This window comes from Enterobacter cloacae complex sp. OE43NF, assembly GCF_023544405.1.
GTDB classification, from domain to species: Bacteria; Pseudomonadota; Gammaproteobacteria; order Enterobacterales; family Enterobacteriaceae; genus Enterobacter; species Enterobacter cloacae.
Window position 1 is genome coordinate 57,178 of the sequence record NZ_JAMJFW010000008.1, and the last position, 57,671, is coordinate 114,848.

Annotated in this window: 52 protein-coding genes (2 of these 52 only partly in view); 28 read left to right on the top strand and 24 right to left on the bottom strand. The window is 55.8% G+C overall.

Translation table 11 applies throughout. The features are described 5' to 3' along the window. Window positions 1-313: the final stretch of an HTH-type transcriptional activator RhaS gene (rhaS, locus tag M8370_RS05750; protein ID WP_013099335.1), read on the top strand. Its footprint begins 524 nt before the window's first position; only the last 313 of its 837 coding nucleotides appear in the window; the start codon falls outside the window, past its left edge; it ends in the stop codon at window positions 311-313. 73 nt (window positions 314-386) lie between these two features. Continuing rightward, window positions 387-1,235 (top strand): HTH-type transcriptional activator RhaR, encoded by an 849-nt coding sequence (gene rhaR / locus M8370_RS05755; protein WP_013099334.1) that lies wholly within the window; start codon window positions 387-389, stop codon window positions 1,233-1,235. On the opposite strand, the gene rhaT is transcribed toward rhaR, so the two are convergent. After that, the gene (rhaT, locus tag M8370_RS05760; protein ID WP_250020624.1) at window positions 1,236-2,270 is read right to left on the bottom strand and encodes an L-rhamnose/proton symporter RhaT; all 1,035 of its coding nucleotides are present in this window, start codon (window positions 2,268-2,270) and stop codon (window positions 1,236-1,238) included. A 289-nt stretch (window positions 2,271-2,559) separates the two neighbouring features. Between rhaT and sodA the strand changes: the two genes are divergently transcribed. Both sodA and yiiM read left to right on the top strand, forming a co-directional pair. After that, a complete protein-coding gene (sodA, locus tag M8370_RS05765; RefSeq protein ID WP_003861999.1) occupies window positions 2,560-3,180 on the top strand; it encodes a superoxide dismutase [Mn] in 621 nt (206 codons plus the stop codon). Between the two features lie 66 nt (window positions 3,181-3,246). Then, window positions 3,247-3,921, top strand: coding sequence for a 6-hydroxyaminopurine reductase (yiiM, locus tag M8370_RS05770; protein ID WP_013099332.1), 675 nt, complete (start codon window positions 3,247-3,249; stop codon window positions 3,919-3,921). A gap of 98 nt (window positions 3,922-4,019) precedes the next feature. Here yiiM and cpxA read toward each other — a convergent pair whose 3' ends face one another. Further along, window positions 4,020-5,393, bottom strand: a complete 1,374-nt coding sequence (gene cpxA, locus M8370_RS05775; protein WP_013099331.1) for an envelope stress sensor histidine kinase CpxA — start codon at window positions 5,391-5,393, stop codon at window positions 4,020-4,022. Beyond that, window positions 5,390-6,088, bottom strand: a complete 699-nt coding sequence (cpxR, locus tag M8370_RS05780; RefSeq protein WP_003862004.1) for an envelope stress response regulator transcription factor CpxR — start codon at window positions 6,086-6,088, stop codon at window positions 5,390-5,392. Before cpxR ends, cpxA begins: the two co-directional genes overlap by 4 nt. A 150-nt stretch (window positions 6,089-6,238) precedes the next feature. On the opposite strand from cpxR, the gene cpxP reads away from it, so the two are divergent. The 6 genes from cpxP (at window position 6,239) to M8370_RS05810 (ending at window position 12,386) form a co-directional block, all read left to right on the top strand. Continuing rightward, window positions 6,239-6,745, top strand: a complete 507-nt coding sequence (gene cpxP / locus M8370_RS05785; RefSeq protein WP_013099329.1) for a cell-envelope stress modulator CpxP — start codon at window positions 6,239-6,241, stop codon at window positions 6,743-6,745. A 153-nt stretch (window positions 6,746-6,898) separates the two neighbouring features. Further along, window positions 6,899-7,792 carry a CDF family cation-efflux transporter FieF gene (gene fieF, locus M8370_RS05790; RefSeq protein WP_013099328.1) on the top strand — a complete coding sequence of 298 codons (894 nt, stop codon included), beginning with the start codon at window positions 6,899-6,901 and terminating at the stop codon, window positions 7,790-7,792. Window positions 7,793-7,966: 174 nt separating this feature from the next. After that, a complete protein-coding gene (gene pfkA, locus M8370_RS05795; protein ID WP_013099327.1) occupies window positions 7,967-8,929 on the top strand; it encodes a 6-phosphofructokinase in 963 nt (320 codons plus the stop codon). A gap of 235 nt (window positions 8,930-9,164) precedes the next feature. Beyond that, entirely contained in the window at window positions 9,165-10,154 is a 990-nt protein-coding gene (locus M8370_RS05800; RefSeq protein ID WP_013099326.1) for a sulfate ABC transporter substrate-binding protein, read from the top strand. A 110-nt stretch (window positions 10,155-10,264) separates the two neighbouring features. After that, the gene (locus tag M8370_RS05805) at window positions 10,265-11,008 is read left to right on the top strand and encodes a CDP-diacylglycerol diphosphatase (protein ID WP_250020626.1); all 744 of its coding nucleotides are present in this window, start codon (window positions 10,265-10,267) and stop codon (window positions 11,006-11,008) included. A gap of 73 nt (window positions 11,009-11,081) precedes the next feature. Then, a complete protein-coding gene (locus tag M8370_RS05810; protein ID WP_250020627.1) occupies window positions 11,082-12,386 on the top strand; it encodes an SLC13 family permease in 1,305 nt (434 codons plus the stop codon). A gap of 47 nt (window positions 12,387-12,433) precedes the next feature. Here M8370_RS05810 and tpiA read toward each other — a convergent pair whose 3' ends face one another. Both tpiA and M8370_RS05820 read right to left on the bottom strand, forming a co-directional pair. Next, window positions 12,434-13,201, bottom strand: a complete 768-nt coding sequence (tpiA, locus tag M8370_RS05815) for a triose-phosphate isomerase (RefSeq protein WP_003862019.1) — start codon at window positions 13,199-13,201, stop codon at window positions 12,434-12,436. Window positions 13,202-13,312: 111 nt separating this feature from the next. Beyond that, a complete protein-coding gene (locus M8370_RS05820; protein ID WP_013099322.1) occupies window positions 13,313-13,909 on the bottom strand; it encodes a DUF1454 family protein in 597 nt (198 codons plus the stop codon). Between the two features lie 112 nt (window positions 13,910-14,021). On the opposite strand from M8370_RS05820, the gene M8370_RS05825 reads away from it, so the two are divergent. Beyond that, window positions 14,022-14,441 carry a DUF805 domain-containing protein gene (locus M8370_RS05825; protein ID WP_020686904.1) on the top strand — a complete coding sequence of 140 codons (420 nt, stop codon included), beginning with the start codon at window positions 14,022-14,024 and terminating at the stop codon, window positions 14,439-14,441. Here M8370_RS05825 and fpr read toward each other — a convergent pair whose 3' ends face one another. From fpr to M8370_RS05845, 4 genes are all read right to left on the bottom strand, one after another. After that, window positions 14,442-15,188: a ferredoxin--NADP(+) reductase gene (gene fpr / locus M8370_RS05830; protein WP_013099320.1), complete on the bottom strand. Its 747-nt coding sequence runs from the start codon at window positions 15,186-15,188 to the stop codon at window positions 14,442-14,444. A gap of 96 nt (window positions 15,189-15,284) precedes the next feature. Further along, on the bottom strand, window positions 15,285-16,295 hold the full coding sequence (glpX, locus tag M8370_RS05835; protein WP_013099319.1) for a class II fructose-bisphosphatase: 1,011 nt from the start codon (window positions 16,293-16,295) through the stop codon (window positions 15,285-15,287). A 131-nt stretch (window positions 16,296-16,426) separates the two neighbouring features. After that, a complete protein-coding gene (glpK, locus tag M8370_RS05840) occupies window positions 16,427-17,935 on the bottom strand; it encodes a glycerol kinase GlpK (RefSeq protein WP_020686906.1) in 1,509 nt (502 codons plus the stop codon). A 21-nt stretch (window positions 17,936-17,956) separates the two neighbouring features. After that, window positions 17,957-18,802, bottom strand: coding sequence for an MIP/aquaporin family protein (locus tag M8370_RS05845; protein ID WP_013099317.1), 846 nt, complete (start codon window positions 18,800-18,802; stop codon window positions 17,957-17,959). 398 nt (window positions 18,803-19,200) lie between these two features. Between M8370_RS05845 and zapB the strand changes: the two genes are divergently transcribed. Continuing rightward, window positions 19,201-19,440: a septal ring assembly protein ZapB gene (zapB, locus tag M8370_RS05850; RefSeq protein ID WP_013099316.1), complete on the top strand. Its 240-nt coding sequence runs from the start codon at window positions 19,201-19,203 to the stop codon at window positions 19,438-19,440. Between the two features lie 583 nt (window positions 19,441-20,023). Here the strand turns inward: zapB and rraA are convergent. From rraA to priA, 7 genes are all read right to left on the bottom strand, one after another. Beyond that, window positions 20,024-20,509 (bottom strand): ribonuclease E activity regulator RraA, encoded by a 486-nt coding sequence (gene rraA / locus M8370_RS05855; RefSeq protein WP_013099315.1) that lies wholly within the window; start codon window positions 20,507-20,509, stop codon window positions 20,024-20,026. Window positions 20,510-20,601: 92 nt separating this feature from the next. Beyond that, window positions 20,602-21,522 (bottom strand): 1,4-dihydroxy-2-naphthoate polyprenyltransferase, encoded by a 921-nt coding sequence (menA, locus tag M8370_RS05860; protein ID WP_250020629.1) that lies wholly within the window; start codon window positions 21,520-21,522, stop codon window positions 20,602-20,604. Between the two features lie 67 nt (window positions 21,523-21,589). Then, window positions 21,590-22,921 carry an ATP-dependent protease ATPase subunit HslU gene (gene hslU, locus M8370_RS05865; protein WP_013099313.1) on the bottom strand — a complete coding sequence of 444 codons (1,332 nt, stop codon included), beginning with the start codon at window positions 22,919-22,921 and terminating at the stop codon, window positions 21,590-21,592. A 9-nt stretch (window positions 22,922-22,930) separates the two neighbouring features. Beyond that, window positions 22,931-23,461: an ATP-dependent protease subunit HslV gene (gene hslV, locus M8370_RS05870; RefSeq protein ID WP_008501802.1), complete on the bottom strand. Its 531-nt coding sequence runs from the start codon at window positions 23,459-23,461 to the stop codon at window positions 22,931-22,933. Window positions 23,462-23,555: 94 nt separating this feature from the next. Then, window positions 23,556-24,554: a cell division protein FtsN gene (gene ftsN, locus M8370_RS05875; RefSeq protein WP_250020631.1), complete on the bottom strand. Its 999-nt coding sequence runs from the start codon at window positions 24,552-24,554 to the stop codon at window positions 23,556-23,558. Between the two features lie 93 nt (window positions 24,555-24,647). Further along, complete coding sequence (gene cytR, locus M8370_RS05880; RefSeq protein WP_013099311.1) at window positions 24,648-25,673, bottom strand: DNA-binding transcriptional regulator CytR; 1,026 nt, start codon at window positions 25,671-25,673, stop codon at window positions 24,648-24,650. 119 nt (window positions 25,674-25,792) lie between these two features. Continuing rightward, the gene (priA, locus tag M8370_RS05885; protein WP_250020639.1) at window positions 25,793-27,988 is read right to left on the bottom strand and encodes a primosomal protein N'; all 2,196 of its coding nucleotides are present in this window, start codon (window positions 27,986-27,988) and stop codon (window positions 25,793-25,795) included. A gap of 200 nt (window positions 27,989-28,188) precedes the next feature. Between priA and rpmE the strand changes: the two genes are divergently transcribed. Next, window positions 28,189-28,401, top strand: coding sequence for a 50S ribosomal protein L31 (gene rpmE / locus M8370_RS05890; protein ID WP_003862040.1), 213 nt, complete (start codon window positions 28,189-28,191; stop codon window positions 28,399-28,401). 48 nt (window positions 28,402-28,449) lie between these two features. Here the strand turns inward: rpmE and metJ are convergent, their stop codons facing one another. Continuing rightward, window positions 28,450-28,767, bottom strand: coding sequence for a met regulon transcriptional regulator MetJ (gene metJ / locus M8370_RS05895; RefSeq protein WP_003862042.1), 318 nt, complete (start codon window positions 28,765-28,767; stop codon window positions 28,450-28,452). 276 nt (window positions 28,768-29,043) lie between these two features. On the opposite strand from metJ, the gene metB reads away from it, so the two are divergent. From metB to katG, 4 genes are all read left to right on the top strand, one after another. Then, window positions 29,044-30,204: a cystathionine gamma-synthase gene (gene metB, locus M8370_RS05900; protein ID WP_013099309.1), complete on the top strand. Its 1,161-nt coding sequence runs from the start codon at window positions 29,044-29,046 to the stop codon at window positions 30,202-30,204. A 2-nt stretch (window positions 30,205-30,206) separates the two neighbouring features. Continuing rightward, window positions 30,207-32,639 carry a bifunctional aspartate kinase/homoserine dehydrogenase II gene (locus M8370_RS05905; RefSeq protein ID WP_038420815.1) on the top strand — a complete coding sequence of 811 codons (2,433 nt, stop codon included), beginning with the start codon at window positions 30,207-30,209 and terminating at the stop codon, window positions 32,637-32,639. A 225-nt stretch (window positions 32,640-32,864) separates the two neighbouring features. Further along, window positions 32,865-33,752 (top strand): methylenetetrahydrofolate reductase, encoded by an 888-nt coding sequence (metF, locus tag M8370_RS05910; protein ID WP_013099307.1) that lies wholly within the window; start codon window positions 32,865-32,867, stop codon window positions 33,750-33,752. A gap of 147 nt (window positions 33,753-33,899) precedes the next feature. After that, window positions 33,900-36,080: a catalase/peroxidase HPI gene (katG, locus tag M8370_RS05915; protein WP_161657047.1), complete on the top strand. Its 2,181-nt coding sequence runs from the start codon at window positions 33,900-33,902 to the stop codon at window positions 36,078-36,080. A 39-nt stretch (window positions 36,081-36,119) separates the two neighbouring features. Here katG and gldA read toward each other — a convergent pair whose 3' ends face one another. The 3 genes from gldA to ptsP are packed head-to-tail and all read right to left on the bottom strand — an operon-like array spanning window position 36,120 to window position 40,414. Next, entirely contained in the window at window positions 36,120-37,223 is a 1,104-nt protein-coding gene (gene gldA, locus M8370_RS05920) for a bifunctional L-1,2-propanediol dehydrogenase/glycerol dehydrogenase (protein WP_250020641.1), read from the bottom strand. 12 nt (window positions 37,224-37,235) lie between these two features. Continuing rightward, window positions 37,236-37,898: a fructose-6-phosphate aldolase gene (gene fsa / locus M8370_RS05925; RefSeq protein WP_020686913.1), complete on the bottom strand. Its 663-nt coding sequence runs from the start codon at window positions 37,896-37,898 to the stop codon at window positions 37,236-37,238. A 14-nt stretch (window positions 37,899-37,912) separates the two neighbouring features. Beyond that, complete coding sequence (ptsP, locus tag M8370_RS05930) at window positions 37,913-40,414, bottom strand: phosphoenolpyruvate--protein phosphotransferase (RefSeq protein WP_250020643.1); 2,502 nt, start codon at window positions 40,412-40,414, stop codon at window positions 37,913-37,915. 302 nt (window positions 40,415-40,716) lie between these two features. Between ptsP and M8370_RS05935 the strand changes: the two genes are divergently transcribed. From M8370_RS05935 to M8370_RS05955, 5 genes are read left to right on the top strand one after another with little or no spacing between them, the layout of a single operon-like run. Continuing rightward, window positions 40,717-41,796 carry a PTS fructose transporter subunit EIIC gene (locus M8370_RS05935; RefSeq protein ID WP_020686915.1) on the top strand — a complete coding sequence of 360 codons (1,080 nt, stop codon included), beginning with the start codon at window positions 40,717-40,719 and terminating at the stop codon, window positions 41,794-41,796. Between the two features lie 14 nt (window positions 41,797-41,810). After that, the gene (locus tag M8370_RS05940; RefSeq protein ID WP_029882888.1) at window positions 41,811-42,131 is read left to right on the top strand and encodes a PTS fructose-like transporter subunit IIB; all 321 of its coding nucleotides are present in this window, start codon (window positions 41,811-41,813) and stop codon (window positions 42,129-42,131) included. A gap of 53 nt (window positions 42,132-42,184) precedes the next feature. Further along, the gene (locus M8370_RS05945; RefSeq protein ID WP_250020645.1) at window positions 42,185-44,479 is read left to right on the top strand and encodes a formate C-acetyltransferase; all 2,295 of its coding nucleotides are present in this window, start codon (window positions 42,185-42,187) and stop codon (window positions 44,477-44,479) included. Beyond that, complete coding sequence (locus tag M8370_RS05950) at window positions 44,445-45,320, top strand: [formate-C-acetyltransferase]-activating enzyme (protein WP_161657043.1); 876 nt, start codon at window positions 44,445-44,447, stop codon at window positions 45,318-45,320. The genes M8370_RS05945 and M8370_RS05950 overlap by 35 nt, the downstream gene beginning before the upstream one ends. 2 nt (window positions 45,321-45,322) lie before the next feature. Beyond that, complete coding sequence (locus M8370_RS05955) at window positions 45,323-45,679, top strand: PTS fructose-like transporter subunit IIB (protein ID WP_029882885.1); 357 nt, start codon at window positions 45,323-45,325, stop codon at window positions 45,677-45,679. Here M8370_RS05955 and M8370_RS05960 read toward each other — a convergent pair. The 3 genes from M8370_RS05960 to argE all read right to left on the bottom strand — a co-directional run bounded on the left by M8370_RS05960 (window position 45,666) and on the right by argE (window position 50,683). After that, window positions 45,666-46,514 (bottom strand): AraC family transcriptional regulator, encoded by an 849-nt coding sequence (locus tag M8370_RS05960; RefSeq protein WP_029882884.1) that lies wholly within the window; start codon window positions 46,512-46,514, stop codon window positions 45,666-45,668. The genes M8370_RS05955 and M8370_RS05960 overlap by 14 nt on opposite strands. Window positions 46,515-46,608: 94 nt before the next feature. Then, a complete protein-coding gene (gene ppc / locus M8370_RS05965; RefSeq protein WP_013099302.1) occupies window positions 46,609-49,260 on the bottom strand; it encodes a phosphoenolpyruvate carboxylase in 2,652 nt (883 codons plus the stop codon). A gap of 271 nt (window positions 49,261-49,531) precedes the next feature. Then, the gene (gene argE / locus M8370_RS05970; RefSeq protein WP_013099301.1) at window positions 49,532-50,683 is read right to left on the bottom strand and encodes an acetylornithine deacetylase; all 1,152 of its coding nucleotides are present in this window, start codon (window positions 50,681-50,683) and stop codon (window positions 49,532-49,534) included. Between the two features lie 88 nt (window positions 50,684-50,771). Here argE and argC point away from each other — a divergent pair, with 88 nt between their 5' ends. From argC to oxyR, 4 genes are all read left to right on the top strand, one after another. Further along, the gene (gene argC / locus M8370_RS05975) at window positions 50,772-51,776 is read left to right on the top strand and encodes an N-acetyl-gamma-glutamyl-phosphate reductase (RefSeq protein ID WP_020686922.1); all 1,005 of its coding nucleotides are present in this window, start codon (window positions 50,772-50,774) and stop codon (window positions 51,774-51,776) included. Window positions 51,777-51,782: 6 nt separating this feature from the next. Continuing rightward, entirely contained in the window at window positions 51,783-52,559 is a 777-nt protein-coding gene (gene argB, locus M8370_RS05980) for an acetylglutamate kinase (RefSeq protein WP_020686923.1), read from the top strand. 74 nt (window positions 52,560-52,633) lie between these two features. Next, complete coding sequence (gene argH / locus M8370_RS05985; RefSeq protein WP_038420809.1) at window positions 52,634-54,007, top strand: argininosuccinate lyase; 1,374 nt, start codon at window positions 52,634-52,636, stop codon at window positions 54,005-54,007. A gap of 326 nt (window positions 54,008-54,333) precedes the next feature. Further along, on the top strand, window positions 54,334-55,251 hold the full coding sequence (gene oxyR / locus M8370_RS05990; RefSeq protein WP_014833742.1) for a DNA-binding transcriptional regulator OxyR: 918 nt from the start codon (window positions 54,334-54,336) through the stop codon (window positions 55,249-55,251). Here oxyR and sthA read toward each other — a convergent pair. Further along, window positions 55,234-56,634: a Si-specific NAD(P)(+) transhydrogenase gene (sthA, locus tag M8370_RS05995; RefSeq protein WP_014833741.1), complete on the bottom strand. Its 1,401-nt coding sequence runs from the start codon at window positions 56,632-56,634 to the stop codon at window positions 55,234-55,236. The genes oxyR and sthA overlap by 18 nt on opposite strands. 196 nt (window positions 56,635-56,830) lie before the next feature. Between sthA and fabR the strand changes: the two genes are divergently transcribed. Both fabR and M8370_RS06005 read left to right on the top strand, forming a co-directional pair. Beyond that, window positions 56,831-57,469: an HTH-type transcriptional repressor FabR gene (gene fabR, locus M8370_RS06000; protein WP_250020647.1), complete on the top strand. Its 639-nt coding sequence runs from the start codon at window positions 56,831-56,833 to the stop codon at window positions 57,467-57,469. A gap of 9 nt (window positions 57,470-57,478) precedes the next feature. Beyond that, window positions 57,479-57,671, top strand: the 5' portion of a protein-coding gene (locus tag M8370_RS06005; protein ID WP_058683767.1) for a YijD family membrane protein. 167 nt of this gene lie beyond the right edge of the window; the window shows 193 of its 360 coding nt (coding positions 1-193); it begins with the start codon at window positions 57,479-57,481; its stop codon lies off the right edge, out of view.

Here is a 57,671-nt window from a genome sequence, read left to right on the forward strand (position 1 = left end):
ACTGATGGCCTGGCTGGAGGACCATTTCGCCGAGGATGTGTGCTGGGAAACGCTGGCGGATGATTTTTCGCTGTCGTTACGCACGCTCCATCGTCAGCTCAAGCAGCACACCGGGCTAACGCCCCAGCGCTACCTCAATCGTCTGCGCCTGATTAAGGCGCGTCATCTTTTACGTCACACCGATGAAAGCGTCACGGATATCGCCTATCGCTGCGGTTTCGGCGACAGTAATCACTTTTCGACCCTTTTTCGCCGCGAGTTTAGCTGGTCGCCGCGCGATATCCGTCAGGGGAAGGATGCTTCACTCCAGTAACGCGAAGGCAATCACCGTTTTATTGCCGCAAAAAGGCTAATAATGTCCGGTTATTCACCGTAGAGGTTGTGGTGTGGCCGCTCAGTTAATTCTTCGCAAAGATGATTTTTTTGCCTCCGCGAGTCAGGCCGTCGCGGTGGCCGACCGCTACCCGCAAAATGTCTTTGCCGAGCATACCCACGAATTTTGTGAGCTGGTGCTAGTGTGGCGCGGCAACGGCTTACACATCCTCAATGACAGGCCCTACCGCATTACGCGTGGCGATCTGTTTTACATTCGCGCCGAAGACAAACACGCCTACGCCTCGGTTAACGATCTGGTGTTGCAGAACGTGATCTACTGCCCGGACAGGCTCAAACTGAACGTCGACTGGGCGGCCCATATCCCCGGTTTTCTCAATGCCAGAGGCGAACCCCACTGGCGCTTGAGCAGCAGCGGCATGGCACAGGTGCGCCAGACGATCTCCCAGCTGGAGCAGGAGAGCCAGAAGCACGATCCGGTGGCAAACCCGATGGCGGAACTGCTGTTCGCCCAGCTGGTCATGACCCTCAAACGCCATCGTTACGCTACCGATAACCCCTCCGCGACCGTTCAGGAAGCGCTGCTGGACAAGCTGATCGCCCGGCTTGCGGGCAGCCTGAACAAAAGTTTTGTGCTGGAAAAATTCTGCGAGCAGGAGCAGTGCAGCGAGCGCGCGCTGCGCCAGCAGTTCCGCACCCAGACGGGGATGACGGTGAATCACTACCTGCGCCAGCTGCGCATCTGCCACGCCCAGTATCTGTTGCAGCATACGGAGCTGATGGTCAGTGAGGTGGCGATGCGCTGCGGGTTTGAGGACAGTAATTACTTTTCGGTGGTGTTTAACCGCGAGGTGGGGATGACGCCGGTTCAGTGGCGTCATCGCAGTCGAAAGGCAGCGTAATCAGTTCGCCATGCCGAGGCCGACAATGTTAGCGGCAATGATGATCACCACGCAGCCCAGGCTCAGGACGCCCACCGGACGACGCCCGGCGTTATTCCACTCCTTCAGTACCAGCCCAACCAGTCCGCCGCACAGTACGTAGAAGCTCATGTGCAGCATCCAGCTTATGTAGTCGTACTGCGGTGGAATGCTGGCGTGACCCCAGGCGTAGAAAAAGAACTGCAGATACCACATGAGGCCGCCCAGCATCGACAGCAGTACATTGGTGAGGATTAAGGATTTTGCCAGTGAGAAATCGGCTTTTACCGACAGATCCTTCACTTTTGCCAGACGAATGAAGCAGAAGCCGAGGTTTACCAGCGCGCCGCCGCCCATGATCACCACGTAGCTTGGCAGCGCCACGTACAACGGGTCGACGCCCAGCGCGGCGGCCGCTTCGTGCATAGGTTTTGCGGCGTTCATGGCGAACGACATGCCCGCCGAGAAGATGCCGCACATCACTGCCAGCAGCAGCCCTTTCTTCAGGTTAAAGTCCTCGGCTTTGATGCCCATCTTGCGCTCTTTCAGCTGACCCGCACGGGTGACGATACCCACGCCGATCACCGCGACAAGCACGCCCATCAGCGTCATCTGCCCGCCTTTGGTGTTGAGCAACACATCGACATTGCCGTTAAGAATGGGCGTCATCAGCGTGCCGACGATCAGTGTAATGCCAATTGCGATGCCGATACCCATCGACATCCCGAGGTAGCGCATGGTCAGGCCATAGTTGATGTTGCCGATGCCCCACATCGCACCGAACAGAAACACCGGCAGCAGGGTGGAGGCACTGAAGGAGGTGAAGTAGCCCCAGAAATCCGGGAGCAGCATGGCGCTAATGGTCCACGGCAAAATCAGCCAGGAGACGGTACCGCCAACCGACCACATGGTTTCCCACGACCACCCTTTCACCTTTTTGAACGGGGCATAGAAACAGGCTGCACTGGCTGCGCCTATCAAATGCCAGAAGATACCCATCGTAATCGCATGATTCATTTTTTACGTCCTCATCGTTTTTATAGCCGGTGGCTTCCCCCCGACTTGATGAGTGTAAAAATTAGGCGGTTCAGGAACCTTCAGAAGGTTGCCGCAATTTGGTTCTGGATGGCAATCAGCACGTTAACCGGGTGAGCAGACTCACAATTTTGTCATTTGGCAAAACCCAAATAACCTTATAAAAACTACGGCATTGATAATCATTTTCAATATCATTTAATTAACTATAATGAACCAACTGCTTACGCGGCATTAACAGCTGTGCCGCCCGACACTAATGGAGAGGATTATGAGTTATACACTGCCATCCCTGCCGTATGCCTATGACGCACTGGAACCGCATTTCGACAAGCAGACGATGGAAATCCATCACACTAAACACCACCAGACCTATGTGAACAACGCGAATGCTGCGCTGGAAAGCCTGCCAGAGTTCGCTAACCTGCCTGTTGAAGAGCTGATCACTAAACTGGATCAGCTGCCAGCGGACAAGAAAACCGTACTGCGTAACAACGCGGGCGGCCACGCTAACCACAGCCTGTTCTGGAAAGGTCTCAAAACCGGAACCACCCTGCAGGGCGACCTGAAAGCGGCTATCGAGCGCGACTTCGGTTCTGTTGATAACTTCAAAGCGGAATTCGAAAAAGCGGCTGCAACCCGTTTCGGCTCCGGCTGGGCGTGGCTGGTTCTGAAAGGTGACAAACTGGCGGTCGTTTCTACCGCAAACCAGGACTCCCCGCTGATGGGTGAAGCGATCTCTGGCGCATCTGGTTTCCCAATTCTGGGTCTGGACGTGTGGGAACACGCTTACTACCTGAAGTTCCAGAACCGTCGCCCGGACTACATCAAAGCCTTCTGGGATGTGGTGAACTGGGACGAAGCTGCAGCGCGTTTCGCCGCGAAAAAATAAGGTTGCATTGACGCCTGTGAGAAGCGAGTCTGTTGACTCGCTTTTTTTGTATCTGAAGGAGTAGAGATGCATTACCCGGTGAATGTGTTTACAGGCAAGGTAAGGGAATACGACGGCAGCCGCCCGAGCGCCATCGCCAAAGTGCAGGTCGACGGAGAGCTGACGTTAACCGAACTCGGGCTTGCGGGCGACGAGCAGGCCGAGAAGAAAATCCACGGCGGGCCCGAACGCGCGCTGTGCCACTATCCGCGCGAGCATTATCAATACTGGATAACCGAATTCCCTGAACAGGCGGACCTGTTCGTCGCCCCCGCGTTCGGTGAGAATCTCTCCACCGAAGGGCTGACGGAGAAGAACGTCTTCATTGGTGATATTTTCCGCTGGGGTGATGCCCTGATTCAGGTAACGCAACCGCGCTCGCCATGCTTCAAGCTTAACTTCCATTTTGGCATTAACGACATGTCCGCACGGCTGCAGAGTGCGGGTAAAACCGGCTGGTTGTACCGGGTGGTGCTGGCGGGGCAGGTGTCTGCGGATGCGCCGCTGGAGCTGGTGTCGCGCCTGAGCGATGTGTCGGTGTATGACGCCTGTGCCATTGCCTGGCATATGCCGTTTGATGACGAGCAGTATCATCGCCTTCTGTCGGCGGCAGGGTTATCCACCAGCTGGACAAGAACGATGCAGAAACGCCGCACTAGTCGGCAGATTGAGGATAATTCGCGGAGATTGTGGGGGAAATAGTGCCCCTCACCCCGGCCCTCTCCCCAAAGGGGCGAGAGTGAAAAAACCGCACCGAGCAGTCCCCTCTCCCCTTTGGGGAGAGGGTTAGGGTGAGGGGATTACGCGCGCTTATACAACGGTAGCCACAGCGTTAACCGCAGCCCGCCCAACGGACTGTCGTCGGCTTTCACCCAGCCGCGATGCTGCTGCATAGCGGTTTCAACAATCGCCAGACCCAGCCCGGTACCGCCAGATTCACGGTCCCGCGCCTCGTCGGTGCGGTAGAACGGACGGAAAATCTGCTCGCGATCTTCCGGGCTTACGCCTGGACCATCGTCATCCACAATGATGGTGATACCGTCTTTATCCACCGAGAAGGCCACCTCAATCTTCGTATGCGAGTAGCGCAGGGCGTTACGCACGATATTCTCCAGCGCGCTCTCCAGCGTGTTGGGGTTACCGTACAGCGGCCATGGCCCCGGCGGGAAGTTGACGGTGAACGATTTACCCATCTGTTCCGCTTCGAACGCCGCGTTGTCTAACACTTCATGCCACAGCTGATTGGCTTTCACCGTTTCGCTCACCAGCGCGTTTTTCTGCTGATTGCGCGACATCACCAGCAGATCGTTGATCATGCTGTCCAGACGCTGGGCTTCGGTTTCGATACGTTCCAGCTCTTTGCTCTCACCGCTGCGGCGACGCAGCAGTGCGGTGCCCAGCTGGAGTCGCGTGAGCGGCGTACGCAGTTCGTGCGAGATATCCGACAGCAGCCGCTGCTGCGTGGTCATCATGCGCTCAAGAGCGGTGATCATCTGGTTAAAACTGGCCCCGGCGGCAAGAAACTCCTGCGGTCCGGCTTCCAGCTCAGGGTGCTGTCGCAGGTTACCCTGCGCCACTTCGTCGGCGGCGTTTTTCAGCTTACGCGCCGGTTTTGCCAGGCTCCACGCCAGCCATAACAGCAGTGGAGAACTGACCAGCATCGTCACAATCAGCAGCAGAAGCGGACGGTCAAACAGCAGGTTGATAAAATCGGACTGGGAATTGCTCGCCGGGCGAATCAAATAAAGCTGGTAGTTATCTTCCCCATCCCTGACTGAGAAAGGGCCCACCATCTCAACCCGACCATATTTTTTCTTCTGCGGATGATCGGCGTTATCCGCCTGGCCAATAAAGTTGCGGATGATCTGCATTTCATTGCGATCCGCGCCAATCACGCGGCCTTCGCTGGTCACCAGCAGCAGGCGTTGTCCGGGAGGTGCCCATTTGTCGATAGCGCGAAACAGCCTGCGCCACCACATCAAATCGTTTGGCGGATCGTTTGCCAGCTCGGCTTCTACGTGCTGCTCGATCATCACGCCCTGACGTTGCTCGCTGTCGAGAAGCTCCGTCATCTGGCGTGAGTCGAGTTTTGGCAACATCAAAACCAGCATTAAAACCAGTGCCAGCGTCAGCCAGAAGATGGCGAAGATGCGGGCGGTTAAGCTTCCTATCATGAAGCGGAAACCATCAGATAGCCGCGACCACGCAGGGTTTTAAACCACGGATGACCGTCTTTACGCTCCGGCAGTTTGCGGCGCAGGTTCGAGATATGCATATCGATGGCGCGGTCAAACGGCGTGAGGCGTTTACCCAGCACTTCCTGGCTTAAGTGTTCACGCGATACCACCTGGCCGAGGTGCTGCGCCAGCAGATACAGCAGCGTGAACTCGGTACCGGTCAGCTCCAGCGTTTCACCGTCAAAGCTTGCTTCCTGACGACCCGGATTGAGGCTCAGGGAGTCCACTTCCAGCGTCGGTGAACTGTTGTCAGTATTCTGCTGCTGTTCGCTCCAGTGGGAACGACGCAGGATAGCGCGAATACGGGCAACCAGTTCGCGGTCGTTGAACGGCTTCGGTAGATAGTCATCTGCACCCAGCTCAAGGCCGAGTACACGGTCTAGTTCGCTGCCGCGTGCGGTCAGCATGATAACGGGGGTCTGGTGTGTCTGGCGAAGCTCTTTCAGCGTATCAATGCCGTTTTTCTTCGGCATCATGACGTCGAGCAAAAGTAGATCGATGCTGTCGTCAAGGAGACTCAGCGCCTGCTCGCCATCATGGGCGACCAGAACGTTGAAACCTTCCATGTCGAGCAACTCCTTTAAAAGAGATGTGAGCTCTCGGTCATCATCAACTAACAGGATTTTATTCATTGTTTAAATACCTCCGAGGCAGAAATTACGACATCAAGGCTATCTAATCCATGACTTTACGTTGTTTTACACCCCCTGACGCATGTTTGCAGCCTGAATCGTAGACTGTCTCTCGTTGAATCGCGACATGAAAGATTTTGGGAGCAAGTGATGCGCAAAGTTACCGCTGCCGTCATGGCCTCAACGCTGGCGTTCAGTGCGTTTAGCCAGGCCGCTGTAGCTATCATCGGCGATAACGCGTCCTCACAAGAGGGCATCGCGCAGCACAGCAGCCAAAGCCATATGTTTGACGGCATAAGTTTAACCGAACATCAGCGTCAACAGATGCGAGATCTGATGCAGAGGGCACGACACGATCAGCCCCCTGTTAATGTTAGCGAAATGGAGACAATGCATCGCCTTGTCACCGCAGAAAATTTTGACGAAAACGCTGTACGTGCTCAGGCAGAAAAAATGGCACAGGAGCAGGTTGCCCGCCAGGTAGAGATGGCGAAGGTTCGCAACCAGATGTTCCACCTGTTGTCGCCCGAGCAGCAAGCGGTTTTGAACCAGAAACATCAGCAACGTATGGACCAATTGCGTAAGGTTGCACGGATGCAGCGAAGCTCAGAAACGACGCTTTTCAGTAGCAATAGCAGTACCCGTAGTAACCAGTAAACCCTGTTTTCCTTGCCATAGACACCATCCCTGTCTTCCCCCACATGATGTGGGGGTTTTTTTTGCCCTTCATTCTGATGTGTTAACCGTTTATTCATCCTTTGACTCCGTAACCTTCCGTTATACTAGCGGCATGGCATGACAGGAGTATTTATGAATCAATCCTATGGAAGACTGGTCAGCCGGGCCGCCATTGCCGCGACGGTCGTGGCCTCAAGCTTACTGGTCATCAAAATATTCGCGTGGTGGTACACGGGCTCAGTCAGTATTCTGGCGGCGCTGGTGGACTCGTTGATGGATATTGCCGCCTCGCTGACCAACCTGCTGGTGGTGCGTTACTCGCTGCAACCGGCGGATGAAGAGCACACCTTCGGGCACGGCAAAGCCGAATCGCTGGCGGCGCTGGCGCAAAGTATGTTTATTTCCGGCTCTGCGCTGTTTCTGTTTTTAACCGGCATTCAGCATCTTGTTTCGCCATCACCCATGAACGATCCCGGCGTGGGCGTGGTGGTGACTGTGGCTGCACTTATATGCACCCTTGTTCTTGTAACGTTCCAGCGCTGGGTGGTTCGAAAAACGCAAAGTCAGGCTGTACGGGCGGATATGCTTCATTATCAGTCTGATGTTATGATGAATGGCGCTATTCTTATTGCGCTCGGTCTGGCCTGGTATGGCTGGCATCGGGCCGATGCGTTATTTGCGTTAGGGATTGGCATCTATATTTTATACAGCGCTTTGCGGATGGGGTATGACGCGGTGCAATCGCTTCTTGACCGTGCGCTCCCCGACGCAGAACGCGATGAAATTTATACTATCGTGACCTCCTGGCCGGGTGTCAGTGGTGCTCACGATCTTCGTACGCGGCAGTCAGGGCCGACCCGCTTTATTCAGATTCACATAGAAATGGAAGACAACCTGCCATTGGTTCAGGCTCACGTTATTGCTGAGCAGGTGGAGCAGGCGATTTTGCAGCGTTTTCCTGGGTCAGACGTCATTATTCACCAGGATCCCTGCTCGGTTGTACCCGGTTATGTTGGGCTTTCGTAATTCGTTGTAAAAAAGTGAGCCAGGCCAGCATTTTGTGTATAAATTACCGCCATTTGGTCTGACCTGAATCAATTCAGCTGGAAGTGGTTGATATACTATTTGCAGTATTCGTTGGTCGACAAGTTTCTTCCGGCAACAGATTTCAATTTTGCATTCCTAAGTTCAGAGGTAGTCATGATTAAGAAAATCGGTGTGTTGACAAGCGGCGGTGATGCGCCGGGCATGAACGCGGCAATTCGTGGGGTTGTTCGTGCAGCGCTGACGGAAGGTCTGGAAGTTTTTGGTATCTATGATGGTTATCTGGGTCTGTATGAAGACCGTATGGTTCAGCTCGACCGTTACAGCGTATCTGACATGATCAACCGCGGTGGTACTTTCCTCGGTTCTGCGCGCTTCCCGGAATTCCGCGACGAACACGTGCGTGAAGTGGCTATCGAGAACATGAAAAAACGCGGCCTCGACGCACTGGTTGTTATCGGTGGTGATGGTTCGTACATGGGTGCAAAACGTCTGACTGAAATGGGCTTCCCGTGCATCGGTCTGCCTGGCACCATCGACAACGACATCAAGGGTACTGACTACACCATCGGTTACTTCACCGCCTTGGGTACCGTTGTGGAAGCGATTGACCGTCTGCGTGACACCTCTTCTTCTCACCAGCGTATCTCCATCGTTGAAGTTATGGGCCGTTACTGTGGTGACCTGACCCTGGCTGCGGCTATCGCGGGCGGTTGTGAGTTCGTCGTGGTTCCGGAAGTGGAATTCAGCCGTGAAGATCTGGTTGCAGAAATCAAAGCCGGTATCGCCAAAGGTAAGAAACACGCCATCGTCGCGATCACCGAGCATATCTGTGACGTTGATGAGCTGGCGAAGTACATCGAAGCAGAAACCAAACGCGAAACCCGCGCGACCGTTCTGGGTCACATCCAGCGTGGTGGTTCCCCGGGTCCATACGACCGTATCCTGGCTTCCCGCATGGGTGCGTACGCCATTGAACTGCTGCTGCAGGGTCACGGCGGTCGTTGCGTCGGTATTCAGAACGAAAAACTGGTTCACCATGACATCATCGACGCCATCGAAAACATGAAGCGTCCGTTCAAAGGTGACTGGCTGGACTGCGCGAAAAAACTGTACTGATCGGTGTTTGTATTGTGCCGGGTGGCGGCAAGGTAAATGCAAAACGGTAACCCCAGGGTTACCGTTTTTTATGGTTGCGCCCTCTCCCGTGGGAGAGGGTTGGGGTGAGGGCATCAGGCCACTCATCCACTTTTTTATTCCTCAAAGTTATAGCCAATCTTTTTTTATTCTTTAATCATCAATTCCGTTTCTGGCACGCTGCATTCATCAAAACACTACACATGAGATCTGGGCGATGAATAAATGGGGCGTGGGTTTAACATTATTGCTGGCATCGACCAGCGTTCTGGCTAAGGACATCCAGTTACTGAACGTGTCATACGACCCGACGCGTGAGCTGTACGAGCAGTACAACAAAGCCTTTGCGGCACACTGGAAACAGGAAACGGGCGACAACGTGGTGGTTCGCCAGTCTCATGGCGGCTCTGGTAAGCAGGCGACCTCCGTCATCAACGGCATTGAAGCGGATGTGGTGACTCTGGCGCTGGCCTACGATGTGGACGCAATTGCCGAACGTGGCCGCATCGACAAAAACTGGATCAAACGCCTGCCGGATAACTCCGCGCCATATACTTCGACCATCGTTTTCCTGGTGCGTAAAGGCAACCCGAAACAGATCCATGACTGGAACGACCTGGTTAAACCTGGCGTATCGGTCATCACGCCGAACCCGAAAAGCTCCGGCGGCGCACGCTGGAATTACCTGGCAGCCTGGGGCTATGCCCTGCATCACAACAATGGCGATCAGGCCAAGGCTCAGGAGTTCGTCAAAGCGCTGTATAAAAACGTTGAAGTGCTCGACTCCGGCGCGCGTGGCGCCACCAACACCTTCGTAGAGCGCGGCATTGGCGATGTGCTGATTGCCTGGGAAAACGAAGCCCTGCTGGCGACCAACGAGCTGGGTAAAGACAAATTCGAGATCGTAACCCCGAGCGAATCTATCCTTGCCGAGCCGACCGTTTCTGTGGTGGATAAAGTGGTCGATAAGAAAGGGACCAAAGCGGTGGCGGAAGCCTACCTGAAGTATCTCTATTCGCCAGAAGGCCAGGAAATTGCGGCGAAGAACTTCTATCGCCCACGCGATCCGGCGGTTGCGAAGAAATACGACAGCGTTTTCCCCAAACTGAAGCTCTTCACCATTGATGATGAGTTTGGCGGCTGGACAAAAGCCCAGAAAGACCACTTCTCTAACGGCGGTACATTCGATCAGATCAGCAAACGCTAGGCTTTTGTAACGAACGACACGGTGACCCGGTGTGAGAAATCCGCCGGGTTTTTTATTTGGTCATCATTTTGCGTTACTCTTTGGCCTCTACTGAAAACAGGGAACGCATTGTGAAAAAAATTATCTTACTGATTCTGATTGTTATCGCCCTTGCCGCGGGTGGCGTGTACTGGATGAAAGCAGGTAATCCGAATGCGTTGCGTCACATCGTGCTGGACCAGTGTGTGCCGAATCAGATCCAGCACCGCAATCCGGCGCCGTGTGCACAGGTGAAACCTGACGCGGGCTATGTGGTGTTCAAGGATCGCAACGGTCCGCTGCAATACTTATTGATGCCCACCTACCGCATCAACGGCACCGAAAGCCCGCTTCTGACAAAGCCTCAAACACCGAACTTCTTCTGGCTGGCATGGCAGGCCCGTAGCTTTATGAGCATGAAGCACGGATCTGAGGTGCCGGACAGCGCCATTTCATTGACCATCAACTCACCCACGGGCCGCACGCAGAATCATTTCCATATCCACATCTCCTGCCTGCGCCCGGACGTGCGCGAGAAGCTCAATGCCGCGCAGGGGCAAATCAGCACCCAATGGCTGCCCCTTCCCGGTGGACTGGAAGGACATGAATATCTCGCCCGCCGGGTGACGGAGAACGAGCTGGTGCAGCGGAGTCCGTTTATGATGCTGGCGGAAGAGCTGCCGGAAGCGCGTGACCATATGGGGCGCTTCGCGCTGGCGATGGCCCAGCAGTCTGATGGCTCGTTTGTGTTGCTGGCAACCGAACGTAATCTGCTGATGCTTAACCGCGCGTCGGCTGAGGAATTGCAGAATCATCAATGCGATATCCTGAAGTGACCCCACCATAAATAGCGTTTACTCGTCCTGCCTGTCGCCGTAGACTTGCTGAAAAAAACGACAGGAGACAGGCATGTCGCTCTGGTTAACCCACCCTCTGTTTGTGCCCTCAGCGATCGTCGGCGTCACCATTGTGTTATGGGCGACGTCGCTATTGCCGGAATTCATTACCGCGCTGCTGTTCTTCACGGCAGCGATGACCGCCAGAATTGCCCCGCCGGAGGTCATTTTTGGCGGCTTTGCCTCGTCTGCCTTCTGGCTGGTGTTCAGCGGCTTTGTGCTTGGCGTGGCAATCCGGAAAACCGGTCTGGCTGACAGGGCCGCGCGGGCGCTCTCCGCCCGGCTTACTGACTCCTGGGTGCTAATGGTGGCCAGCGTGGTTCTGCTGAGTTATGCCCTGGCGTTTGTGATGCCGTCGAACATGGGGCGTATCGCGCTGCTGATGCCCATCGTGGCCGCGATGGCAAAACGTGCCGGTATTGCCGACGGGTCGCGCGCCTGGTTTGGCCTGGCGCTGGCCGTTGGTTTCGGCACCTTCCAGCTTTCGGCCACCATCCTGCCTGCCAACGTTCCCAATCTGGTGATGAGCGGCGCGGCAGAGGGCTCATACGGCATTCATCTGAACTACGTGCCTTATCTGCTGCTGCACACGCCCGTGCTCGGTATTCTCAAAGGGTTGATTCTGATTGGTTTAATCTGCTGGTTATTCCCCGGCAGCCCGAAGCCGCCCAGGGATCTGGCACCCGCTGAACCGATGGGGCGAGATGAAAAACGCCTTGCCTGGCTGCTGGCGGTGGTATTGGGAATGTGGGTGACGGAGAGCTGGCACGGTGTGGGGCCGGCATGGACCGGACTTGCGGCATCGGTCATTGTGATGCTGCCACGCGTAGGTTTTATTACCGGAGAAAAGTTCTCGGCGGGGGTGAATATGCGCACCTGTATTTATGTGGCAGGCATCCTCGGTTTGGCCATTGTGGTGACGCAAACCGGTATCGGTCCGGCGGTGGGGGAGGCGTTACTGAAGATAATGCCGCTGGACGCCGACAGACCGTTCACCAGTTTCCTGGCGCTGACCGGGATCACCACGGCACTGAACTTTATTATGACGGCTAACGGTGTTCCGGCGCTCTATACCACGCTGGCGCAGAATTTTTCAGAGGCGACGGGCTTTCCGCTATTGTCTGTCATCATGATTCAGGTGCTGGGCTATTCCACGCCGCTGCTGCCGTATCAGGCGTCGCCGATAGTGGTGGCGATGGGCTTAGGAAAGGTGCCTGCAAGGGCGGGGATGGTGCTCTGTCTGGCGCTGGCAATTGCCACGTATCTGGTGCTGCTGCCGCTGGATTATCTGTGGTTTAGCGTTTTAGGTCGTTTGTAGCGATTTTGTAGGGCGGGTAAGCGCAAGCGCCACCCGCCACAACAGCATTACGCCTGCTTAGCCGCTTCTGCCGCTTTAACGATTACCGCGAAAGCGTCAGCTTTCAGGGATGCACCGCCAACCAGCGCGCCATCGATGTCTGGCTGGGTGAACAGTTCTGCCGCGTTAGAGGCATTTACGGAACCGCCGTACTGGATGATGACCTGCTCTGCCACTTTCGCGTCGGCTTTAGCAATGTGGTCACGGATGAATTTGTGAACCGCCTGAGCCTGCGCTGGGGTTGCAGATTTGCCGGTACCGATCGCCCAGACTGGCTCGTAAGCGATAACCGCGCCTTCGAATGCTGCCGCGCCCTGCGTCTTCAGCACAGCGTCGATCTGACGTGCGCACACTTCTTCCGTTTTGCCTGCTTCGTTTTCTGCTTCGGTTTCACCGATGCACAGAACCGGGATCAGACCCTGCTCTTTCAGCACCGCAAATTTCTTCGCGATGAACTCGTCGGATTCTTTGTGGTAGGTGCGACGCTCAGAGTGGCCGATGATGATGTATTTGGCGCCGATATCTTTCAGCATTTCAGCGGAGGTTTCACCGGTGAATGCGCCAGACAGGTTAACGTCAACGTTCTGTGCGCCCAGAATGATGTGGCTGCCGTCAGCGGCACGTTTAGCCAGATCCAGGTACATATCCGGCGGAGCGATAGCAACCGCGCAGCCAGTCACGCCAGCCAGCTCTTTACGCAGGTTCGCAACCAGTTCGTTTACCATGTGGCGGCTGCCGTTCAGTTTCCAGTTACCCATCACTAAAGGATGTCGCATTTCAATTCTCCACGCTAAATAAGCGAATTAAGGAATATGGCCACCCTGACGGGCAGCATGGTCTGTGAATCAGTATAGAGATTTTCCCTCGAAAGGCTTTGCTTTTTGTCATTAATTCGCCCCTCCGAGTGTGTCAGATAGTGCCAGCTTAATCGGTTCAACAGCGAAGGTCAGGCCTTTTTCGCCGTTATCCGCCACCACATAGCGCACCGCGCCTTCGGTTTCGGTGTAATAGCGCTTGTTTTTACCCGTAACCAGCAGTTTTTGCAGCTTTTGTTGGCTCTGTTTTTTTGTCAGTGCGGGCGTAAATGCCTGCAGCACCGCGCTCATGTACTCCAGCGCCTTCGCCTTCGCGGCTTTCTGCTCTGGCCCCTGAATCGGCAGCCAGGTGATCTGCATACTTTTGATTTTTAGCGTACCGCGCTCCAGCGCAGTGGAAGCGTACAAGTTTTCGTTAATCTTGCTGGCGGCACGGGTCAGGTTTGGAGTATCGCGTGCGCCATCAATGGCGCGAAATTCATCCAGCGGCAGCGTTGGATTGGTTTTGTTAAACGTTTCACGAAACTGACTGATGGACTGATCGAACGATGGCGCACCCGCCAGAAGGTAGGGCGCGGTTGTCGGAGCAGGGGGTTCGGCGGCGTGCAGGGGGAGACCGGCGCTCAGCATCGCGAAACACAGGAAAAGAAGGTGTGCCGAATTTTTCATCAACATTGTCCCTGGCCGTAAGTGCTCATGATTAAATCGATATCTGGTCGGCTTGTCAAAAGGTCACAACTCCAGGGTAAAATGCGCACGATATGATAATAAGGAACCTTACATGACCATACAGCAGTGGTTGTTTTCATTCAAAGGGCGTATTGGACGCCGTGATTTCTGGATCTGGATGGCGACGTGGATTATCGCCATGCTGCTTCTGTTTTTTGTGGCCTATAACGCATGGCTGAGCACGCAAACCGCGGCGTTTGCGCTGGTTTGTTTACTGTGGCCAACCGCGGCCGTGGTGGTGAAACGCCTGCACGATCGCGGTCGTTCCGGTGCATGGGCTTTTCTGATTATTCTGGCGTGGATGCTGGTCGCCGGGAACTGGTCAATACTTCCGTCCATCCTCCCCTGGGTGGTGGGCAGACTGCTACCGACCATTATCTTTGTGATGATGGTTATCGATCTGGGTGCGTTCATCGGCACCCAGAGCGAAAACAAATACGGTAAAGACACTCTTGAGGTGAAATACCGCTGATCACCAGTAGTGTTCGGCGGTCATATGACCCGGTCGGCGGCGAAGGTGTTTCGTCATCTGCCGGGTATCTTTCAGAAGCTGCTGAGTGTCCCGTACCATCTGCGGGTTACCACACAGCATCACGTGGCTGGTTTCGGCACGCATCGGCAAGCCAACGGCTTCTTCCAGGGCTCCACTCTCAATTAATGCCGGCACGCGGCCGGTCAGCGAACCTGCTGCCGTTTCCCGGCTCACCACGGTCTGGATTTTCAGCTTTCCGGCATACTGCCGCTCCAGCTCCTGCATCTGCGGCAGATAGCTTAAGTCTGCGGCGTAACGCGCGGCATGCACCAGCACGATGTTTTTAAACCGCTCCAGGTCTTTGCCGTACTGCAGAATGGAGAGATAGGGGCCGATGGCCGTGCCGGTTGCCAGCATCCACAGGGTTTCGCAGTCCGGAATTTCGTCCAGCACGAAGAAACCTGCTGCGTCACTCACAATCTGGACATCATCACCGGGTTTAAGCGCCGCCAGGCGCGGGCTGAGTTTGCCGTCCGGGACGGTAACCAGATAGAACTCGAGATCCGGATTATCGGGCGCGTTGACGTACGAGTAAGCGCGCTGCACGCGTTCGCCGTCGATATCCAGCCCCAGTTTGGCAAACTGTCCGGCCGTAAACGGATGGATGGGGGCGTGCACGGTGAGACTAAATAGCGCATCGGTCCAGAATTTTATCTTAGTGACTTTACCTGTTACCCAGTCCGCCATGATCTTCTCCTGTGCTGTTTCTCGGATCTATCTTCCGTATTTGTGATGAAGATATCCAGCCCATTCGGGCCGGAAAGCTCTATCGATCAAACGGTTTTACAGAATGTGCGTCTGTACGTCCGGGTCTTTACGGTCGAGATAGTGAATTGACTGAATGCGACGAATGGTGCGCGATTTACCGCGGATCAGCAGCGTCTCCGTGGTCGCCATGTTGCCTTTGCGGGTGATGCCATCCAGCAGATCGCCTTTGGTGATGCCGGTCGCGGAGAAAACAACGTTGTCGCTGCGGGCCATTTCGTGAAGTGCGAGGACTTTATTGGCTTCGATACCCATTGCCTCACAGCGCGCTAGCTCATCTTCGCCAATGCGGCGATTCTCTTCGTTGTCGCCTTTGACCTCATGACGGGGCAACAGGCGGGCCTGCATGTCGCCATCCAGCGCGCGGATCACCGCAGCAGAGACCACGCCTTCCGGCGCGCCGCCAATACCGTACAGGACATCCACTTCACTGTCTGGCATGCAGGTCAGAATGGAGGCCGCCACGTCGCCATCCGGGATGGCAAACACGCGTACGCCCAGCTTTTGCATCTGCGCGATGGTAGCGTCGTGACGCGGTTTCGCCAGAATGGTGACGGTGAGTTCGCTCAGCGGCTTGTTCAGCGCGCTGGCGACATTACGCAGGTTCTCTTCCAGCGGCAGGCTGAGGTCGATGGCGCCTTTCGCGCCTGGACCGACAATCAGCTTTTCCATGTACATATCCGGTGCGTTGAGGAAGCAGCCTTTATCACCCACGGCCAGCACGGCCAGCGCGTTGGCCTGACCCATCGCCGTCATGCGTGTGCCTTCGATCGGGTCGACGGCGATATCCACGGCATCGCCCTTGCCGGTACCCACTTTTTCACCGATGTAGAGCATTGGCGCTTCGTCGATCTCGCCTTCGCCGATCACAATTGTGCCGTCAATATTGACCTGATTGAGGACAATGCGCATGGCATGGACAGCCGCACCGTCGGCGGTATTTTTGTCGCCACGGCCAAGCCATTTATAGCCTGCCAGGGCAGCGGCTTCGGTAACGCGGGAAAACTCGATAGCAAGTTCACGTTTCATGAGGTACTCGTGCAATCAAAAGGAATTGCACGAAGTTTATCATAGAGTGGGGATGGTGCGGTCTGAATGGCCCCTCACCCTAACCCTCTCCCCTTTGGGGAGAGGGTCGGGGTGAGGGGGTGAACTGTGTATTATTCGTCGTGCTCTTCCCACGCCAGGGCGCGTTTCACCGCTTTCTTCCAGCCGCTGTAGCGGTAGTTACGCTCGGTGGTTTCGATGCCAGGGCGGAATTCACGTTCGATAACCGCTTTTTCCTGCAGCTCGTCCAGATTCTGCCAGAAGCCGACCGCCAGACCCGCAAGGTACGCCGCACCCAGCGCGGTCACTTCGCGCACTTCCGGGCGTTCCACGCGGGTGCCCAGAATGTCAGACTGGAACTGCATCAGGAAGTTGTTCGCGACTGCACCGCCATCCACGCGCAGAGCGTGCAGACGGATGCCGGAGTCAGCCTGCATCGCTTCCAGTACGTCGCGCGTCTGGTAAGCGATAGATTCCAGGGTGGCGCGAATAATGTGGTTAGAATTCACGCCACGCGTCAGGCCGAAAATCGCGCCGCGTGCATACGGATCCCAGTACGGTGCGCCCAGACCGGTAAACGCAGGTACCACGTACACGCCGTTGGTATCCTTCACTTTGGTGGCGAAGTACTCGGAGTCGAACGCATCGCTGATAAGCTTCATCTCGTCGCGCAGCCACTGGATGGATGCACCCGCCATGAACACCGCACCTTCCAGCGCATAGTTCACTTCACCGCGTGGGCCGCAGGCGATGGTGGTCAGCAGACCGTTTTCTGATTTCACCGCTTTCTCGCCGGTGTTCATCAGCATAAAGCAGCCGGTACCGTAGGTGTTTTTCGCCATCCCTTCTTTAACGCACAGCTGGCCGAACAGCGCCGCCTGCTGGTCACCGGCGATACCGGCGATAGGAATACGCGTGCCGCCTTTACCACCGATGTTGGTCTGACCGTACACTTCAGAAGATTTACGTACTTCTGGCAGCATAGCGCGTGGAATATCCAGCGCGTCCAGCATCTTGTCATCCCACTCCAGCGTGTTGATGTTGAACAGCATGGTGCGCGAGGCGTTGGTGTAGTCCGTGACGTGGACGCGACCCTGGGTCATCTTCCAGATAAGCCAGGTATCGACGGTACCGAACAGCAGTTCGCCGCGTTTTGCACGCTCACGTGAACCTTCCACGTGGTCAAGGATCCACTTCACTTTGGTACCCGAGAAATACGGGTCAACCACCAGGCCCGTGGCGCTGCGGACGTACTCTTCCATACCGTCGCGCTTCAGCTGTTCGCAAATCTCTGACGTACGACGACACTGCCAGACGATGGCGTTATAAATTGGCTTGCCGGTTTCACGTTCCCAGACGATTGTCGTTTCACGCTGGTTGGTAATACCAATCGCGGCTATTTCGTCAGAACTGATATCGGCTTTCGCCAGCACTTCGACCAGCGTGGAGCTTTGCGATGCCCAGATCTCCATCGGGTCGTGCTCTACCCAGCCTGGACGAGGATAGATTTGCTCAAATTCACGCTGTGACACGCTGACAATGTTCGCGTCATGATCCATTACGACAGCGCGGGAGCTGGTGGTGCCCTGGTCGAGCGCAACGATATATTTTTTTTCGGTCATGGTGTAAGTCCCGTAGTCAGATTACAGCGAAGCTTTTTGTTGTGCGGTAGAAGTCGTCTCTTTCTCCTCGTCCACACAGGTGTCGCACGGTAAGTGGCGACCAATTAATTTGCGATAGCTAAACGCACCCAGCGCAGCCCCGACAACCGGCGCAAACAGCGGAACCAGGAAGTAAGGAATGTCTTTGCCACCGGTGAAGGCCACGTCGCCCCAGCCTGCGATAAAGGCGAACGCTTTTGGTCCGATATCACGCGCCGGGTTCATCGCGAAGCCGGTCAGCGGGCCCATGGATGCGCCGATCACCGCAATCAGCAGGCCAATCAGCAGAGGTGCCAGCGGACCGCGCGGAATGCCGTTTCCGTCGTCGGTCAGCGCCAGGATAACGCCCATCAGAATAGCGGTAATCACCATTTCAACTGCGAACGCCTGCACAAAATTGATATGCGGGTTTGGATATGTAGAGAAGATACCTGCCAGATCCAGACTTTCGACGCTGCCGCGCACCATATGATGCGTCTGTTCGAAGTCGATGAAAAGATTGTAATAAAGCCCGTAAACTAACGCCGCTGCGCAAAACGCGCCAGCAAATTGAGAAATAATGAAAGGAACAACTTTGCGTCCGTCGAAGCACGCGAACAGCCACAGTGCGATGGTCACCGCCGGGTTAAGATGTGCGCCAGAAACCCCTGCAGTCAGGTAGATGGCCATTGCCACACCCAGACCCCAGATAATACTGATTTCCCACTGACCAAAACTGGCACCCGCCACTTTCAGTGCAGCAACACAGCCCACTCCGAAGAATATCAACAACCCGGTACCAAGGAACTCGGCAATGCACTGGCCTTTTAAGGTTGATGTCTGACTCATAATCGGAATCCTGAAGAGATTGATGTTTATTGTTAGCATGGCCGCCCGTGACAGCCATGATGTCCTGTAGACATAGTGTTAATTTATCGTTAACGAGCAAAAACGAGAAATATCGAAATCAAAATGTGTGGTCTGTGTCAATAAAATGAGTGTTTACGCGCCATAAAGCGCATTTTTGCATCAGCGCGAGAGTGTGAGCTGAATCATTTCATTAACTAATGAGTTAACAACTTAGGGGTAATTGCCGCGAACGCACCAGGACGAGGCCGAAAAGTGTTGCAAACCGCGATCTGCGCGGTGTGTCGCTGGACAGGGGCGACGGGGCTTCATACAATCGGCATAGATGTTGTGCGCGTTTACGTTAAAGCGTCGCCTTGCAATTCAGGAGAGGTAGGATCATGTCTTTAGAAGTGTTTGAGAAACTGGAATCGAAAGTACAGCAGGCGATTGACACCATCACGCTGCTGCAGATGGAAATTGAAGAGCTGAAAGAAAAGAACAACAGCCTGGCGCAAGAAGTGCAGACAGCTCAGCACGGCCGTGAGGAACTGGAGCGCGAAAACAACCAGCTGCGTGAACAGCAGAACGGCTGGCAGGAACGTCTGCAGGCACTGCTGGGACGTATGGAAGAGGTTTAATTCCCCTGGGATTGAACTGAGTAGGCCGGGTAAGGCGAAGCCGCCACCCGGCTTTTTTATGGTTATCGCGAATGGGTAATAACCATAAAAAAGGCCGCCCAAGGCGGCCTTAACGCTACTTGTCCTGCGCTGTCGTAGCAAAAGCAAAGAACACATTGGGTTCATCACTCTTCACAACGAGTACGCTGGCGACAATGAACGCGATACATAAATAGCGTTTCATTATGCGGTCCCTGCAGCTAACCGCTCCACCGTTCACCGCCGGTGATAAGTCGGTGGACACAAGCCCTGGTATTAGCCTGTTTTACGGTTGTGAATACATCTTTCCCTGGACCGATGCCCATTTGCGAGATGGCGGAAAGGGACGCTGCATCATAATAAGCAGCAACCGTGGTGTTAGGGTATTCATAAAGAATTAGGATTTTATAAAGCTTCTGAGGGGTTGCCCAAGGTTTGGACGAGAGTATGATGAAGACCCTTGGTATTAGCCTGCAAGCCTTCCCAACGGACCGCGAATCCCGAGGGACAAAAAAACCGCCACATTGCTGTTGGCGGTTTTTTTATGGCGCTCGCTTACTGTTTACTACTCAATATCCAGCGGATCTTCGGAGAGGATAATGCCGGTGTTATCTGCATAGAGATGGTCGCCAGAGAAGAAGGTCACGCCGCCGAAATTGACGCGGATATCGCTTTCGCCAATGCCTTCACCTGCGGCGCCTACCGGAATGGCGGCAATCGCCTGAATGCCGATATCGAGGTCTTCAAGATCGTCCACCTGGCGTACTGAACCGTAGACCACAATGCCTTCCCATTCGTTTTGCACGGCAATTCCGGCCAGTTCCGCGTCAATCAATGCACGACGTACGGAGCCGCCGCCATCAACCAGCAGCACGCGACCACGACCGTTCTGTTCGAGCAGATCGTACAGCAACCCGTTATCCTCGAAACATTTCACCGTGATGATTTGTCCGCCAAACGAAGACCGTCCACCAAAGTTGGAGAACAGCGGTTCAACGACGTTGACATCTTCCTGGTAGATGTCACAAAGCTCGGAGGTATCGTATTTCATAGGTTTAACGCTCTGTTGCTGCGAATGTGTTCAGTATATCGTGCGAAATGCGTTGTTGGCAAAATCATCAATTGTTAATTGATATTTGTCAGTTAACTCAGCGTCTGGCTCAGGACAATCCCTATCACGAACAACAGGTTAGTGAGCAGTGCGCCTTTTACCGTGCGCTCAAGCATCGGTGGCATGGCTGCCGGGCTGAGCTCACGCATCACAAAGCGGGCCTGTTTAATCAGTAGCGGCGCGGCGAGCACAAACAGCCAGCCCCAGAGACTATGCAGCGAGATCAGGTTGAACAGTGCGAAGCAGAGCAGGGCGCCCATCAGCAGGCAGGCATGATAGCGACGCGCGTTAACCGGCCCCAGACGCAAGGCCAGCGTGTTTTTGCCGTTCTCACGGTCGCTGTCGATATCGCGCAGGTTGTTGATATTAAGTACCGCCGTTGCCAGCAGACCGCAGGCGGTGGCGGGCAGGAACAGGGCAGGGATAAGCGTATGCGCCTGTAAGTACCAGCTGCCCATCACGCTCAGCCAGCCAAAAAATACCAGCACGGAAATATCACCCAGGCCGATATAACCGTAAGGGCGCGTGCCGACGGTATAGGTAATGGCGGCGATAATAGCGAGCAGGCCCAGCACCAGAAAACCAATGAAATCACTGGTGGTTTTCGAGGCGACCGTCACCAGCGCCAGGCCGGATAAACAAATCAGTACCACGGTGATAATCAACGCGCGCTTCATCTGTGCCTGCGTAATCACCCCTTTCTGCATCCCGCGCAGAGGGCCGATACGGTCAGGCTTATCGCTACCCTTAACCGCATCGCCGTAGTCGTTGGCGAGATTAGAGAGGATCTGCAACAAACCGGCGGTGACCAGCGCCAGCACGGCAACCAGCGGATTGAAATACCCCTGCCACCAGGCAAGGACGGTACCGACGATAATCGCGGCAAAGGCCAGAGGAAGGGTTTTAGGGCGCAGACTTTCGAGCCACGCCTGAGTACGGCTGATATCAGTCATAGTTATTAAGCCAAAAAAATGGGGGCATTAGCCCCCATTAAATGTGATGAGAATGCAGTAACCGCGATTATAGGATAAAACGGCTCAGATCTTCATCTGCCACTAACGCATCCAGGTGTTTACCCACATATTCTGCGTCAATAGTAATGGTTTGACCGTTCAGGTCGCTCGCATCATAAGAGATATCTTCCATCAGGCGTTCCAGCACCGTGTGCAGACGACGCGCACCGATGTTCTCGGTGGTTTCGTTGACCTGCCAGGCCGCCTGGGCGATGCGTTTGATACCGTCTTCGGTGAACTCAATGTTCACGCCTTCGGTCGCCATCAGCGCTTTGTACTGTACGGTCACAGACGCGTTTGGCTCGGTCAGGATACGTTCGAAATCTTCAGTGGTCAGCGCCTGCAGCTCAACGCGGATAGGCAGACGGCCCTGCAGTTCCGGGATCAGGTCAGACGGGCTGGCAATCTGGAACGCACCGGATGCGATAAACAGGATGTGGTCCGTTTTGACCATCCCGTGCTTGGTGGAGACGGTGCAGCCTTCAACCAGCGGCAGCAGGTCGCGCTGCACGCCTTCACGGGAGACGTCCGGGCCGGACGCGTTACCGCGCTTACAGATCTTATCGATTTCGTCGATAAACACGATACCGTGCTGCTCAACCGCGTCGATCGCATCCTGCTTCAGCTCTTCCGGGTTCACCAGCTTTGCTGCTTCTTCTTCAATCAGCAGCTTCATCGCATCTTTGATTTTCAGCTTACGCGCTTTCTGTTTCTGACCGCCCAGGTTCTGGAACATGGACTGCAGCTGGCTGGTCATCTCCTCCATGCCAGGAGGTGCCATGATTTCCACACCCATTGGCGCGGCGGCGAGATCGATCTCAATCTCTTTGTCATCCAGCTGGCCTTCGCGCAGCTTTTTGCGGAATGCCTGACGTGCCGCAGACGGCTCAGCCTGCTGTTCAGCCTGGCCCCAGTTGTTTTTCGCCGGCGGGATCAGCACGTCAAGAATACGCTCTTCAGCCATCTCTTCCGCGCGATAGCGGTTTTTCTCGATCGCCTGAACGCGAACCATCTTGATTGCCGAGTCGGTCAGATCGCGGATGATAGAGTCAACTTCTTTACCTACATAGCCCACTTCGGTGAACTTAGTGGCTTCAACTTTGATGAACGGCGCGTTAGCCAGTTTCGCCAGACGGCGAGCGATTTCGGTTTTACCGACACCGGTTGGGCCGATCATCAGAATGTTTTTTGGCGTCACTTCATGGCGCAGCTCTTCGTCGAGCTGCATGCGGCGCCAGCGGTTACGCAGAGCAATAGCCACGGAACGCTTGGCGTTATCCTGGCCGATAATATGTTTGTCCAGTTCGCTGACAATTTCGCGTGGGGTCATTTCAGACATGGGAGATCCTTACGCTTTAGAGGTCAATTCTTCGATGGTGTGGTTGTGGTTGGTATAGATGCAGATATCACCCGCAATATCCAACGCCTTCACAGCGATATCACGCGCATTCATGTCGGTATTCTCCAACAGTGCGCGAGCCGCAGCCTGGGCATAAGGGCCGCCAGAGCCGATGGCAATCAGGTCGTTTTCCGGCTGAATGACGTCACCGTTACCGGTGATGATCAGCGATGCGGTTTCATCGGCCACGGCCAGCAGCGCTTCGAGTTTGCGCAGCATGCGGTCGGTTCGCCAGTCTTTCGCCAGCTCAACGGCGGCTTTCACCAGATGACCCTGGTGCATTTCCAGTTTACGTTCAAACAGTTCAAACAGCGTGAAAGCATCAGCCGTGCCGCCTGCAAAACCGGCGATCACTTTGTCGTTGTATAAACGACGGACTTTTTTCACGTTGCCTTTCATTACGGTATTACCCAGCGTGGCCTGGCCATCACCGGCGATTACCACGTGGCCGTTACGGCGTACACTTACTATTGTTGTCACGAGCAGACCCCCTGGTTACAGAATCGGGAAACAGAAGCCCTGAGCCTGTGCTCAGGGCTGAATAGAAAGATAGATGGGGGGGAATTTGGGGGTTTCAACCCCCGGAAGCAAGTCGGATGCAGTTTGTGTGACCGGCGACTTTCAAACGAGAAATGGTGCCATCGGCATTTTCTTTGCCTTTGACCGGGCCAATCACCACGCGATTCCAGCCGTTATTGGTGGTAATGCGCGAGTCAAATCCTTCAAATGCCAGCTGAGCGCGGACCGTTTCGGCCTGCTCGGCACCTTTGAACGAACCGCACTGCACCATCCAGCGGCGTTCGTCTTTCTTCTCAGCCGTTTGCTTCGGTGCCGCGGTCTCTTTGGTGACCGGTGCGGCCTGCTGTGTTTTCGGCTGCTGCGCGGTGGTATGCGCAGGCGTCTGCAGCAGATCCTGATACGGTTGAGCCGTTTGCTTCTGCGTCTGGGCCTTTGGCTGCTGAGCAGGCTGAGACTGCGCCGTTCGCGTTTGCGGCTGCTGGTACGGCTGTTCCGTCACGCGCGGCTGCGCTTTAGGCTGCTGTACCGGCTGGTTTTGCGTCCACTGCTGCTGTTGTTGCTGCTGAATCTGTGCCTGACGCTGGCGCTGCAGTTGCAGTGTTTGCTGACGCTGCGCCGGCGTTTGTTCATTCCACGGCACTTCATTCAGCTGCGTAGGCTGCTGGCGCATATCTGCCTGCATCTGTGCCAGCAACTGACGCTGTTCGTCCGTTAGCTGATCGGCATTTTTCACCTCGCCACCGGCGGATGGCTCGGTCGGCGCACGCACGCCAGGCTGACGGCTTTCCAGCTCTTTAATATAGCGCCAGCGCTCTTCAGGCTTCGGTGGCAGACCATTTCCAACCACTTTGTTGCCCTGAAGGGCCTCAGCCTCTTCTTTTTTATGGTGCGTGATAAAGTACAGGCCGCCGATGAAGGCCACCAGTACCGCCGCAGCAATAGCGACCATTGCTGGCGAGACAGCAGGCAGGTTACGTTGCTTTTTCTTTGCGCTACTCTTTTTGCGTCGCGAAGGTGCCGGCTGGCCGCGACGTACATAATCTCGTTGTGCCACTATCGTTTCGCTGTATTTATTCGTTCGTCAGTCCGCCATGTTACTTAAGCGGCGGGGCTTTGACCAGATAAGGGTGTCCTAAAGACATTTACTTTAAGTCAATGCCTGGGTAGAACCACGAATAATCAGTTCGCAGTCCAGCAACCTCGATCCGCTGCTAACTGTTTGACCCTGCAACTGATCGAGCAAAAGAAGCATCGCTTCACGGCCAATGTCGTAGCGTGGCTGCGAAACGGTTGAGAGCGGGGGATCGCAAAATTCTGAAAGCGAAATATTATCGAAACCGATAATCGACAAATCTTTCGGTATGCGCAGGCCGCGGCGTTTCGCATACGATAATGCCCCAAGCGCCATCACGTCGCTGTGGCAGAACACTGCGGTAGGCGGCTCAGGCAACGCCAGTAGTTTTTCCAGCGCCTGACCACCGGCTTCGAAGGAAAAATTACCGCGCGCAATGTAGTGCGGATCAACCGTCACGCCGGTTCGGCGAAGCGCCTGAACATAGCCCTGCAGGCGATAGTGACACAGCGGCATCTCTTCCGGGCCGGCAATGCAGCCAATCCGTTTATGCCCCAGCTCCTGCAGGTAGTTAACGGCGTTGAACGCGGCGGTCAGGTTATCAATATGCACCGTTGGCAGTTCCAGCTCCGGCGCAAACTCGTTGGCCATCACCATCGGCGGTAAATTGCGCTGCTCTTCAATGCTGGCATCAAACGGCAGGCGCGAACCAAGCAGCAGCATGCCGTCGATCTGCTTGGTGATAATGAGGTCGATAAAGGTTTTTTCCTGCTGATTCTGGTGCGCGCAGTCGCCAATGAGCACCAGATACCCTTGCTCCGCAGCGGTCACTTCGATGCCGCGAATAATTTCGCTGAAGAAGGGATCGCAGATGTCCGGTACAATCACCAGGATGGTCCGCGACTCATTACGTTTAACGTTACGCCCCATCGCCTGTGGGAAATACCCCACTTCCAGCGCGGCCTGTTCTACCCGGTTGCGGGTCGCCTGAGAGACTTTATCCGGGTTCATTAATGCGCGGGACACGGTTGCCGTAGAGACTTGTGCTTTCTGGGCAACGTCTTTCATGGTCGCCGTGGCAACCTCTTTCCTGGACTTCAACGTCTTCTCCTCGCCTGAACACCGAACTTCTGACGCCACCATTTTTACAGATAGTTAATGGAATCGGTTACAGAATTTTCATAAAAAGTGTGAGGGACGTTAAATTTTTCGATCCGGCTTCAGCCTTCGATGGGATCAACGTCAAGCATCCACTTCACTTTGCGCGCTTCTGGCAGGGTGTTGATCAAGGCCAGCGTGCCGCTGACGATGTGCTGTAAACGGATGCGCGAAGGGTGTTGCAGCAAAATCTGCCAGCGAAAACGTCCGCCGCGCTTGGGGGCCAGCGCCGGAACCGGCCCTAAAATCCACAGTTGATTATCAACCAGCGGGCTGGCCTGCAGAAGGTTTCTCAACTGCTGCAGGAAAAGCGGCGCCTGCTGGTTGTTATGATCTTCCGCGCGGATGATCACGTGGCTGGTCCACGGGGGAAGCTGCATGGTCTGGCGTTCAGCCAGCGCCTGCTCGGCAAAGGCGTCATAGCCTTTGTGCAGCAGGGTTTGCAGCAACGGATGCTCAGGATGGTGCGTTTGCAGTACCACTTCGCCCTGTTTCCCGGCGCGTCCCGCGCGTCCGGCCACCTGGGTATAAAGCTGGGCAAAACGCTCGGCTGAGCGGAAATCGGCAGAGAACAGTGCGCCATCGACATCCAGCAGGGCAACCAGCGTCACGTCCGGGAAGTGATGACCTTTAGCCAGCATCTGGGTGCCAATCAGGATGCGCGCGCCACCGCGATGCACTTCTGCCAGCTGCTGTTCCAGCGCCCCTTTACGGCTGGTGGTGTCCCTGTCGATTCGGGAAATGGGCACATCCGGGAAGAACGGCTCCAGGGCCTGTTCCAGTTGTTCAGTGCCCAGACCGACCGGCACGATGTGCGTTGACCCGCATGATGGACACTGACGCGGCACCGGGCGCTGGCTGTCGCAGTGGTGGCAGCGCAAATGGCGCTGGGCCTGATGGAAGGTGTAGTAGTGGTCGCAACGCGGGCATTCTGCGATCCAGCCGCAGTCGTGACACAGCAATGCCGGGGCAAAGCCGCGTCTGTTGAGGAACAAAATAACCTGATTGCCCGCCTGCAAATGCTGACGCATCCGGGTGATAAGGGCAGGTGCTAACCCCGCCTGCACCTGCTGACCTTTCAGATCCAGCACGTGTTGAATGGCCGGACGCGCATTCCCCGCGCGACGCGTCAGGCGCAGCATATGGTATTTACGCTGGCGAACGTTATGCAGCGTTTCGAGCGCCGGGGTAGCAGAGCCCAGAATAATGGGGATTTGCTCGCTGTGCGCGCGATAGACGGCCAGATCGCGGGCGTGATACCGCCAGCCTTCCTGCTGCTTATAAGAGCTGTCGTGTTCTTCATCAATGACGATGACGCCAAGATTTTTGAACGGCGTAAACAGTGATGAACGGGTGCCAATCACGATCGCCGCTTCGCCGTTTTTCGCTTTCAGCCAGGCGCTGAGGCGTTCGCTGTCATTCAGGCCAGAGTGCAGCACCTCAACCGGCGCATTAAACCGCTCGCGAAAGCGCGCGATGGTTTGCGGCGTCAGGCCAATTTCCGGCACCATCACCAGCGCCTGTTTGCCCTGCGCGAGCACGTTTTCCAGCACACTGAGATAGACTTCTGTCTTGCCGGAACCGGTGACCCCGGCCAGTAGCCAGGCGGAGAAATGGCCGGAGGCACTGTGGATCGCCCCCACGGCGGTGGCCTGCTCGGTGTTCAGGCGCAGGCGATCGCCCGAGACGGAAAATCGCTCCCGCCAGTCATACAGGGCCGGAGCCTCGCTTGCCAGTTCGCTCAACCCTTTTTTTCGTAGTGCCTGGAGCGCGGTTTCGCTGACTTCCAGCTCATCAACCTGATGGCGCCAGATTTTCCCCTGACGCAGGGCGGCCAGCGCCTGCTGTTGCTTCTGGGAGCGCTTCAGGCTGTTAATGTCCACCGCCTGGCCCTGTTCGGTCGCAAACCAGTACCACATTGGCGCGTGGCTGGCGCTTTTGCCCTGGCGCAGCATAATCGGTAAAGCGTGGAACAGAACATCGCCAATCGGATGATGATAATAATCCGCCGCCCACAGCAGCAGTCGCCAGGTGCTGGTGGAGTAAACGGGCTCGCTGTCGAGCACCTCAACGACCGATTTCAGTTCGTTAAGCGGCAATTCGCTCTTGTCGCTGACGGAGACGACGATCCCTACGCGCTGCTGTTTGCCAAAGGGCACGGTCACGCGACAGCCCGCTTTAACGCTCATGCTGTCGGGCAGCAGATAGTCAAACGTGCGGGGAAGCGGAACGGGCAGGGCAACGTGAGCGACGGGCATCGAATCTTCCTGACTTGAAAAGTGGCGCGTTAGTATACACATTAGTGAAAGCGGCGTGCGGATCAGTTTGCATACGTTGGTCAAATTCTGTATGATTCGCCGCCTTTGGTGTACTTTACGCCAAAGAACTTACATTCAACATCGCGTGGTGTCTGGCGTTAGGGCTGGAAGAGCGACGCGGCCTTAACTGAGGTTCTCCCATGAAAAAAGATATTCACCCGAAATACGAAATGATTACTGCAAACTGCTCTTGCGGTAACTCTATCCAGATCCGCTCTACCGTGGGTCACGATCTGAACCTGGACGTGTGCGGCAAATGCCACCCGTTCTACACTGGTAAGCAGCGTGACGTTGCAACCGGTGGCCGTGTTGACCGCTTCAACAAGCGTTTCAGCATCCCGGGCGCTAAATAAGTTTCCCGAAAAAAAGGCACCGCAAGGTGCCTTTTTTGTATCCGCTTATCAGTATTCCCACGTCTCCGGGTCGATACCCAGTTCACGCATGATCACCTTCGCCTCTTCCGGGATTTCGTCGCTACGCTCTTTGCGCAGGTCGTCATCGTTCGGCAACGGTTGGCCGGTAAACGCATGCAGAAACGCTTCGCACAGCAGTTCGCTGTTGGTTGCGTGGCGCAGGTTGTTCACCTGACGACGCGTACGTTCATCGGTGAGGATCTTCAACACCTTCAGAGGAATGGAAACCGTAATTTTCTTTACTTGCTCACTCTTCTTACCGTGCTCAGCGTATGGGCTGATATATTCGCCGCTCCATTCAGCCATGAGATACCTTTAATCCTCTCAGTCATTAATCTAAAGGTGCAAAACCTGTAACCGTCGGTTTTGAACCGTAAACCTGCGTAGTTTACCGTAGAGACGATACCGTGGCACGGATATTGCCGCTGCAGCGTGCACTAAAGCATATAATTTTAACGGCTATTTGCGCATTGCTCAATCTATACGCAAAGAAGTTTAGATGTCCAGATGTATTGACGTCCATACTTTCAATGTTTACTCTGGTGCCTGACTTTTCACCTAATTAGCCAGGAAGCCTTCACCATGACGCGTAAACAGGCCACCATCGCAGTGCGTAGCGGATTGAATGATGACGAGCAGTACGGCTGTGTTGTCCCGCCGATTCATCTTTCCAGTACCTATAATTTCACCGGATTTAATGAACCCCGTGCGCATGACTACTCGCGTCGTGGCAATCCTACGCGTGATGTTACCCAGCGCGCGCTGGCGGAACTGGAAGGTGGCGCAGGGGCAGTATTAACCAATACAGGCATGTCTGCCATTCATCTGGTGACTACCGTGTTCCTGAAGCCGGGCGATCTGCTGGTTGCGCCGCACGACTGTTACGGCGGCAGCTATCGTCTGTTTGATAGCCTGGCAAAACGCGGCTGTTACCGGGTACTGTTTGTCGATCAAAATGACGAACAGGCGCTGAAACAGGCGCTGGCAGAGAAGCCGAAGCTGGTGCTGGTGGAAAGTCCAAGCAATCCATTGTTGCGCGTTGTCGATATTGCGAAAATTTGTCAGCTCACAAGGGATGCGGGAGCGATAAGTGTAGTGGATAATACGTTCCTCAGTCCGGCCCTTCAGAACCCACTGGCGCTGGGTGCAGATCTGGTATTGCATTCATGCACTAAATATCTGAACGGTCATTCTGATGTCGTCGCAGGCGTGGTGATTGCAAAAGATCCCGACGTTGTCACCGAACTGGCATGGTGGGCCAATAACATTGGCGTCACCGCCGGGGCCTTCGACAGCTATCTGCTGTTACGCGGGATTCGCACGCTGTCGCCGCGTATGGAGGTGGCACAGCGCAATGCCCAGGCGATTGTCGATTTCCTGAAAACGCAGCCGCTGGTGAAGAAGCTTTATCACCCGTCGCTGCCTGAAAACCAGGGGCACGAGATTGCCGCGCGTCAGCAGAAAGGGTTTGGCGCGATGTTAAGTTTTGAACTGGACGGTGACGAGCAAACGCTGCGTCGCTTCCTGAGCGGGCTGTCATTGTTTACGCTGGCGGAATCGTTAGGTGGGGTTGAAAGTTTGATCTCCCACGCTGCGACCATGACGCACGCAGGTATGGCACCAGAGGCACGTGCCGCCGCCGGGATTTCTGAGACGCTGCTGCGGATCTCAACCGGTATTGAAGATTCTGAAGATTTAATTGCCGATCTGGAAAATGGCTTCCGGGTCGCAGCCAAGGGGTAATCATGAGTGTGATAGCGCAGGCAGGGGCGAAGGGTCGTCAACTGCACAAGTTTGGTGGTAGTAGTCTTGCTGATGTGAAGTGTTATCTGCGCGTTGCAGGGATCATGACAGAGTATTCACAGCCGGGTGACATGATGGTTGTCTCCGCGGCGGGCAGCACCACCAACCAGCTGATTAGCTGGCTGAAATTGAGCCAGACCGATCGCCTCTCTGCGCATCAGGTGCAACAGTCCTTACGCCGTTACCAGAGCGAGCTGATTGCCGGTTTGCTGCCTGCAGACGTGGCGGATGGGCTGATTAGCGCTTTTACGCATGACCTTGAGCGTCTGGCCGCCCTGCTGGACAGCGGTATTACCGATGCGGTGTACGCCGAAGTGGTGGGGCACGGTGAAGTGTGGTCTGCGCGCCTGATGGCCGCCGTGCTGCAACATCTGGGCGTTGAGGCTGCCTGGCTCGACGCGCGTGATTTCCTGCGTGCCGAACGCGCCGCACAGCCACAGGTGGACGAAGGTCTATCCTACCCGCTGCTGCAACAGTTGCTGGTACAGCATCCGGGTAAACGCATTGTGGTGACCGGCTTTATCAGCCGCAGCAATGCCGGGGAAACCGTGCTGTTGGGGCGTAACGGCTCTGACTACTCGGCGACGCAGATCGGTGCCCTGGCGGGCGTGTCCCGCGTCACCATCTGGAGTGACGTCGCCGGTGTTTACAGTGCTGATCCACGTAAGGTGAAAGACGCCTGCCTGCTGCCGCTGCTGCGCCTGGATGAAGCCAGCGAGCTGGCACGTCTGGCCGCGCCGGTTCTGCACGCGCGTACGCTGCAGCCGGTTTCCGGTAGCGATATCGATCTGCAGTTGCGCTGCAGTTACACCCCGGATCAGGGCTCCACGCGCATCGAACGCGTGCTGGCATCCGGTACGGGGGCGCGTATTGTCACCAGCCACGACGACATCTGCCTGATTGAGTTCCAGGTCCCGGCGGGCCAGGACTTCAAACTGGCGCATAAAGATATCGACACGATCCTCAAACGTGCTCAGGTGCGTCCGCTGGCGGTTGGCGTACATAACGACCGTCAACTGCTGCAGTTCTGCTACACCGCCGAAGTGGCGGACAGCGCGCTAAAAATTCTGGATGAAGCGGGCCTGCCGGGCGAGCTTCGTCTGCGTCAGGGGCTGGCGCTGGTGGCGATGGTGGGCGCGGGCGTCACCCGTAACCCACTGCACTGCCACCGCTTCTGGCAACAGCTGAAAGGGCAACCGGTTGAATTTACCTGGCAGTCGGAAGAGGGCATCAGCCTCGTTGCCGTCCTGCGTAAAGGGCCAACTGAGAGCCTGATTCAGGGTCTGCATACCTCTCTGTTCCGTGCGGAAAAACGTATCGGTCTGGTGCTGTTCGGTAAAGGCAACATCGGTTCTCGCTGGCTGGAGCTGTTCGCGCGCGAGCAGGTCACGCTCTCAGCACGTACCGGCTTTGAATTTATCCTCGCCGGAGTGGTGGACAGCCGCCGCAGTCTGTTGAACTACGAGGGGCTGGATGCCAGCCGCGCACTTGCCTTCTTTAATGATGAAGCGGTTGAACAGGACGAAGAGTCGCTGTTCCTGTGGATGCGCGCGCACCCGTATGACGATCTGGTGGTGCTGGACGTTACTGCCAGCGAACAGCTTGCCGATCAGTATCTTGATTTCGCCAGCCACGGTTTCCACGTCATCAGTGCGAACAAACTGGCGGGGGCAAGCAGCACCGATAAGTACCGTCAGATCCACGACGCGTTCGAAAAAACCGGTCGTCACTGGCTCTATAACGCCACCGTAGGCGCGGGTCTGCCGGTTAACCATACCGTGCGCGATCTGATTGAAAGCGGCGACAGCATTCTGGCGCTGAGCGGTATTTTCTCCGGTACGCTCTCCTGGCTGTTCCTGCAGTTTGATGGCACCGTACCGTTCACTGACCTGGTGGATCAGGCGTGGCAGCAGGGGCTAACCGAACCCGATCCCCGCGTCGATCTCTCCGGTAAAGATGTGATGCGTAAGCTGGTGATCCTGGCGCGTGAAGCCGGTTATGACATTGAACCCGGCGCTGTTCGCGTCGAGTCGCTGGTGCCGGCAGGCTGCGAGGAAGGATCCATTGATCACTTCTTTGAAAACGGTGATGAACTGAACGAGCAGATGCTGCAACGTCTGGAAGCCGCAAACGAGATGGGGCTGGTGCTGCGCTATGTGGCGCGTTTCGAGGCCAACGGTAAAGCGCGTGTGGGGGTTGAGGCGGTGCGTCCTGAACATCCGCTGGCGGCGCTGCTGCCTTGCGATAACGTCTTTGCAATCGAAAGCCGCTGGTACCGCGATAACCCACTGGTGATCCGTGGCCCGGGTGCAGGGCGCGATGTCACCGCCGGGGCGATCCAGTCGGACATCAATCGTCTCGCTAAGTTGCTGTAATCCCGCATGTTCCCTCTCCCGGTGGGAGAGGGCCAGGGTGAGGGCAAGCAACCGCACTCACCCCATCATGAATTTCCTTCATCTTCCCTGAGCATTCCTCACCGTTATTGTTGATTATTTCTGTTGACGTCACTCCGCTTTTCCGTCATTTTTACATCTGGACGTCTAAACGTATAGAAGTTCACAACACAACAAACAACGACACGCGAAAGATAGAGGTAAGGTATGAGCTTTTTTCACGCCAACCAGCGGGAAGCCCTGAATCAGAGCCTGGCCGAAGTAAACGGCCAGATTAACGTCTCTTTTGAATTTTTCCCGCCGCGCACCAGTGAAATGGAGCAAACCCTCTGGAGCTCTATCGATCGCCTGAGCAGCCTGAAACCGAAATTTGTCTCCGTGACCTACGGCGCGAACTCCGGCGAGCGTGACCGTACGCACAGCATTATTAAAGGCATTAAAGACAGAACCGGTCTGGAAGCGGCGCCGCATCTGACCTGTATCGACGCCACCGGTGACGAGCTGCGTGCTATCGCCCAGGATTACTGGAATAACGGGATTCGTCATATCGTCGCCCTGCGCGGCGACCTGCCGCCGGGTAGCGGTAAGCCGGAAATGTATGCGGCGGATCTGGTCGCGCTGCTGAAAGACGTTGCCGATTTTGATATCTCCGTGGCGGCGTACCCGGAAGTGCATCCGGAAGCGAAAAGCGCTCAGGCCGACCTCCTTAACCTGAAGCGTAAAGTGGATGCCGGTGCGAACCGGGCCATTACTCAGTTCTTCTTTGATGTGGAAAGCTACCTGCGCTTCCGCGACCGCTGCGTTTCTGCGGGTATCGACGTGGAAATCATCCCGGGTATTCTGCCGGTCTCTAACTTCAAACAGGCGAAGAAATTTGCCGATATGACCAACGTACGCATTCCGCTGTGGATGTCCAAAATGTACGAAGGGCTGGATGATGATCCGGAAACGCGCAAGCTGGTGGGTGCCAATATCGCAATGGACATGGTGAAAATTTTAAGTCGGGAAGGGGTAAAAGATTTCCACTTCTACACGCTGAACCGCGCGGAAATGAGCTACGCCATTTGTCATACGCTCGGTGTTCGCCCGGCGTGATAAACACCAAGCCCTCCTGAATGGAGGGCTTTTTGGTCTGGCTAAAAGTTAAAAGGTATTAGCTATCGAATCTGTGGATTAATTCAACTATATCTTATTGCTAGTGGTGTATATCGTAACGGTAACACTGTAAAAGGGAGCATAGCGATGAGCACGTCAGACGAGAGCAATAAAGCGGCATCAGTCGGCAAATGCCCGTTCCACCAGGGCGGCGTCGATCACAGCGCGGGGGCAGGCACAGGCAGCCGCGACTGGTGGCCAAAACAACTCCGCATCGATCTTCTTAACCAACATTCCAATCGTTCGAACCCTCTGGGTGAAGACTTCGACTACCGCAAAGAATTTAGCAAGCTGGATTACTCCGCCCTCAAGGGCGATCTCAAAGCACTCTTAACCGACTCTCAACCGTGGTGGCCTGCCGACTGGGGCAGCTATGCGGGCCTGTTTATTCGCATGGCCTGGCACGGTGCGGGAACCTATCGCTCCGTTGACGGACGCGGCGGTGCCGGACGCGGTCAACAGCGCTTTGCGCCGCTGAACTCCTGGCCAGATAACGTCAGTCTGGATAAAGCTCGCCGTCTGCTGTGGCCGATCAAGCAAAAATATGGTCAAAAAATCTCCTGGGCTGACCTGTTTATTCTTGCGGGTAACGTGGCGCTGGAAAACTCCGGCTTCCGCACCTTTGGTTTTGGTGCCGGGCGTGAAGATGTCTGGGAACCGGATCTTGACGTTAACTGGGGGGATGAAAAAGCCTGGCTGACCCATCGTGACCCGGAAGCGCTGGCGAAACGTCCGCTGGCGGCCACTGAAATGGGGCTGATCTACGTTAACCCGGAAGGACCAAACGCCAGCGGTGAACCGCTGTCCGCGGCGGCAGCCATTCGCGCCACCTTCGGTAACATGGGAATGAACGACGAAGAGACCGTGGCGCTGATTGCCGGGGGGCATACGCTCGGTAAAACTCATGGTGCGGGTGAAGCAACGCACGTTGGCACAGACCCGGAAGCGTCACCGATTGAAGCGCAGGGCCTGGGCTGGGCCAGCACGCACGGTACCGGTATTGGCGCTGACGCCATTACTTCCGGTCTGGAAGTCATCTGGTCACAAACCCCGACCCAGTGGAGCAACTACTTCTTCGAGAACCTGTTCAAATACGAATGGGTACAAACCCGCAGCCCGGCCGGTGCGATTCAGTTTGAAGCCGTGGACGCGCCTGAGATCATGCCAGACCCGTTCGACCCGTCGAAAAAACGCAAACCGACTATGCTGGTTACCGACCTGACGCTGCGTTTTGACCCGGAATTCGAAAAAATTTCCCGTCGCTTCCTGAACGATCCGCAGGCTTTCAACGAAGCCTTCGCCCGCGCGTGGTTCAAACTGACCCACCGCGATATGGGGCCAAAATCGCGTTATCTTGGCCCGGAAGTGCCGAAAGAAGATCTGATCTGGCAGGATCCGCTGCCGGAGGCAGTATTCAATCCGACCAAAGAGGACATTGAGAGCCTGAAGGCGGAAATTGCAGCATCCGGGCTCTCCGTGAGCGAACTGATTTCCGTGGCATGGGCGTCGGCCTCAACCTTCCGCGGCGGTGACAAGCGTGGCGGTGCCAACGGTGCGCGTCTGGCGCTTGCGCCTCAGCGCAACTGGGATGTTAACGCCGCAGCCATACGTGCATTGCCTGCTCTGGAAGCTATTCAGCGCACCACCAATAAAGCCTCACTGGCCGATATTATCGTGCTCGCGGGTGTGGTAGGCGTTGAGCAGGCGGCGAAAGCGGCAGGCGTTTACGTCACCGTACCGTTCACGCCGGGCCGTGTGGATGCACGTCAGGATCAGACGGATATCGATATGTTTAACCTGCTTGAACCGATTGCTGACGGTTTCCGTAACTATCGTGCGCAGGTTGATGTTTCCACCACCGAATCGCTGCTGATTGATAAAGCCCAGCAGTTGACGTTAACCGCACCAGAAATGACGGTGCTGATCGGCGGCCTGCGCGTACTGGGTGCAAACTTCGACGGCAGTAAAAATGGTGTGTTCACCAACCGCGAAGGCGTGCTGAGCAATGACTTCTTCGTGAACCTGCTGGATATGAACACCCAGTGGAAGGCGACCGATGAATCGAACGAGCTGTTTGCCGGAAGCGATCGCACCAGCGGTGAAGTGAAATACACTGCCACTCGCGCTGACCTGGTCTTCGGCTCTAACGCTGTCCTTCGCGCGCTGGCAGAGGTGTACGCCAGCAGTGATGCTCACGAGAAGTTCGTTCGCGACTTCGTTGCAGCGTGGGCGAAGGTGATGGATCTGGACCGTTTTGACGTGAAATAAACATTGAGCCGGGTACGCGTAGCGCACCCGGCTTTTTTGTTACTTCCACTCCTGCAGGAAACGCTGTCCATACTGGTCGGCAACCAGCAGTGCCGCGTAAACCTGATCCGGCGACACGCCACCCGGCATGTTGTGGATGGTCTCTCCCTCAGCGCAAGACGCTTCGGCAATCAGGCGCATTTTGGCCGGAATGTCTTCTTTGATGTTCAGCTGCGCCAGCGTGATCGGCAATCCAACGCTGTGGCAAAGCGCCGCGACGGTTTCGATCTCCTCAACCGGCGCGTTTTCCAGCACCAGTTGCGTCAGCGTACCAAACGCCACTTTTTCACCGTGATAGAAGTGATGCGCATCCGGCACTGCCGTCATCCCGTTGTGAATGGCATGCGCTGCCGCCAGCCCGCCGCTTTCAAACCCTACGCCGCTCAGATAGGTATTGGCTTCGATAATGCGTTCCAGCGCGGGGGTGACGACGTGCTGCTCGGCGGCCAGCATCGCTTTTTCGCCCTCTTCAATCAGCGTGTTGTAGCACAGCTCGGCCAGCGCTAACGCGGCCTGCGTGCACTTGCCGCCCGCCATGGTCGTGGCGCCGCTGCGCGAGCAGGCGCGTGCTTCAAACCAGGTGGCAAGGGCATCACCAATCCCGGCGGCCAGCAGACGCGGCGGCGCACCAGCCACCACTTTGGTGTCGACAATCACCATATTGGGGTTATGCGGCAGCATCAGATAGCGTTCGAATTCGCCGCTGTCGGTATAAATCACAGAAAGGGCGCTGCATGGGGCATCGGTGGAGGCGATAGTCGGGGCGATAGCGACCGGCACGTCCATAAAATGTGCCAGCGCTTTGGCGGTATCCAGCGTTTTACCGCCACCAATGCCCAGCACCGCCATGCAGTCCGCACTGTCGGCCAGTTTTTTCAGACGATCGATCTCATTCTGCGAACATTCGCCGCCAAACGGCGCGATTTCGGCATGTAGCTCTGCATTTTTAAAACTCTGGCGCAAGGTCTCTTCGGCAAAACCCAGCACAAATTTATCGCCAACAACCAGCCAGCGTGTAGCCAGAGGTTTCAGATAGTCGCCGAGACGGGTGAGAACATCAGCGCCCTGGATATATTTCCCCGGCGATTGAATGATACGGTCCATAACATATCTCCCTTAGAGGTTGAGGTTACCAAACGCGTTTTTCCAGTCCTGCTCGAACTTCTCTATTGCTGACTCTACCGCCGGCGTGCCGAGCATTTGTTGCGCTACATCTAAGGGAAGCGTGATTGCTTCACATCCGGCGAGCAGGCAGTCCAGCGCCTGACGTGGCGTTTTGAAGCTGGCTGCCAGCACCTTGCTCTCCGGTGCATGCTGTTCCAGCAGGGATTGCAGCTCCTGAACCATGCGAATGCCGTCCCCGCCCTGGGCATCCACGCGGTTTACGTATGGCGCGACATATTTTGCCCCGGCCAGCGCGGCCAGCAGGCCTTGCGCGGCGCTGTACACGGCGGTACCCAGCGTAGTGATGCCCGCTGTTTTTAGCGCCTTAATGGCGATAAGTCCCTGGGCGGTGACCGGGATTTTCACCACGATATCCGGGATAGCATTGCTCAGGCGTTTGGCTTCGGCCACCATGCCTTCTGCGTCGCGGCTCATTGTCTGGGCGAATAGCCTGCCTTTCGGTCCAATGGCGTTTTGCAGGCGCGGCAGCACCTCCCAGATTGACTCTCGGCTGGCGGCAATGATGCTCGGATTGGTGGTGACGCCTGCAAGGGGGAAAACGCGCGCAAGGCGTTCTACTTCTGCCACGTTGGCGGTATCGAGATACAGTTCCATTATTTTTCCTCGTTTTAGAGTTCTAATTCGTGTTGCAGCAGGGAAGCGATAGCCTCCTGGGAACTGGCATTAACCAGAGCACTGCGAAAATCGTTATGCATGATGCGACGGGCCAGGCGGGAGAAAATACGCATATGCTGGTCGCCTGCGGCGTGTTTATTCAGCGTCAGCATGATGAAGAATTGCGCCTCCTCGTCACCCCATATAACAGGCGCTTTCAGGCGTGCGACGCTGATAGTGGATTGCTCAATGTGTTCTGATTTGCTGTGTGGAATGGCGAATCCAAAACCCAACCCGGTGGAAAATACGGCTTCGCGTGCCCATAAATCGGCTTCCAGCTTGCGCGGATAGCGGCATCGCCCGGCGAGCAAAAGGTTATCGGTCATGCCTTTAATGACTTCTTCTTTACTGTTCCAGTCGTTATCCAGAGAAATACAGCGTGGCGTCACCAGTGGCGTATCCTGCTGATTCATACGGAACTGGGCGAGCAGATGTTCTACTTCAAGCGAGGTGCGACACGCCATGGCCTGGTTCAACAGCTGGCGACAGGCGCGGCTATCAAGCTGCGCCAGGCGTGCTTTGGTGGCAGGAATGGCAGGGGAGCCCATGCTCAGTTCGTCCAGCCCCAGGCCCACCAGCAGCGGCAGTACCGACCCTTTCGCGCCTAACTCACCGCAGAGGCCAATCCACTTACCCTGACGGTGAACGGCCTGCACCGCGTAGTCCAGCGCCCGCAGAAAGGCGGGGTTCAGGCTGTTGTAATGGCGCGTGACTTTGGCGTTGTCGCGGTCGACGGCAAGCAGATACTGTGTCAGGTCATTGCTGCCGATGCTAAAGAAATCAATCTCTTCGCAGCACTGATCGATGATGAACATCACCGAGGGGACTTCCAGCATAATGCCGAGTGGGATTTTCTCATCAAACGGAATATGTTCAGCCCGGAGCTGTTGCTTCGCGTCGGCGAGCTTCTCTTTTACCCACAGGATCTCCTCCATGGAGGAGATCATCGGGATCATGATCTTAAGGTTTCCGTGGGCAGAGGCGCGAAGGATCGCCCGAAGCTGGGTCGTGAACAGCGAAGAATACTCTTCATATATGCGTACGGCACGGTAGCCGAGGAACGGATTGTTCTCAGCTGGAATATTCAGGTACTCCACCGGCTTGTCGCCGCCGATATCCATAGTACGCACAATAATGCTACGGCTATTTGCACTTTCCAGTGCCTGACAGAAAATGTTGTATAACTCGTTTTCGCCGGGTGCGCTGGCACGATCCATATAGAGCATTTCCGTGCGGAACAGGCCCACGCCTTCGGCACCATTTCCAAATGCTGCCTGGGCCTCCACCGCGTGGGCAATATTGGCGGCAATTTCTACCCGCAGGCCGTCGGCGGTTCTGGCTTCACGGTCAAGCCAGACGCGCTGTTGCTCGTGTATCGCCTGCTGGACGCGCGCTTCCTGCTGATAGTAACGCGCTACGGCGTCGCTGCCATTGACGACCACCGCACCGGCATTGCCGTCCACAAATACAGGCTGATTGCGCCATTGCAGCAGGCTTTCACTGTTGACGCCAACCAGCGTCGGAATATTGAAGGAACGCGCGAGGATCACGGTATGCGAGGTGGTGCCGCCACTTTTCAGCAGCAGTCCTTTAAGCTGCGTTTTATCGAGTTCAAGAAACTGACCGGGAGTCAGATCGTCAGCAAGGCAGATGCTCGGCTGCGTCAGCTGGCCGTGAGCCGGGAAACGCGCTTCACCATAGATATGTTGTAAAAGCTGGTAGCAGATGTCGCGCACGTCGAGCACCCGCTCCTGCAAATAGGTGCTGCTGGAACGGGAGAACGTGTCGCAGAAATGGTTCGCCGTGGCGATGATGGCCTGGGCGCAGCTTAGACCCTGGCTGACCCCTGACAGGAGGTGCTTACGCAGCGAGGTATCTGTAGCCAGCGAGCGGTGGGCTTCAAGAATAGCGCTGGCAGTACTGTCGCTGTCCAGGGCGCGCAGCTCAATGTGTTTGATCAGCTGCGTCAGGCCGTTATCCAGCGCCGACTGCTCAGTTTCCACGCTTTGCGCGTCGGGCAAATCGGTCAGGGCGTTGAGATCGAGCGAGGACAATAACGTCAGGACGCCATGTGCACTCCCGCTGCATACCGGAGTAGCGCGAAACAGCGTCGGGTTCAGGCGTGTCAGTGATTCAGGCAAGGGATCCAGCTCCGTGCTGATTACCCCTTCAAGCGGCGCGTCGCAATGCGGAAACTCCTCTCTTAGCCACAGCTCCAGCCGCTGCCGGGCATGCTGCTCGTCTTCACCATTTATCACCAGGCGGCAGGCATCGCCCGCCAGCGTATCGGTACCAATCAGCGCCAGCGCGCTTTTGGCGTCGCCTTTACGATCCGTACGCAGGTTATGCCACTCAATTTGCGAGATAAACGTGTTGCACAGCGTTTCTACATGACTTGCAGGACGCGCGTGAACGCCGTTGGGCAATTCACAGGTAAATTCCACTACCAGAGCCATACACACTCCTGAAACTAATCGTCAATTATGCGGAACAGCATACGAGCGTGATGATGAGGCGCGCCATGTGACAAAACTGCCAAAAACTGGACAAATGTAATGTCACCTTAAAATTGAGATTTCACTCACAAGTTGTGACCGTTTGCGTAATGCGAAGTCGATGAGAAATGTCGAGGCGGATCGCATTTTCATTCCGATATTACAAAAATCCAGTAAATGGCCTTTTTGTCTCCTGTCCGCCGTCTTCCTGATTGCCTATTGTTTGCCACAACATCTTTGTGGATAAAGGCCTGGAGCGGCATATGAAAGCGTTGGTGCATATTCTCAAGAACACGCGACAGCATCTGATGACAGGGGTGTCGCACATGATCCCGTTTGTGGTCTCGGGCGGCATTCTGCTGGCGGTTTCGGTCATGCTATACGGCAAAGGTGCGGTGCCCGATGCCGCAACCGATCCCAATCTGAAAAAGCTCTTTGACATCGGTGTGGCGGGTTTAACACTGATGGTGCCATTCCTCGCCGCCTATATTGGTTATTCCATTGCAGAACGCGCCGCGCTTGCTCCCTGTGCTATTGCCGCCTGGGTGGGCAACAGCTTCGGTGCAGGGTTCTTTGGCGCAATTATCGCCGGGATTTTCGGTGGCATTGTCGTCTGGTATCTGAAAAAGCTGCCCGTGCCGAAAGTGCTGCGTTCCGTTATGCCTATCTTCATCATCCCGATTATCGGCACGTTTATTACCGCAGGCATCATGATGTGGGGACTGGGCGAGCCTGTAGGCGCGCTTACTACCGGTCTCACCCAGTGGCTGCAAGGCATGCAGCAGGGCAGCATTGTGGTACTCGCCATTATTATCGGTCTCATGCTGGCGTTCGACATGGGCGGCCCGGTCAACAAAGTGGCTTATGCCTTCATGCTGATTTGCGTTGCGCAAGGCGTTTATACCGTCGTTGCAATTGCCGCCGTGGCTATTTGCATACCGCCGCTGGGGTTAGGCCTGGCAACGCTTATCGGCCGTAAGAATTTTACCGGTGAAGAACGTGAAGCAGGTAAAGCCGCGCTGGTGATGGGCTGCGTGGGTGTCACCGAGGGAGCGATTCCGTTTGCCGCAGCTGACCCGTTACGCGTGATTCCTTCCATCATGTTGGGCTCCGCCTGCGGCGCGGTCACGGCTGCGGTTATGGGCGCGCAATGCTATGCCGGATGGGGCGGGTTAATTGTGCTTCCCGTGGTGGACGGCAAGCTCGGCTATATCGCGGCGGTTGCCGTGGGTGCAGTGGTGACGGCGGTCAGCGTCAACGTGCTAAAGCGTATTGCCCGAAAGAACACAAAGCAGGTCGAGGAAAAAGAGGATGACCTGGATCTGGATTTCGAAATTAACTAAGTGAGGAAGAGAACATGGCCCGAATTATCGCAGTAACCGCATGTCCGTCTGGCGTTGCCCATACCTATATGGCTGCCGAAGCGCTGGAAAGCGCCGCAAAAGCGAAAGGCTGGGAAGTGAAGGTAGAAACGCAGGGGTCGATTGGTCTTGAGAACGAACTGACGGCAGAGGATATCGCCGCGGCAGATATGGTGATCCTGACTAAAGATATCGGCATTAAATTCGAAGAGCGTTTTGCCGGGAAAACCATCGTGCGCGTCAATATCAGCGACGCGGTAAAACGTGCCGACGCTATCATGAACAAAATCGATGCCCACCTGGCGCAAACCGCCTGATGCTCTCCCGCCCTTCGGGGCTGGCTGGTTTTTTCCGTTACAGGAGTTCCATCATGACGAATCGTATACCGCGTTTGAAAAATGCGCTTTTTGCCAACCCTCGCGAGATCTCGCTTGAACGTGCGCTGCTCTATACAGCCAGCCATCAACAGACGGAAGGCGAACCGGTTATTCTCCGTCGCGCGAAAGCAACGGCGCACATTCTCGACCATGTGGAAATCGCGATTCGTGATGAAGAACTGATTGCCGGAAACCGCACCGTTAAGCCGCGTGCAGGCATTATGTCACCGGAGATGGATCCCTACTGGTTGCTTAAGGAACTGGACCAGTTCGCCACCCGTCCGCAGGATCGCTTTGAAATCAGCGATGAGGATAAGCAGACCTACCGTGAGGTGCTGTATCCCTATTGGGAAAACCGGTCGATGAAAGATTTCACCAACAGCCAGATGACGGAGGAGGTGAAGGCCGCCGTAGGGACGCAGATTTTTAGCGTCAACCAGACGGATAAAGGGCAGGGGCATATCATTATTGATTATCCTCGCCTGCTTAATAACGGGCTGGGCGCGCTGGTGGCGGAAATGCGTGAACGCTGCGCTCGTGATACGCAAAACACGTTCTTTGCAGCGGCGCTCATTCTGCTCGAAGCGTCCCAGCGCCATATTCTGCGTTATGCGGCGCTCGCTGAAGAACTGGCTCAGAGCAGCGATGCTACTCGCCGCGAAGAATTGCTGGCAATGGCCGACATCTCGCGACACAACGCACAGCATAAGCCGCAAACCTTCTGGCAGGCGTGTCAGCTGTTCTGGTACATGAACGTCATTTTGCAGTACGAATCTAACGCCAGTTCGCTCTCCATCGGGCGTTTTGACCAGTATATGCTGCCGTTTTATCAGGCCTCGTTAACGCAGGGAGACGATCCAGCGTTTCTGAAAGAGTTGCTGGAGTCGCTGTGGGTGAAGTGTAACGATGTGGTGCTCTTGCGCTCGACCAGCAGCGCCCGTTATTTTGCCGGGTTCCCGACCGGGTATACCGCGCTGCTGGGTGGCCTGACGGAAAACGGGCGTAGCGCGGTGAACGTGCTTTCGTTCCTGTGTCTGGATGCCTACCAGAGCGTTCAGCTTCCCCAGCCTAACCTCGGCGTACGGGTAAACGAACTGATCGACCGGCCTTTCCTGCTGAAAACAGCGGAGACTATTCGGCTGGGCACCGGCATTCCACAGATTTTTAACGATGAAGTGATAGTACCTGCCTTTTTGAATCGCGGCGTGTCGCTGGAAGATGCGCGTGACTATGCGGTTGTCGGCTGCGTTGAACTGTCGATTCCAGGGAAAACTTACGGCCTGCATGATATCGCCATGTTTAACCTGCTGAAGGTAATGGAAATCGCCATGCAGGAGAACGAAGGCAATAGCGGGCTGACGTACGAGGGGTTAATTGAACATATACGCGCCAGGATTAATCACTACATTGCACTGATGGTGGAAGGAAGCAACATTTGCGATATCGGCCATCGCGACTGGGCACCCGTGCCGTTGCTCTCCTCCTTTATCAGCGACTGTCTGGAAACGGGGAAAGACATTACTGACGGTGGCGCGCGCTATAACTTCTCCGGTGTGCAGGGGATTGGTATTGCTAATTTGAGCGACTCGCTTCACGCCCTGAAAGGGCTGGTATTTGAACAGCAACGCTTAAGTTTTGACGAGCTGCTGGCGGTGTTAAAAGCGAATTTTGCCACCCCGGAGGGCGAAAAGGTACGCGCGCGGCTGATCAATCGCTTTGAGAAATACGGTAATGATATCGACGATGTCGATAATATCAGTGCGGAACTGCTGCGCCATTACTGTAAAGAGGTCGAAAAATACCGCAACCCGCGTGGTGGAATCTTCACGCCTGGCTCGTATACCGTCTCCGCCCATGTGCCGCTTGGCGCGGTCGTGGGGGCTACGCCGGATGGCCGCCTGGCGGGTGAACAGCTGGCAGATGGAGGGCTTTCTCCGATGCTCGGCCAGGATATGCAAGGGCCGACGGCTGTGCTGAAGTCGGTGAGCAAGCTGGATAACTATCTGTTATCTAACGGTACGCTGCTAAACGTTAAATTCACCCCCGCCACGCTGGAAGGCGATGCCGGGTTGCAGAAGCTGGCGGACTTCCTCCGTGCGTTTACGCAGCTTAAGTTACAGCATATCCAGTTCAACGTGGTCAACGCGGAAACCCTGCGTGAGGCGCAGCGGCGTCCTCAGGATTTTGCCGGGCTGGTGGTACGCGTTGCCGGCTACAGCGCCTTCTTTGTTGAGCTGTCGAAGGAGATCCAGGATGACATTATCCGTCGGACCGCGCATCAGCTGTGACGTCGTTGAAACACGCGCCGACGTAGCGCGTATTTTCAATATTCAGCGTTATTCGTTGAACGACGGAGCAGGTATTCGCACGGTAGTCTTCTTCAAAGGCTGTCCTCACCGTTGCCCGTGGTGCGCCAATCCTGAGTCGATGTCGCCGAAAATAGAGACGGTTCGCCGGGAGAGCAAATGTTTGCACTGCGCTCCCTGCCTGCGTGATGCGGACGAGTGCCCGTCCGGCGCGTTTGAACGCATCGGACGCGACGTGACGCTGGACGAGCTGGAACGCGAAGTGATGAAGGATGACGTCTTCTTTCGCTCATCGGGAGGCGGGGTGACGCTGTCAGGCGGGGAAGTATTAATGCAGGCACCCTTTGCGACGCAGCTGCTTAAGCGTTTGCGCCGCTACGGTATTCATACCGCTATTGAGACGGCGGGAGATGCGCCCCTGTCCCGATTGCTGCCGCTGGCTCGCCAGTGTGATGAAGTACTGTTTGACCTGAAGATTATGGATCCTGAGCAGGCACGTTCGGTGACGGCAGTAAATCTTCCCAGAGTGCTGGGAAACCTTACGCAACTGGTGGCCGAAGGCATAAACGTCATCCCCCGTGTGCCGCTTATTCCGGGCTATACGCTAACTGACGCCAACATGGCGAGCGTGCTGGCATTTTTATTACCTTCAGGGGTACGGCAGCTGCATTTATTACCGTTTCACTCTTATGGTGAACCAAAATACCGTCTGCTTGGGCAACAATGGTCGATGCGGGAGGTGAGTTCTCCGACAGCTGACGAGGTCGCGGCAATGCGCCGTATGGCCGAAGATAAAGGGTTTCATGTCACCATTGGAGGTTAAAAATGACAGTAATAGCAGGGCGTCATCTGGTGGCGGTAACCGCGTGCGTGAGCGGCGTGGCGCATACGTACATGGCCGCAGAACGGCTGGAGCGAATTTGCCAGCAGGAGAAATGGTCAGTGCGCATTGAGACGCAAGGAGCGTTAGGCATTGAAAGTGAGCTGACGGAGGACGATATCCGCCGCGCCGATGTCGTATTACTTATCACGGATATTGAGCTGGCGGGCAACGAACGCTTCGAATCCGCCCGCTATGTGAAATGCGGCATTAATGCTTTCCTGCGGGACCCGCAAAAGGTCATGGCAGCGGTACGAAAAATGGTATCCGCACCGCAGCATACGCAGGTCATTCTGGATTAGCCGCTTTTCCGATTAGCTGGCTGTGATACTGACGACGGTATTCCGACGGCGAGCGCTCCGTGTTTTTACGGAATAAACGGCAGAAATAGTTACTGTCGACAAAACCGCAGGCATGCGCCACTTCTTTTACCTTTAAGTCATACCCTTTCAGCAACTGACGCGCGTGCTCCAGCCGCGTGTGGGTCAGGTACTCATTAAAACCTACCGCGCCGGTTTTCTGAAAAAGATGCGATAAATAGTTCGGAGAGATGTAAAACGCCTGCGCTACGGATTCCCGGGTAAGCGGGGTCGCATAATGTTCATCGATATAAACGCGAATAGCTTCAAACAGCGCCTGACTTCGGGAGGCGGTCTGGATCTGGCTACCCAACAAATCGACGCAGTGGCTAAGCAGGCTGGCAACAATCAGTCGCGCTGTTTGCTGCTCGTGCGGCTGCATCTGCATTTCATGAAGCGTCTGTAACAGGAAGGATCCGATGCGTGGCCCCCGACGGGCGACGTGCTGTTTTGCAAGATTACGAGCATCCACGCCGTTCCAGTGTAAAAGACTAAATCCAAGCTGCTGTTTACCAAACAGGATGCTCAGCGTTGTCGCGGGCGTTTGCCATTGCGGATCGTTCCAGCCTCCCGCCGGAACGTATAAAACATCACCCTGCTGTAAAACGCAGGCCGCCTGGTCTTTCACCGAGCCTTCGAGCACGATCTCCAGACGAGGGAAATCAACCTGCAGGGCGAGTTCGGGTGCGCAGAGGGCGGGGTTGGCGAAATGAACCTGACGTAGCGGCATCGTACCGCTAATCAGGTCAGTCAGGATGTGGGTAATATCATGCTGCATGGTGTAAATACCGAGGTATTGCCGGGTGGCGCTAACGCTTACCCGGCCTACCTGTCGTAGGCCCGGCAAGCGAAGCGCCGCCGGGCAGTGAGCATTAGCCGGTGTTACGCATACCCGCTGCAACGCCCGCTATCGTCACCATCAGCGCTTGTTCAACGCGTGGATCCGGATCTTTACCTTCCTCTTCCGCCAGACGCGAACGGTGCAGCAGCTCCGCCTGCAGGACGTTCAGTGGGTCGGTATAGATGTTACGCAGCTGGATAGACTCGGCAATCCACGGCAGATCGGCCATCAGATGGGAGTCGTTGGCGATATCCAGCACCACTTTGATGTCGCCTTCCAGCAGTTCGCGCAGCTCTTTACCCAGCGCCCACAGCTCTGGTTTCACCAGGCGCTGATCGTAGTATTCCGCCAGCCACAGGTCAGCTTTCGAGAAGACCATCTCCAGCATACCCAGACGGGTAGAGAAGAATGGCCAGTCGCGGCACATGGTTTCCAGTTCGTTCTGTTTGCCATCTTCCACCACCTTCTGCAGCGCCGCACCGGCACCCAGCCAGGCTGGCAGCATCAGACGGTTCTGCGTCCAGGCGAAGATCCACGGGATTGCACGCAGAGACTCCACGCCGCCGGTCGGACGACGCTTAGCCGGACGTGAACCCAGTGGCAGTTTGCCCAGCTCCTGCTCTGGCGTAGCAGAGCGGAAGTAAGGTACGAAGTCTTTGTTTTCACGCACGTAGCCGCGGTACAGGTCGCACGAGATGTCAGACAGCTCATCCATAATGCGACACCAGGATTCTTTCGGCTCCGGCGGTGGCAGCAGGTTTGCTTCGAGAATCGCACTGGTATAGAGCGACAGGCTGCTGATGGTCACTTCCGGCAGGCCGTATTTGAAGCGGATCATCTCGCCCTGTTCGGTCACGCGCAGGCCGCCTTTCAGGCTTCCCGGCGGCTGAGAGAGCAGCGCCGCGTGCGCAGGCGCACCGCCACGGCCAATGGAGCCACCGCGACCGTGGAACAGCGTCAGCTCAATACCGGCTTTCTCGCAGGTTTTGATCAGCGCGTCCTGCGCCTGATATTGCGCCCAGGATGCCGCCATCACGCCCGCATCTTTTGCGGAGTCGGAATAGCCGATCATCACCATCTGTTTGCCCTGAATAAAGCCGCGATACCAGTCGATGTTCAGTAACTGGGTCATTACATCATTGGCATTGTTCAGGTCGTCGAGGGTTTCAAACAGCGGGGCGACCGGCAGGGCATAGTCGATACCGGCTTCTTTCAGCAGCAGGTGAACGGCCAGCACGTCGGACGGGGTTTTCGCCATCGAGATCACATAGGCGGCGACCGATCCTTTTGGCGCATCCACGATCGCTTTACAGGTGTTGAGCACTTCGCGGGTTTCGTTGCTTGGCTCCCAGTTGCGCGGCAGCAGAGGACGCTTGGAGTTCAGCTCGCGGATCAGGAAGGCCTGTTTGTCGGCTTCAGACCAGCTTTCGTAGTCGCCAATGCCAAGATAACGGGTCAGTTCGCCCAGCGCTTCGGTATGGCGGGTGCTCTCCTGACGCACGTCGATACGCACCAGCGGCACGCCAAAACACTTCACGCGGCGCAGGGTGTCGAGTAGTTCGCCATTGGCGATGATGCCCATCCCGCAGGCCTGTAGTGATTTATAGCAAGCGTATAGCGGTTCCCAGAGCTGTTCGTTCTGGCTCAGCAGACCTTCCGGCTTCGGCAGGCGCTGGCCTTTCAGGCGTGCTTCCAGCCAGGCCTGGGTCGCCATCAGCTGGCTGCGCAGTTTTTTCATCAGGAAACGATACGGCTCGCTGGCACCTTCTTCACCAGCCAGCGCGCGCAGTTCTGGCGTTGCTTCCACCATCGACAGCTCGGAGATCAGCACCTGAATGTCTTTCAGGAACAGATCGGTGGCTTTCCAGCGGCTCAGCAGCAGCACGTGGCGGGTGATTTCCGCCGTCACGTTCGGGTTACCGTCGCGGTCACCGCCCATCCAGGAGGTAAAGCGTACCGGGACAAAATCTACTGGCAGGCGATAGCCCAGGTTTGCTTCCAGCTGTTCGTTCAGCTCACGCAGGTAGTTCGGCACCCCTTCCCACAGGCTGTTTTCCACCACCGCAAAGCCCCATTTGGCCTCGTCTACCGGGCTTGGGCGATGCTTACGAATTTCATCGGTGTGCCAGGACTGCGCAATCAATTGGCGCAGACGGCGCATCAGCTGGTTACGTTCGTAGTCGGCAATGTCTTTGTTATCCAACTGTTTCAGACAGTTGTTCACTTCGACCATTTTGTGGATCAGGGTGCGACGGGTGATTTCGGTTGGGTGGGCAGTCAGCACCAGCTCCAGCGAAAGGGACTCCACCGCTTTTTTAATGGTGGCTTCGTTGAGGTTTGGCTGGTCTTTGAGTTTACGAAGCGTACGGGCAATGACTTCCGGGTTGCTGGCAGCTTCGCCGTTTGGCGAAATGCTATGGTATTGCTCAGCCGTGTTTGCCAGGTTCAGGAACTGGCTGAATGCGCGTGCAACGGGCAGCAGCTCATCGTTAGAGAGGTTCTGCAAGGTGGTGAGCAGCTCCTGACGACTCGCTTCGTTACCGGCACGGGAAGATTTAGACAGCTTGCGGATGGTTTCAACGCGGTCGAGGATGTTTTCCCCCAACGCATCTTTGATGGTATCTCCAAGCACTTTGCCGAGCATACTGACATTACTACGCAACGCGGAATATTGTTCGTTCATAAAAACCCAGTCACCCCATCATTTTTGTTTATGCCCATGCGAAAATCTTCTGGACATTATTTTGTCATCTCCCTTTATAAAGCCATGTAAAACCCCCGTCGTCAATTGCTGCGAAAACGGTTCAGCAAACGAATAAATGCGGGCAATTTACGAAATTTAATTCGCATTGCGTCAGATAAGAGATGCTTATGGGAATGTGACCGAGATCGCGGGATTTGTTGCCCTCACCCTAACCCTCTCCCACCGGGAGAGGGGACTAATCGGTGCGGTTTTAATGCCAGCAGAAGTGATGCACGACCTGGGTAATCAGTTCGCGGGTGGGCTTGATGAAGCGGGTTTCCAGGTATTCATCTGGCTGGTGCGCCTGGTTGATGGAGCCTGGGCCAAGTACCAGCGTCGGGCACAGCGTCTGAATAAACGGCGCTTCGGTGCAGTAGTTCACCACGTCGGTTTTCTCGCCGAGCAGTTTTTCCACCACTTCAACCAGCTGATGATCCGGTGGACATTCATAACCCGGGATCGGTGGATGCAGTTCAGACACCGTCAGGCGGCCAGGCCAGCGTTCACTCACCGGGGCCAGCGCTTCGGTCAGCAAGCCGTCGAGATCGCTCAGCGTCATGCCCGGCAGCGGACGGATATCCATGTGCAGCTCACAGCAGGCGCAGATACGGTTAGAGGCATCGCCACCGTGCAGGCTCCCGAGGTTCAGCGTTGGATACGGCACGGTGAAGGCATCGTAGTGATACCGCTCTTTCAGTTCGTCGCGCAGAGTCATGATGCGGCCGATGGCGTCGTGCATCAGCTCAATGGCGTTGACGCCACGCGCCGGGTCGCTGGAGTGGCCGGACTGGCCCATCACGCGCACTGCCGTGGAGATATGGCCTTTATGCGCACGGATCGGTTGTAATGACGTTGGCTCACCGATGATGGCGCAATCCGGGCGAATCGATGTGTTTTCTGAGAAGTAACGTGCCCCCGCCATGCTGGTCTCTTCATCGGCGGTCGCCAGAATGTAGAGCGGCTTTTTCAGTTTTGTCACGTCCACGTCACGCAGCGCGTCAAGGATAAAGGCGAAGAAGCCTTTCATGTCGGCGGTGCCAAGGCCGTAAAGCTTGTTGTCATGTTCGGTCAGGGTAAACGGGTCGCGGGTCCAGCGGCCATCGTCAAACGGCACCGTGTCGGTATGACCGGCCAGCAGCAGTCCGCCTGCGCCGTGTCCGGTGCTGGCGAGCAGGTTAAATTTATGGCGTGTTCCAGGTACGGGCTGAACCTCAACGTTAAAGCCAAGATCGCTAAACCAACCCGCCAGCAGATTGATTAAAGACTCATTGCTCTGATCCAGCGCTTCTTCGGTCGCACTGATGGAGGGTGTGGCAATCAGGGCGCGGTAAATCTCGATAAATGGCGGTAAGTTCATTTTCATTGTTGACACACCTTAGGTCGTGATAGTATCAATATTCATGCAATAAATGTGAATAAAAATACATTAACGTTGAGCATAAAGGAACCCGATGTTGAATACGCTGATTGTAGGCGCTAGCGGTTATGCGGGCGCAGAGCTTGTAAGCTACGTGAATCGCCATCCACATATGACCATAACCGCTTTGACCGTGTCAGCGCAAAGCAATGATGCAGGAAAGTTAATTTCCGATTTGCATCCGTGGCTTAAGGGCATTGTCGACTTGCCGCTGCAGCCAATGTCTGACATCAGCGAGTTCACTGACGGCGTCGACGTGGTGTTTTTGGCCACCGCGCACGAGGTCAGTCACGACCTGGCGCCGCAATTCCTGGCGGCCGGTTGCGTGGTGTTCGACCTCTCCGGCGCGTTCCGTGTTAACGACGGCGCGTTCTACGAAAAATATTATGGCTTTACCCATCAGCACCCGGACCTGCTTGCAAAAGCCGTGTATGGGCTGGCGGAGTGGAGCGCAGACAAGCTGAAAGAAGCCGATCTGATTGCCGTGCCGGGCTGCTACCCGACGGCCGCACAGCTTTCTCTGAAGCCGCTGATCGACGCAGACCTACTGGATCTGAACCAGTGGCCGGTGATCAACGCCACCAGTGGTGTCAGCGGTGCCGGACGCAAGGCTGCTATTTCTAACAGCTTCTGTGAAGTCAGCCTGCAGCCGTATGGCGTGTTTAATCACCGCCATCATCCGGAAATCACCACCCATCTGGGGGCCAATGTCATCTTTACACCGCACCTGGGCAGCTTCCCGCGTGGGATCCTCGAAACCATTACCTGCCGCCTGAAACCGGGCGTGACCAAAGACCAGGTGAGCGAGGCCTTTACTCAGGCGTATGCGGATAAACCGTTGGTGCGTCTCTACGACAAAGGCGTGCCCGCGCTGAAAAACGTGGTTGGCCTGCCGTTCTGCGACATCGGCTATGCCGTGCAGGGCGAGCATCTGATCGTGGTGGCAGCAGAAGATAACTTACTCAAAGGCGCTGCCGCTCAGGCAATGCAGTGTGCAAATATTCGTTTCGGTTTCCCGGAAACGCAGGCTCTTATTTAAGGTGTGATGATGAACCCATTAATTATCAAACTCGGTGGTGTACTGCTGGACAGCGAAGAAGCGCTGGAGCGTCTGTTTACCGCGCTGGTTAACTATCGCGAATCACACCAGCGTCCGCTGGTGATTGTGCACGGCGGCGGCTGCGTAGTGGATGAGCTGATGAAAGGGCTCAACCTGCCGGTGAAAAAGAAAAACGGCCTGCGCGTGACGCCTGCCGACCAGATTGACATCATCACCGGTGCGCTGGCAGGTACGGCGAATAAGACTCTGTTGTCCTGGGCGAAGAAACACCACATTGCCTCCGTTGGCCTCTATCTGGGCGACGGTGACAGCGTAAAAGTGACCCAGCTCGATGAAGAACTCGGCCACGTTGGACTGGCGCAGCCAGGTTCGCCTAAGCTGATTAACACGCTGCTGGAAGGCGGTTTCCTGCCGGTGGTGAGCTCTATCGGGGTGACCGAAGAGGGTGAGCTGATGAACGTGAATGCGGACCAGGCGGCGACGGCACTGGCGGCAACGCTGGGCGCGGACCTGATCCTGCTCTCCGATGTGAGCGGTATTCTGGACGGCAAAGGCCAGCGCATTGCGGAAATGACCGCGGCAAAAGCCGAACAGCTGATCGCCCAGGGCATTATTACCGACGGGATGATCGTCAAAGTGAATGCCGCGCTGGATGCCGCCCGTACGCTCGGGCGCCCGGTGGATATCGCCTCCTGGCGTCACGCGGAGCAGCTTCCGGCGCTGTTTAACGGCACGCCGATTGGCACGCGTATTTTAGCGTAAGTTATTAATGAATGACCGTAGGCCGGGTAAGCGCAGCGCCACCCGGCGGAACTAACGAATAAAGGAACGATGTTATGGCACTTTGGGGTGGGCGTTTTACACAGGCAGCGGATCAACGGTTCAAACAGTTCAACGACTCTTTGCGCTTCGACTACCGCCTGGCCGAACAGGATATCGTCGGCTCTGTGGCCTGGTCCAAAGCGCTGGTGACGGTGGGCGTGCTGACCGCAGAGGAGCAGCAGCAGCTGGAAGAGGCGCTCAATAATCTGCTGGAAGAAGTGCGTCTGGATCCGCAGCAAATTCTGCAGAGCGATGCCGAAGATATTCACAGCTGGGTAGAAGGCAAACTGATCGACAAAGTTGGCCAGCTGGGTAAAAAGCTGCACACCGGCCGTAGCCGTAACGACCAGGTCGCGACCGATCTGAAGCTGTGGTGTAAAGATACCGTCGCGGAGCTGCTGGCGGCTAACCGTCAGCTGCAGAGCGCGCTGGTGGAAACGGCACAGAACAACCAGGACGCGGTGATGCCGGGTTATACCCATTTGCAGCGTGCGCAGCCGGTGACCTTTGCGCACTGGTGTCTGGCCTATGTCGAGATGCTGGCGCGTGACGAAAGCCGTCTGCAGGATACCCTGAAGCGCCTGGACGTCAGCCCGCTGGGCAGCGGTGCGCTGGCGGGTACGGCATATGAAATTGACCGCGAGCAGCTGGCAGGCTGGCTGGGCTTTGCGTCTGCCACCCGTAACAGTCTGGACAGCGTCTCTGACCGTGACCACGTGCTGGAACTGCTGTCGAATGCTTCTATCGGGATGGTCCACCTGTCACGCTTTGCCGAAGACCTGATCTTCTTTAACTCTGGCGAAGCCGGATTTGTGGAGTTGTCTGACCGTGTGACGTCCGGCTCTTCCCTGATGCCGCAGAAGAAAAACCCGGATGCGCTGGAGCTGATCCGCGGGAAGTGTGGCCGCGTACAGGGCGCACTGACCGGCATGATGATGACCCTGAAAGGGCTGCCGCTGGCGTACAACAAAGATATGCAGGAAGACAAAGAAGGGCTGTTCGACGCGCTCGACACCTGGCTGGACTGCCTGCATATGGGCGCGCTGGTGCTGGACGGCATTCAGGTGAAACGTCCTCGTTGCCAGGAAGCGGCGCAGCAGGGTTATGCAAACGCGACCGAACTGGCGGATTACCTGGTGGCGAAAGGCGTACCGTTCCGTGAAGCGCACCACATTGTGGGCGAAGCGGTAGTGGAAGCGATTCGTCAGGGGAAACCGCTGGAAGAGCTGGCGCTTGCCGACCTGCAGAAATTCAGTGCGGTTATCGGGGAGGATGTGTACCCGATTCTCTCGTTGCAGTCATGCCTGGATAAGCGTGCGGCGAAAGGCGGTGTGTCGCCGAAGCAGGTGGCGCAGGCGATTGCGGACGCGAAAAACCGGTTGGTTTGATTTGTGCGGGCTGGTGTCCTCACCCCGGCTCTCTCCCACAGGGAGAGGGAGCAAACCCTAAAAATGGCAACTTCGGTTGCCATTTTGCTTTTACCCCCGGGCTTTTTTACGCAAAAAAAAGCGGACCACGGGGTCCGCAAAAGTTCACGTTGGCTTTAGTTGTTCGAGTTTTGAGAGAAACTCGCTGACGGTGCGGGGACGTTAAGGGTCAAACACGTGCCGCCTCGTCTATGTGGTGTATTATTCAACAGAATGCTTGATAGGGATAATCGTTCGTTGCTATGCTATCTATCGCCATGAACTATCGTGGCGACGGAGGATGAATAATGAATATTCGTGATCTTGAATACCTGGTAGCGTTAGCCGAGCATCGCCATTTTCGCCGTGCGGCAGATTCATGCCACGTCAGCCAGCCTACGCTGAGCGGTCAGATCCGCAAGCTGGAAGATGAGCTGGGCGTGATGCTGCTGGAGCGCACCAGTCGTAAAGTGCTGTTCACTCAGGCGGGTTTGCTGCTGGTGGATCAGGCGCGCACCGTGCTGCGCGAGGTCAAAGTGCTCAAGGAAATGGCAAGTCAGCAAGGGGAGACCATGTCCGGCCCGCTGCATATTGGCCTGATCCCAACCGTTGGTCCGTACCTTCTGCCGCACATCATTCCGATGCTGCACCAGACGTTCCCGAAACTCGAAATGTATCTGCATGAAGCGCAAACCCATCAGCTGCTGGCACAGTTAGATAGCGGCAAGCTCGACTGCGCCATTCTGGCGCTGGTAAAAGAGAGCGAAGCCTTTATCGAAGTGCCGCTGTTTGACGAGCCGATGATGCTGGCGATCTACGAAGATCACCCGTGGGCGAACCGCGATCGCGTGCCGATGGCCGATCTGGCCGGTGAAAAGCTGCTGATGCTGGAAGATGGCCACTGCCTGCGCGATCAGGCGATGGGCTTCTGTTTTGAAGCGGGAGCGGATGAAGATACCCATTTCCGCGCAACCAGCCTGGAAACGCTACGTAATATGGTGGCGGCGGGAAGTGGTATTACGTTGCTGCCTGCGCTGGCCGTGCCGCGCGAGCGTAAACGCGACGGTGTGGTTTACCTGCCGTGCATTAAACCAGAGCCACGTCGTACTATAGGTCTGGTTTATCGTCCGGGGTCACCGCTGCGCAGCCGCTATGAGCAGCTGGCAGAGGCCATCCGTGGTGCGATGGATGGCCATTTTGACAACGCGTTAAAACAGGCGGTTTAAACCGTTCAGCGCGGCGACCCGATAGGCTTCCGCCATGGTTGGGTAGTTAAAGGTGGTGTTAACGAAGTACTCAATGGTGTTACCGCCACCTTTTTGCTCCATTATCGCCTGGCCGATATGAATGATTTCCGCCGCGCGTTCACCAAAGCAGTGAATACCGAGGATCTCTTTCGTTTCACGATGGAACAGGATCTTCAGCGTTCCCACGCTCATGCCAACAATTTGTGCCCGTGCCAGATGTTTAAACTGGGCGCGACCCACCTCGTAAGGCACCTTCATGGAGGTCAACTGCTGCTCGGTTTTCCCTACGGAGCTGATTTCCGGAATGGTGTAAATCCCCGTTGGAATGTCTTCGATCAGATGCGCCGTCGCTTCGCCTTTTACCAGCGCCTGCGCCGCAATGCGCCCCTGGTCATAGGCCGCGGAAGCGAGGCTCGGGTAACCAATCACGTCACCGACCGCGTAAACGTGCGGCAGGGCAGTCTGGTACATGCTGTTAACCTTCAACTGACCACGGCTGTCCGTCTCCAGACCGATGTTTTCCAGCGCCAGTGAATCGGTGTTACCGGTACGGCCGTTAGCATACAGCAGGCAGTCGGCTTTCAGCTTTTTGCCAGACTTCAGATGCATGATCACGCCGTCGTCGCAGCCTTCGATCTTCTCGTACTCTTCGTTGTGGCGAATCACTACACCGCTGTTCCAGAAGTGGTAGGAGAGCGAGTCTGACATCTCCTGATCCAGGAAAGCCAGCAGGCGGTCGCGGGTGTTAATCAGATCAACTTTGACATCCATTCCGCGGAAGATAGACGCATATTCACACCCGATCACCCCCGCGCCATAGATAATCACATGGCGAGGTTCATGGTGCAGGCTGAGGATGGAATCGCTGTCGTAAATGCGCGGGTGGGAGAAATCCACGTCTGCCGGATGATACGGGCGGGAACCACAGGCGATAACAAATTTTTCAGCGGTGAGGGTTTCAACCGAACCGTCGTGACACTCCAGCGCCAGCGTATGTTCATCCACAAAATGCGCGTTACCCTGAAGAATTTCGCAATGGTTACGCTCGTAAAAACCCTGACGCATGCGTGTCTGCTGGTTAATAACGGTATCTGCATGATTCAGGATATCGGCAAAAGAGGAACGAAGAAGTCGGGAGTGGTCGCTGTAAAGAGGGTTCTGGTTAAATTCAATAATGCGGCTAACGGCGTGGCGGAGGGCTTTGGAAGGGATGGTGCCCCAGTGGGTGCAACCGCCGCCAACATTATGGTAGCGCTCAATGACTGCTACTCTGGCTCCCTGTTTTACCAGACCCATAGCAGCGCCTTCGCCGCCGGGGCCGGAACCAATAACTATTGCGTCGTAATCGTAGGAATGTGGCATGGCAAGGCTTACCTGTTCTTATACATAAAAGCAACAGAATCATAACATCATTGCCAGGGTAACCCAATTATCGTTGTGCTTTTTTCCGGCAGTGGAGCACAAAGCGCGCGTAAACAATCATTCACAAAGCCAGGTAAACAGATTAATTTTATTCTCTGGTATAGTGCCATCAGACCTTTGGAAGGATTCAACTATCGTGATGGGCGTAAGAGCACAACAAAAAGAGAAAACCCGGCGTTCGCTGGTGGAAGCTGCATTCAGTCAACTGAGTGCTGAGCGGAGTTTTGCCAGTTTGAGCCTGCGTGAAGTCGCACGCGAGGCCGGGATTGCGCCAACGTCCTTCTATCGCCATTTCCGTGATGTGGATGAACTGGGTCTGACCATGGTCGACGAGAGTGGGCTCATGCTGCGCCAGCTGATGCGCCAGGCGCGGCAGCGTATCGCGAAAGGCGGTAGCGTTATCCGTACTTCCGTGTCGACCTTTATGGAATTTATCGGCAATAACCCCAACGCGTTTCGCCTGTTGCTGCGCGAGCGTTCAGGGACGTCAGCGGCATTTCGTGCCGCTGTCGCGCGTGAAATTCAGCATTTCATTGCGGAACTTGCCGACTATCTTGAACTCGAAAACCATATGCCGCGTGCGTTCAGCGAAGCACAGGCTGAAGCAATGGTGACGATTGTTTTTAGTGCAGGTGCCGAAGCGCTGGATGTCAGCATTGAACAACGTAAGCAACTCGAAGAGCGACTGGTATTGCAGCTCAGGATGATCTCCAAAGGTGCGTACTACTGGTATCGCCGTGAACAAGAGAAACTGGCACATCAAACCGAAGAGTGAAGGTGAGTAATGAAACAGTCAGGTCAGGATAAAGGGACACTGTTGCTGGCATTGATCGCTGGCTTATCCATTAATGGTACGTTTGCCGCTATTTTTAGCTCCATCGTACCCTTCTCGATTTTCCCGCTTATCGCCCTGGTGCTGACGGTTTACTGCCTGCACCAGCGTTATCTGAACCGCACCATGCCGGTGGGGTTACCGG

Coding starts and splice junctions, on each gene's coding strand:
- rhaT (WP_250020624.1), bottom strand. CDS start 2,270: ATGAATCATGCGATTACGATGGGTATCTTCTGGCATTTGATAGGCGCA.
- sodA (WP_003861999.1), top strand. CDS start 2,560: ATGAGTTATACACTGCCATCCCTGCCGTATGCCTATGACGCACTGGAA.
- yiiM (WP_013099332.1), top strand. CDS start 3,247: ATGCATTACCCGGTGAATGTGTTTACAGGCAAGGTAAGGGAATACGAC.
- cpxA (WP_013099331.1), bottom strand. CDS start 5,393: ATGATAGGAAGCTTAACCGCCCGCATCTTCGCCATCTTCTGGCTGACG.
- cpxR (WP_003862004.1), bottom strand. CDS start 6,088: ATGAATAAAATCCTGTTAGTTGATGATGACCGAGAGCTCACATCTCTT.
- cpxP (WP_013099329.1), top strand. CDS start 6,239: ATGCGCAAAGTTACCGCTGCCGTCATGGCCTCAACGCTGGCGTTCAGT.
- fieF (WP_013099328.1), top strand. CDS start 6,899: ATGAATCAATCCTATGGAAGACTGGTCAGCCGGGCCGCCATTGCCGCG.
- pfkA (WP_013099327.1), top strand. CDS start 7,967: ATGATTAAGAAAATCGGTGTGTTGACAAGCGGCGGTGATGCGCCGGGC.
- M8370_RS05800 (WP_013099326.1), top strand. CDS start 9,165: ATGAATAAATGGGGCGTGGGTTTAACATTATTGCTGGCATCGACCAGC.
- M8370_RS05810 (WP_250020627.1), top strand. CDS start 11,082: ATGTCGCTCTGGTTAACCCACCCTCTGTTTGTGCCCTCAGCGATCGTC.
- tpiA (WP_003862019.1), bottom strand. CDS start 13,201: ATGCGACATCCTTTAGTGATGGGTAACTGGAAACTGAACGGCAGCCGC.
- M8370_RS05820 (WP_013099322.1), bottom strand. CDS start 13,909: ATGAAAAATTCGGCACACCTTCTTTTCCTGTGTTTCGCGATGCTGAGC.
- M8370_RS05825 (WP_020686904.1), top strand. CDS start 14,022: ATGACCATACAGCAGTGGTTGTTTTCATTCAAAGGGCGTATTGGACGC.
- fpr (WP_013099320.1), bottom strand. CDS start 15,188: ATGGCGGACTGGGTAACAGGTAAAGTCACTAAGATAAAATTCTGGACC.
- glpX (WP_013099319.1), bottom strand. CDS start 16,295: ATGAAACGTGAACTTGCTATCGAGTTTTCCCGCGTTACCGAAGCCGCT.
- glpK (WP_020686906.1), bottom strand. CDS start 17,935: ATGACCGAAAAAAAATATATCGTTGCGCTCGACCAGGGCACCACCAGC.
- M8370_RS05845 (WP_013099317.1), bottom strand. CDS start 18,802: ATGAGTCAGACATCAACCTTAAAAGGCCAGTGCATTGCCGAGTTCCTT.
- zapB (WP_013099316.1), top strand. CDS start 19,201: ATGTCTTTAGAAGTGTTTGAGAAACTGGAATCGAAAGTACAGCAGGCG.
- rraA (WP_013099315.1), bottom strand. CDS start 20,509: ATGAAATACGATACCTCCGAGCTTTGTGACATCTACCAGGAAGATGTC.
- menA (WP_250020629.1), bottom strand. CDS start 21,522: ATGACTGATATCAGCCGTACTCAGGCGTGGCTCGAAAGTCTGCGCCCT.
- hslU (WP_013099313.1), bottom strand. CDS start 22,921: ATGTCTGAAATGACCCCACGCGAAATTGTCAGCGAACTGGACAAACAT.
- priA (WP_250020639.1), bottom strand. CDS start 27,988: ATGCCCGTCGCTCACGTTGCCCTGCCCGTTCCGCTTCCCCGCACGTTT.
- rpmE (WP_003862040.1), top strand. CDS start 28,189: ATGAAAAAAGATATTCACCCGAAATACGAAATGATTACTGCAAACTGC.
- metJ (WP_003862042.1), bottom strand. CDS start 28,767: ATGGCTGAATGGAGCGGCGAATATATCAGCCCATACGCTGAGCACGGT.
- metB (WP_013099309.1), top strand. CDS start 29,044: ATGACGCGTAAACAGGCCACCATCGCAGTGCGTAGCGGATTGAATGAT.
- M8370_RS05905 (WP_038420815.1), top strand. CDS start 30,207: ATGAGTGTGATAGCGCAGGCAGGGGCGAAGGGTCGTCAACTGCACAAG.
- metF (WP_013099307.1), top strand. CDS start 32,865: ATGAGCTTTTTTCACGCCAACCAGCGGGAAGCCCTGAATCAGAGCCTG.
- katG (WP_161657047.1), top strand. CDS start 33,900: ATGAGCACGTCAGACGAGAGCAATAAAGCGGCATCAGTCGGCAAATGC.
- gldA (WP_250020641.1), bottom strand. CDS start 37,223: ATGGACCGTATCATTCAATCGCCGGGGAAATATATCCAGGGCGCTGAT.
- fsa (WP_020686913.1), bottom strand. CDS start 37,898: ATGGAACTGTATCTCGATACCGCCAACGTGGCAGAAGTAGAACGCCTT.
- ptsP (WP_250020643.1), bottom strand. CDS start 40,414: ATGGCTCTGGTAGTGGAATTTACCTGTGAATTGCCCAACGGCGTTCAC.
- M8370_RS05935 (WP_020686915.1), top strand. CDS start 40,717: ATGAAAGCGTTGGTGCATATTCTCAAGAACACGCGACAGCATCTGATG.
- M8370_RS05940 (WP_029882888.1), top strand. CDS start 41,811: ATGGCCCGAATTATCGCAGTAACCGCATGTCCGTCTGGCGTTGCCCAT.
- M8370_RS05945 (WP_250020645.1), top strand. CDS start 42,185: ATGACGAATCGTATACCGCGTTTGAAAAATGCGCTTTTTGCCAACCCT.
- M8370_RS05950 (WP_161657043.1), top strand. CDS start 44,445: ATGACATTATCCGTCGGACCGCGCATCAGCTGTGACGTCGTTGAAACA.
- M8370_RS05955 (WP_029882885.1), top strand. CDS start 45,323: ATGACAGTAATAGCAGGGCGTCATCTGGTGGCGGTAACCGCGTGCGTG.
- M8370_RS05960 (WP_029882884.1), bottom strand. CDS start 46,514: ATGCAGCATGATATTACCCACATCCTGACTGACCTGATTAGCGGTACG.
- ppc (WP_013099302.1), bottom strand. CDS start 49,260: ATGAACGAACAATATTCCGCGTTGCGTAGTAATGTCAGTATGCTCGGC.
- argE (WP_013099301.1), bottom strand. CDS start 50,683: ATGAAAATGAACTTACCGCCATTTATCGAGATTTACCGCGCCCTGATT.
- argC (WP_020686922.1), top strand. CDS start 50,772: ATGTTGAATACGCTGATTGTAGGCGCTAGCGGTTATGCGGGCGCAGAG.
- argB (WP_020686923.1), top strand. CDS start 51,783: ATGATGAACCCATTAATTATCAAACTCGGTGGTGTACTGCTGGACAGC.
- argH (WP_038420809.1), top strand. CDS start 52,634: ATGGCACTTTGGGGTGGGCGTTTTACACAGGCAGCGGATCAACGGTTC.
- oxyR (WP_014833742.1), top strand. CDS start 54,334: ATGAATATTCGTGATCTTGAATACCTGGTAGCGTTAGCCGAGCATCGC.
- sthA (WP_014833741.1), bottom strand. CDS start 56,634: ATGCCACATTCCTACGATTACGACGCAATAGTTATTGGTTCCGGCCCC.